The sequence below is a fragment of the Mariniflexile gromovii genome, from assembly GCF_017814435.1.
Classification (GTDB): domain Bacteria; phylum Bacteroidota; class Bacteroidia; order Flavobacteriales; family Flavobacteriaceae; genus Mariniflexile; species Mariniflexile gromovii.
Genome location: NZ_JAGJCB010000026.1, coordinates 1 through 48,265 on the forward strand (window position 1 = coordinate 1; position 48,265 = coordinate 48,265).

Annotated in this window: 42 protein-coding genes, 1 tRNA gene and 1 pseudogene; 15 read left to right on the forward strand and 29 right to left on the reverse strand. The window is 32.3% G+C overall.

Features of this window, described 5'->3' with window-relative positions; all coding sequences use genetic code 11:
- The first annotated feature begins 547 nt into the window (after nucleotides 1-547).
- On the forward strand, nucleotides 548-1,393 hold the full coding sequence (locus tag J8H85_RS17245) for a hypothetical protein (RefSeq protein ID WP_209656704.1): 846 nt from the start codon (nucleotides 548-550) through the stop codon (nucleotides 1,391-1,393).
- Between the two features lie 284 nt (nucleotides 1,394-1,677).
- On the opposite strand, the gene J8H85_RS17250 is transcribed toward J8H85_RS17245, so the two are convergent.
- The 4 genes from J8H85_RS17250 to gdhA form a co-directional block, all read right to left on the reverse strand.
- The gene (locus J8H85_RS17250; RefSeq protein ID WP_209656705.1) at nucleotides 1,678-4,089 is read right to left on the reverse strand and encodes a TonB-dependent receptor plug domain-containing protein; all 2,412 of its coding nucleotides are present in this window, start codon (nucleotides 4,087-4,089) and stop codon (nucleotides 1,678-1,680) included.
- A gap of 3 nt (nucleotides 4,090-4,092) precedes the next feature.
- Nucleotides 4,093-4,812: a DNA repair protein RecO gene (gene recO, locus J8H85_RS17255; protein ID WP_209656706.1), complete on the reverse strand. Its 720-nt coding sequence runs from the start codon at nucleotides 4,810-4,812 to the stop codon at nucleotides 4,093-4,095.
- The gene (porZ, locus tag J8H85_RS17260) at nucleotides 4,812-7,145 is read right to left on the reverse strand and encodes a type IX secretion system anionic LPS delivery protein PorZ (protein ID WP_209656707.1); all 2,334 of its coding nucleotides are present in this window, start codon (nucleotides 7,143-7,145) and stop codon (nucleotides 4,812-4,814) included. The genes recO and porZ overlap by 1 nt, the downstream gene beginning before the upstream one ends.
- Nucleotides 7,146-7,269: 124 nt before the next feature.
- Complete coding sequence (gene gdhA / locus J8H85_RS17265) at nucleotides 7,270-8,613, reverse strand: NADP-specific glutamate dehydrogenase (RefSeq protein WP_209656708.1); 1,344 nt, start codon at nucleotides 8,611-8,613, stop codon at nucleotides 7,270-7,272.
- A 288-nt stretch (nucleotides 8,614-8,901) separates the two neighbouring features.
- On the opposite strand from gdhA, the gene J8H85_RS17270 reads away from it, so the two are divergent.
- Both J8H85_RS17270 and J8H85_RS17275 read left to right on the forward strand, forming a co-directional pair.
- Nucleotides 8,902-9,705, forward strand: coding sequence for a THC0290_0291 family protein (locus J8H85_RS17270; protein ID WP_209656709.1), 804 nt, complete (start codon nucleotides 8,902-8,904; stop codon nucleotides 9,703-9,705).
- Between the two features lie 82 nt (nucleotides 9,706-9,787).
- Entirely contained in the window at nucleotides 9,788-10,507 is a 720-nt protein-coding gene (locus tag J8H85_RS17275) for a DUF3298 and DUF4163 domain-containing protein (RefSeq protein WP_209656710.1), read from the forward strand.
- On the opposite strand, the gene J8H85_RS17280 is transcribed toward J8H85_RS17275, so the two are convergent.
- The gene (locus J8H85_RS17280; protein ID WP_209656712.1) at nucleotides 10,487-10,951 is read right to left on the reverse strand and encodes a DinB family protein; all 465 of its coding nucleotides are present in this window, start codon (nucleotides 10,949-10,951) and stop codon (nucleotides 10,487-10,489) included. The two genes, J8H85_RS17275 and J8H85_RS17280, sit on opposite strands and share 21 nt — an antisense overlap.
- 143 nt (nucleotides 10,952-11,094) lie before the next feature.
- Here J8H85_RS17280 and J8H85_RS17285 point away from each other — a divergent pair, with 143 nt between their 5' ends.
- Nucleotides 11,095-11,445, forward strand: a complete 351-nt coding sequence (locus J8H85_RS17285) for an arsenate reductase family protein (RefSeq protein ID WP_209656714.1) — start codon at nucleotides 11,095-11,097, stop codon at nucleotides 11,443-11,445.
- A 325-nt stretch (nucleotides 11,446-11,770) separates the two neighbouring features.
- On the opposite strand, the gene J8H85_RS17290 is transcribed toward J8H85_RS17285, so the two are convergent.
- The 12 genes from J8H85_RS17290 to J8H85_RS17345 all read right to left on the reverse strand — a co-directional run bounded on the left by J8H85_RS17290 (nucleotide 11,771) and on the right by J8H85_RS17345 (nucleotide 25,021).
- Complete coding sequence (locus J8H85_RS17290) at nucleotides 11,771-13,783, reverse strand: DUF262 domain-containing protein (RefSeq protein WP_209656716.1); 2,013 nt, start codon at nucleotides 13,781-13,783, stop codon at nucleotides 11,771-11,773.
- A 1-nt stretch (nucleotide 13,784) separates the two neighbouring features.
- The gene (locus J8H85_RS17295) at nucleotides 13,785-15,467 is read right to left on the reverse strand and encodes a DUF262 domain-containing protein (protein WP_209656718.1); all 1,683 of its coding nucleotides are present in this window, start codon (nucleotides 15,465-15,467) and stop codon (nucleotides 13,785-13,787) included.
- Between the two features lie 379 nt (nucleotides 15,468-15,846).
- The gene (locus J8H85_RS17300; RefSeq protein ID WP_209656720.1) at nucleotides 15,847-18,234 is read right to left on the reverse strand and encodes an HD domain-containing protein; all 2,388 of its coding nucleotides are present in this window, start codon (nucleotides 18,232-18,234) and stop codon (nucleotides 15,847-15,849) included.
- 200 nt (nucleotides 18,235-18,434) lie between these two features.
- Complete coding sequence (locus J8H85_RS17305) at nucleotides 18,435-18,623, reverse strand: hypothetical protein (RefSeq protein WP_209656722.1); 189 nt, start codon at nucleotides 18,621-18,623, stop codon at nucleotides 18,435-18,437.
- A gap of 191 nt (nucleotides 18,624-18,814) precedes the next feature.
- Complete coding sequence (locus tag J8H85_RS17310; protein WP_209656724.1) at nucleotides 18,815-19,258, reverse strand: JAB domain-containing protein; 444 nt, start codon at nucleotides 19,256-19,258, stop codon at nucleotides 18,815-18,817.
- A gap of 169 nt (nucleotides 19,259-19,427) precedes the next feature.
- The gene (locus J8H85_RS17315; RefSeq protein WP_209656726.1) at nucleotides 19,428-20,540 is read right to left on the reverse strand and encodes a VapE domain-containing protein; all 1,113 of its coding nucleotides are present in this window, start codon (nucleotides 20,538-20,540) and stop codon (nucleotides 19,428-19,430) included.
- Nucleotides 20,541-20,966: 426 nt separating this feature from the next.
- The gene (locus J8H85_RS17320) at nucleotides 20,967-21,221 is read right to left on the reverse strand and encodes a hypothetical protein (RefSeq protein WP_245243849.1); all 255 of its coding nucleotides are present in this window, start codon (nucleotides 21,219-21,221) and stop codon (nucleotides 20,967-20,969) included.
- A gap of 74 nt (nucleotides 21,222-21,295) precedes the next feature.
- The gene (locus J8H85_RS17325) at nucleotides 21,296-22,276 is read right to left on the reverse strand and encodes a DUF3871 family protein (RefSeq protein WP_209656728.1); all 981 of its coding nucleotides are present in this window, start codon (nucleotides 22,274-22,276) and stop codon (nucleotides 21,296-21,298) included.
- Nucleotides 22,254-23,150: an AAA family ATPase gene (locus J8H85_RS17330; RefSeq protein ID WP_209656730.1), complete on the reverse strand. Its 897-nt coding sequence runs from the start codon at nucleotides 23,148-23,150 to the stop codon at nucleotides 22,254-22,256. The genes J8H85_RS17325 and J8H85_RS17330 overlap by 23 nt, the downstream gene beginning before the upstream one ends.
- 111 nt (nucleotides 23,151-23,261) lie before the next feature.
- Nucleotides 23,262-23,606 carry a hypothetical protein gene (locus J8H85_RS17335; RefSeq protein WP_209656731.1) on the reverse strand — a complete coding sequence of 115 codons (345 nt, stop codon included), beginning with the start codon at nucleotides 23,604-23,606 and terminating at the stop codon, nucleotides 23,262-23,264.
- 118 nt (nucleotides 23,607-23,724) lie between these two features.
- Nucleotides 23,725-24,549: a hypothetical protein gene (locus tag J8H85_RS17340; protein ID WP_209656733.1), complete on the reverse strand. Its 825-nt coding sequence runs from the start codon at nucleotides 24,547-24,549 to the stop codon at nucleotides 23,725-23,727.
- Nucleotide 24,550: 1 nt separating this feature from the next.
- Entirely contained in the window at nucleotides 24,551-25,021 is a 471-nt protein-coding gene (locus J8H85_RS17345; protein WP_209656735.1) for a lipocalin-like domain-containing protein, read from the reverse strand.
- A 106-nt stretch (nucleotides 25,022-25,127) separates the two neighbouring features.
- On the opposite strand from J8H85_RS17345, the gene J8H85_RS19010 reads away from it, so the two are divergent.
- Nucleotides 25,128-25,376, forward strand: coding sequence for a helix-turn-helix domain-containing protein (locus tag J8H85_RS19010; protein ID WP_209656737.1), 249 nt, complete (start codon nucleotides 25,128-25,130; stop codon nucleotides 25,374-25,376).
- 37 nt (nucleotides 25,377-25,413) lie between these two features.
- On the opposite strand, the gene J8H85_RS17355 is transcribed toward J8H85_RS19010, so the two are convergent.
- The 5 genes from J8H85_RS17355 to J8H85_RS17375 all read right to left on the reverse strand — a co-directional run bounded on the left by J8H85_RS17355 (nucleotide 25,414) and on the right by J8H85_RS17375 (nucleotide 30,979).
- Nucleotides 25,414-25,986 carry an outer membrane beta-barrel protein gene (locus J8H85_RS17355; RefSeq protein ID WP_209656739.1) on the reverse strand — a complete coding sequence of 191 codons (573 nt, stop codon included), beginning with the start codon at nucleotides 25,984-25,986 and terminating at the stop codon, nucleotides 25,414-25,416.
- 66 nt (nucleotides 25,987-26,052) lie between these two features.
- Entirely contained in the window at nucleotides 26,053-27,288 is a 1,236-nt protein-coding gene (locus J8H85_RS17360; protein WP_209656741.1) for a site-specific integrase, read from the reverse strand.
- Between the two features lie 200 nt (nucleotides 27,289-27,488).
- Nucleotides 27,489-27,562 (reverse strand) — tRNA-Asn (locus tag J8H85_RS17365).
- A gap of 74 nt (nucleotides 27,563-27,636) precedes the next feature.
- Entirely contained in the window at nucleotides 27,637-28,968 is a 1,332-nt protein-coding gene (rseP, locus tag J8H85_RS17370) for an RIP metalloprotease RseP (RefSeq protein ID WP_209656743.1), read from the reverse strand.
- 73 nt (nucleotides 28,969-29,041) lie between these two features.
- Complete coding sequence (locus tag J8H85_RS17375) at nucleotides 29,042-30,979, reverse strand: M1 family aminopeptidase (RefSeq protein WP_209656745.1); 1,938 nt, start codon at nucleotides 30,977-30,979, stop codon at nucleotides 29,042-29,044.
- A gap of 107 nt (nucleotides 30,980-31,086) precedes the next feature.
- Here J8H85_RS17375 and J8H85_RS17380 point away from each other — a divergent pair, with 107 nt between their 5' ends.
- The 5 genes from J8H85_RS17380 to J8H85_RS17400 all read left to right on the forward strand — a co-directional run bounded on the left by J8H85_RS17380 (nucleotide 31,087) and on the right by J8H85_RS17400 (nucleotide 35,459).
- Nucleotides 31,087-31,755: an SCO family protein gene (locus J8H85_RS17380; RefSeq protein WP_209656746.1), complete on the forward strand. Its 669-nt coding sequence runs from the start codon at nucleotides 31,087-31,089 to the stop codon at nucleotides 31,753-31,755.
- Nucleotides 31,756-31,964: 209 nt separating this feature from the next.
- On the forward strand, nucleotides 31,965-32,195 hold the full coding sequence (locus J8H85_RS17385; protein WP_209656748.1) for a FeoA family protein: 231 nt from the start codon (nucleotides 31,965-31,967) through the stop codon (nucleotides 32,193-32,195).
- Complete coding sequence (gene feoB, locus J8H85_RS17390; RefSeq protein WP_209656750.1) at nucleotides 32,192-34,291, forward strand: ferrous iron transport protein B; 2,100 nt, start codon at nucleotides 32,192-32,194, stop codon at nucleotides 34,289-34,291. Before J8H85_RS17385 ends, feoB (J8H85_RS17390) begins: the two co-directional genes overlap by 4 nt.
- A 60-nt stretch (nucleotides 34,292-34,351) precedes the next feature.
- A complete protein-coding gene (locus J8H85_RS17395; RefSeq protein WP_209656752.1) occupies nucleotides 34,352-34,492 on the forward strand; it encodes a FeoB-associated Cys-rich membrane protein in 141 nt (46 codons plus the stop codon).
- Nucleotides 34,493-34,571: 79 nt separating this feature from the next.
- Nucleotides 34,572-35,459 carry a 3-keto-disaccharide hydrolase gene (locus J8H85_RS17400; RefSeq protein ID WP_209656754.1) on the forward strand — a complete coding sequence of 296 codons (888 nt, stop codon included), beginning with the start codon at nucleotides 34,572-34,574 and terminating at the stop codon, nucleotides 35,457-35,459.
- A gap of 152 nt (nucleotides 35,460-35,611) precedes the next feature.
- On the opposite strand, the gene J8H85_RS17405 is transcribed toward J8H85_RS17400, so the two are convergent.
- The 4 genes and pseudogenes from J8H85_RS17405 to J8H85_RS17420 form a co-directional block, all read right to left on the reverse strand.
- Nucleotides 35,612-36,367, reverse strand: coding sequence for a transporter (locus tag J8H85_RS17405; RefSeq protein ID WP_209656756.1), 756 nt, complete (start codon nucleotides 36,365-36,367; stop codon nucleotides 35,612-35,614).
- Between the two features lie 44 nt (nucleotides 36,368-36,411).
- Nucleotides 36,412-38,604, reverse strand: a pseudogene (feoB, locus tag J8H85_RS17410) (ferrous iron transport protein B).
- A gap of 3 nt (nucleotides 38,605-38,607) precedes the next feature.
- Nucleotides 38,608-39,627 (reverse strand): metal-dependent transcriptional regulator, encoded by a 1,020-nt coding sequence (locus J8H85_RS17415; protein ID WP_209656758.1) that lies wholly within the window; start codon nucleotides 39,625-39,627, stop codon nucleotides 38,608-38,610.
- Between the two features lies 1 nt (nucleotide 39,628).
- Nucleotides 39,629-40,282, reverse strand: a complete 654-nt coding sequence (locus tag J8H85_RS17420) for a metal-dependent transcriptional regulator (protein WP_209656760.1) — start codon at nucleotides 40,280-40,282, stop codon at nucleotides 39,629-39,631.
- A 144-nt stretch (nucleotides 40,283-40,426) separates the two neighbouring features.
- Here J8H85_RS17420 and J8H85_RS17425 point away from each other — a divergent pair, with 144 nt between their 5' ends.
- Nucleotides 40,427-40,786 (forward strand): YraN family protein, encoded by a 360-nt coding sequence (locus J8H85_RS17425; RefSeq protein WP_209656776.1) that lies wholly within the window; start codon nucleotides 40,427-40,429, stop codon nucleotides 40,784-40,786.
- 69 nt (nucleotides 40,787-40,855) lie between these two features.
- On the opposite strand, the gene J8H85_RS17430 is transcribed toward J8H85_RS17425, so the two are convergent.
- From J8H85_RS17430 to mfd, 3 genes are all read right to left on the reverse strand, one after another.
- Nucleotides 40,856-41,356: a hypothetical protein gene (locus J8H85_RS17430; protein ID WP_209656762.1), complete on the reverse strand. Its 501-nt coding sequence runs from the start codon at nucleotides 41,354-41,356 to the stop codon at nucleotides 40,856-40,858.
- A 117-nt stretch (nucleotides 41,357-41,473) separates the two neighbouring features.
- Nucleotides 41,474-42,805, reverse strand: coding sequence for a TlpA family protein disulfide reductase (locus J8H85_RS17435; protein WP_209656763.1), 1,332 nt, complete (start codon nucleotides 42,803-42,805; stop codon nucleotides 41,474-41,476).
- A 65-nt stretch (nucleotides 42,806-42,870) separates the two neighbouring features.
- On the reverse strand, nucleotides 42,871-46,239 hold the full coding sequence (gene mfd / locus J8H85_RS17440; RefSeq protein ID WP_209656765.1) for a transcription-repair coupling factor: 3,369 nt from the start codon (nucleotides 46,237-46,239) through the stop codon (nucleotides 42,871-42,873).
- Between the two features lie 52 nt (nucleotides 46,240-46,291).
- Here mfd and J8H85_RS17445 point away from each other — a divergent pair, with 52 nt between their 5' ends.
- The 4 genes from J8H85_RS17445 (at nucleotide 46,292) to J8H85_RS17460 (ending at nucleotide 48,079) form a co-directional block, all read left to right on the forward strand.
- The gene (locus J8H85_RS17445) at nucleotides 46,292-46,453 is read left to right on the forward strand and encodes a hypothetical protein (RefSeq protein WP_209656767.1); all 162 of its coding nucleotides are present in this window, start codon (nucleotides 46,292-46,294) and stop codon (nucleotides 46,451-46,453) included.
- A gap of 128 nt (nucleotides 46,454-46,581) precedes the next feature.
- Nucleotides 46,582-47,013, forward strand: a complete 432-nt coding sequence (locus tag J8H85_RS17450) for a tellurite resistance TerB family protein (RefSeq protein ID WP_209656769.1) — start codon at nucleotides 46,582-46,584, stop codon at nucleotides 47,011-47,013.
- A gap of 120 nt (nucleotides 47,014-47,133) precedes the next feature.
- Nucleotides 47,134-47,478, forward strand: a complete 345-nt coding sequence (locus J8H85_RS17455) for a hypothetical protein (RefSeq protein ID WP_209656771.1) — start codon at nucleotides 47,134-47,136, stop codon at nucleotides 47,476-47,478.
- A 100-nt stretch (nucleotides 47,479-47,578) separates the two neighbouring features.
- Nucleotides 47,579-48,079 carry a hypothetical protein gene (locus tag J8H85_RS17460; RefSeq protein ID WP_209656773.1) on the forward strand — a complete coding sequence of 167 codons (501 nt, stop codon included), beginning with the start codon at nucleotides 47,579-47,581 and terminating at the stop codon, nucleotides 48,077-48,079.
- Nucleotides 48,080-48,265 lie beyond the last annotated feature (186 nt).

The following is a 48,265-nucleotide window of genomic DNA, read 5'->3' on the forward strand; positions in this document are numbered from 1 at the left end:
AGTGAGGGCAAAAATAAAATGTCTGTGTTAAACGCCGTGAGAAATAAAATCATTCACCGTATTTTTGCTGTAATAAAAAACCAAACTATTTATAAAAATAATTTGGTTTTATCATAGAAATCAGTGTGACGTGGAACTTCAATTTGTCAAAATAAAAAATAATTGCACCCAACGGCTTAAAATATTTTGAACTCCATTTGGTGAGATTACTTCGTCGCACACTCCTCGTAATGACGGAAACATTAAACCTAAACGTTATTGCGAATAACGAAACAATCTGTTCATCACCTACCTACAACTTCTTTAAGGAAAAGATCTACTTTCACCTAGCCCCCATAAAAAAACAGACCAACGACATATATATTGTATTCTTTTGATTACAATAAAGTATTTTCGTCGATTTTTTTTGTGCTTTAAACTTTATTTATTTACTATTGTTTCAGAATTCAGTACGCCAAGTATTGTATTTATCATATTATGATTTTGCCCCGAAATCCCTCCAAATTCATAATGTCTCTCACACAAAATTTATTAAAAAACAGACGTTATGAAAAAACCTACATTTCGTAAAAGATCGATGCTCCTATTTTTCGTATTGGCGAGCGCATTAAGTTTTTCAAAAAGTATTTCTAGCAATACTTTAATAGATACCAACCTAAGTACATCCAATTCTTATTCATCCACCACGAGCGATAATAAATTATGGCTTAATTTAACATCCAACAGCGGTGTATTCAATCAAATATTAATTGGTTATGTAGAAGGTGCAACCGATGGTTTGGACGCAGTAAATTACGATGCACCAAAAACAATTGGTAGTAATTATTCGGCTGCGTTATATTCTTGCATTCCTAATTCAAACAAAAAATTTATTATTCAAGGAAAATATCCTACCAGCATACACAAGAACGAAATTATTAAATTAGGTTTTGGAAAAATTACAGATCCTGCTACGTTATACACCTTATCCATATCAAAAATACAAGGCGATTTTTTAAGTAACAATCCTATTTATATAAAAGATAATTTACTTAATAAAATGCACGATTTAACCCAAAGTAATTATACATTTACCTCTGAGGTGGGCGAGTTTAATCATCGTTTTGAAATAAGGTTTAGCATGCTTACTTTAACAACTGAAAATGAAACTTTGGAGTCAACATCTCTTAAAATTGTTGAGTTAGATAACGATAATGTACAGTTTACCACTTCAAACAATTTAAGTATTAAGGCGGTTCAAATATTTAATATCCTTGGAAAAGAACTTTATAGTTTTAAAGGCAAAACACATACCGAAACTTACAAACTTTCAAACCTACACCATAGTGTGTTTATTGCAAAAGTAACATTATCCAACGGTGCCGTAATAACTAAAAAGGGATTTAAGAGATAAGGTTATTGCCAGATAGAAACCCCGCTACGTCATTGCGAACGCAGTGAAGCCATCTGTTTATCCTGCTACGTCATTGCGAGGAACGAAGCAATCTGTTTATCCATTAGTTAGAAATACTTTGGAATTCTGGTCATGAGATTACTTCAGTCGTACCTCCTTCGTAATGACGGAAACATGATAGATAACGTCATTGCGAGGTACGAAGCAATCTGTTTATCGCTTAGTTTCAACACATAGAACTCCGGTCATGAGATTACTTCTGTTACACCTCCTTCGTAATGACGTTACAAACTATATTTTAAAGACAAAATAAAGTTCCTACCAGCAGCGGCAATACCAGATGAATAGGTTTTATAACGTTGGTCTGTAATATTCTCTAAACTGGCCGTTATGGTAGTCGATTTACTTACTTGATATTGGCCCCTAAAATTAAGAGTGTACCAAGACGGGCTGTATGGGTTGCCATTAACGTCTTTAGCATATATATAATCTTTTTCAATTTCAGAAGGAGCCAATTGAAGAAAAGAAAGTTCGTTATTGTAAACCGCGAAAGCATCCAATTTTAAATGGTTATGCGTAAAAACCAAATGGGTGTTCCCAAAGTTAGGTGCTGCATGTCTAACAGGCATTTCAATACCATCCTCTTCTTCGGTACCACCAACTACACTGTATTGCGAGGTTAGGTTTAATTGATTGGTTATAGGTAATTTAAAACCCATTTCAAAACCGTAAATCCACGCTTTGGAGGCGTTTTGTATGGCTTGCACGTTGCTTAACTCGCCATCGTACATAATTTGGCTTTCACCATTTAAAGTAAAATCGCGTCGCACCAAGGCATTATCCAAATAGGTATAATAACTTGATACATCTAAAATAAACTTTTCATTAAAATTAAGTTTTAAACCCAATTCGCCACCGTAGGCATACTCCGATTTTAAGTTGTTATTCGGCACTACCACCGACCCAGGCTCAGAGTCGAACACCTTCCCTATATCATCTATATTGGGCGCTCTAAATGCCGATGATGCGTTCAATTTCCACTGTAAAACGGGGTTGGGCGACCAACGGATTCCGGCAGTACCTGTTAGTGCCGAAGCCTCGGTTTTTGCCGTGTTAAATGGTAGGTTTAGGTACTGGTTGTTCTCAGTAAAATCGGCATTTGAAACGATGTAATTAAAACGTAAGCCCGATTGAAACACAAATTTTAAATTAGGCTTGTACTTGATACTGCTATAAGCTGCAGCCGATTGCCAACTGGAACCATTAGGGTACCGTGATACGGTTGGTATGATGGTGTTGGTACTTATATTTTCTTCTTCACCATGCGACATCACTTTATTATAAAGGTATTCAACCCCATAAAAAAGTTCGGTTTTAAGCGCTAAGTTTTTTTCAAAATCTAAATTAAAGGAATAAGCATCAACCGCTTCATCTCTTATATTTCTAATGGAGGATTGAAAATCTCTATCCATTCGGCTTTCTTGAAAATTTTGGTAGGCTATGGTGGCTTTTATTTTATCGTAAAAGTTAGAATGACTGCTCAATTTGGTGATTTGCAAATTAGACATGAACCAGTTTTGTGGGCCATAATTCCATTCTGCCGAACGCAAGGTGGTATTTCTGTATCTAATTAATCGGTCGTATCTAGCATAATCGGATGTGGTGGTGTAAAACAAACCCAAATCGAAACTTAAATTGTTTTCAGGTTTATAATGCACTTTTTGCATCAAACTTAATTGTTGGTAACCTGTTGTTTTTTGCACTAACGGATTGTTGTTTTCAACCATAACGTCTCCCGCATTGGTAATTGAGACATATTCGGGCCTTAAATAGTCGTTAGGACCGTGGGCACCCATGCGTAAATCGCCAAAATCATTATAACTGATATTGGTTAAAAATGCCCATTCTTTGTAACCCAAATTAAAATCGATATGACCTGTTTTTTCGTTACTGGCGGTGGCATATCTTACAATGGTATTTGCCTTAAAAAACAACGAATCGGTTAACGATGTTTGAGGTTGTTGCGTGTAAAAGCTCATAACGCCACCAATGGCATCGCTTCCATAAATAACGGAGCCCGAACCCAGTGTAACTTCGGTATTTTGAATTGAAAAAGGGTCGATGGAAATAACGTTTTGCAAATTGCCGCCTCTAAAAATGGCATTGTTCATTCTTACGCCATCCACAGTAATTAATAATCGGTTGGTTGAAAACCCCCTAATCATAGGGCTTCCACCACCCAACTGGCTTTTTTGCACATACACTTGCCCTGTGCCCTCTAATACATCGGCACTGGTTTGTGGGTTTGCAAACTGAATAGACTCGGCATTTATATTGATTATTTTTTGAGGGATATCGCGTTTATTCTGTTCAAACTTGGATGCGGAAATTACAATTTCATCCAAACCTTCGGTGTTCGACACTAAGTAAACACGGTTTAATTGCCCCAATTGCGCTTTAGTTATCTCTTTAAGAATGTGTGATAGGTGCTTAAAATAAATGATTTCCGTATTTGAAAAAGCACTTAAAGATGCCTCGCCCAAAAAGTTGGTAACTGTACTTTTAGATTTATCTACATTGTAAATAGCTACTCCAAAAACAGGTTCTTTTGTTAGGCTATTTAAAACCTTGATGTTTTGAGCCTTTAATTGTATGATGACCAAAAAAAAGAATGAAATAGCAAAAAAAGACTTCATGGGTTAATTAAAAACTTGATTAAAAACTTGCAATGATTTAGGTGGCTTAAAACTACCCAAATGTAATTCAAAATAAAGCAACATCATATTTAAAAAGGATTGGCGTTGTTTTGAATTAATTTTAACAGTAGATAAGGCATCAAATGTTGTGCCTAACAACTGTTTTAGAAGTGTTAAATTTTCGCCCGAAATAGTGTAATTGTCATGCTGGTTGGTTTGAAATTTGCCTTCTTTCAAACTAAAATAGTTATAATCCAAATGCATGGTTTCTGGATAAAACCCTAAGTATTTTGTTAAATTGAGAAGGAATAATAAATGAAAATTTGAATATTCAGATTGTTCATCTAACCATAACAGGGTTGTTTCAATGTAGCTAAATAAGGTTTCGTTTGGTTCTTCCTCCTGTAAAGTACTCGATAATATTTCAGATAAAAACATTACGATGGCACTTTTTAAAACATGTGTATGCAAACTACTGTAAACATGGTTCATTTTCGTATCGCTAACACTTTGTAAAGATCTGTTTTGTTTATAACCTATACTTAGTTGTATTTGAGATAGTGGTTGAAAATAAGCTGCTTTGGTATTCGATTTTTTGCTTTTTAAAACACCTCGCAATAAAAAACCAACAACGCCCAAGTGCTGGGTATAGCATTTTACAATTAAATCGTTGTCCTTGTATTTTAATTTTGAAAGTACAATCGCATTTGTAGTAATAAGCATTATCTAACTACCATTAATTTTAAAACTTTGGTTTCGTAAGTGTCTAAATCTGACAACATCACTAGATACACACCAGATGCCACCACGTTATTAGCTAAGTTTTTACCGTTCCAGTAGGCTGTTCCGCCATCAATCTCTAGGTTATACCCATTATAGCGTTGGTTGGTTCTAGATTGTGCTTCGGCTACCAAATTACCTTCAATATCGGTTATTTTTATGTTGACATTTTCTGAAATGTCTTTAATCTTTACTTTTTGATCTACAATATTAAAGGTTGGCCGTACAGGGTTTGGGTAAGCATAAGCCTTTTCTAAAGTATCAAAAGTGCTTGAACTACCCGATTGAAAAGACACCAAGCCTTTACTGGTTGCTATGTAAATAACACCGTTAGTACTGTCTATTGACACATCGTTGATGGTATTTGATGGTAAGGGTGAGTTATCTTTAGTAAAATGGTAGATGGTTTTTTGTCCATCTGAAGACAAATAAAAGATGCCCGAGTCGGCAGTTCCTATCCACTTGTTATTAGAACCATCTACCTCTATATCTGTAATAAGTTGCTGAAACAATAGCTCTTTGGCGATGCCATCTTCAAAAATAATAATTTCATCTACCTCAACATTATCATCGAAGAAAGTGGATGTGTTGTACAGAACCCGCAAACCGCTAAAAGTGCCTATCCAAAGTTGGTTTCTATTGTCCAATGCTAAAGCAGTAGCGAATTCAGTAGGCATGTTTTCTTCCTCTTTATAAACACTTTTTATTTTTGGACTTCCATTGTTCTCGTTAAAACCAATAAGTCCATTGCTATAGCTAGCAAGCCATATGGTTCCATCGGCACCAATAACCAAATCTCCAAATCCTAAATTAGATGATGGTGATGAAATTATACTCGAAAAATCGAACGATTTCCAAGTATTGTTTTCAAATTTATTTAGAGGCGCTTTTACCCTGCCATTGGTTACCCACAAAGCACCATTCGCATCAAATTCACATAAATCTGTTAAATAAAATTCCTCAAAAAACGGGATTAATGTACTATTGGTTTTGTTATGGATTTTTGAAACCTCTTTGTTTTCTAATTCAATAAGCCCCGAGTAATAGGAGCTAACAAATACTTGATTTTCTTTAAATGGATTTACGGCTACTTTAGACAAAAAATGAGGCTCACTTATTTTAGAACTAAAAGCATCATAAGGTATATTCAACCATTTATTATTTTGATAATTACTGATTCCTGAAATTTGACGACCACCACTCCAATTGTAAAATACGCCATGACCCCCATAGGCAACCCAAAGATTTTGGTTTTTAAATTCCAATGAATAAGGATTGTTTAGTAATGGTCCATCTGGGTGAATTTCTTCAAAACTATCAGGCGCGGTAATGGGCGTTTTTAAAACGCCAAAATCGGTAGTGCCAATATAAACAAAATTAGCATCGGTGGTAGCCGAGGTATATTGCGTTGAAAAATCTGGACTAATAGCCACTTGTGATACGATTGTAAAACTGTTATTGTAAACAAACACATTATTTGACGTGGTAACAACCAAATTGCCTAATACATTTTTAACCTCTAAGGGTGGCGTATTGTATTGGAATAAGGGGTTCAACACATCATTTACTACTTGAAATAGTTGGCTATTTGCATTTACTGCGTATAACTTATCTTCAACTGTTTCAATTGCGGTGAAATCTCCTGTTGTAACTGTTTGCCAATTTTGGTAATCAATTAAATTAGGACTTGCCACTAACGCTTTTTTTAATCCGTTTCCTCCAGAACAAGCTGCATAAATATAATCTCCAAAAACGGCGGTTTGATTTATTTGTATTTGACTACCTCCATTACCAATATAGTAAGTGTCTCCAAATTCCAAACGTTCCAAATTGAAAACCGAAATTCCGTAATTAGTTGCTATATAAACCAAATTCCTATAAGGATTAAAGTGATTGATTCTTTTTTGTACAGCAGGAATGGTTGGTTTTTCAAGAATATCTATAACCGTTAAAATTTCATCATCGTTATCAAAAGCAATTTCTATAAGGCCGTTTTCATACCCAATAACCAACAATTGATAAGCTTCACTGTAATAAATAGTTGAAATGGTTTCACCGGACAAGCCATTAATTGTATTTAATTCTTTTATCTCATTAGTAACTAAATCGATACTAAATACGGCGTTTTCTGCAGCAGCATAAACCCTACCATTGCCTTGAACAACCTCTTTAATGTTATTATATGAAAAATGACCTTTCCAAAGTGCAGAAAAATCTTGTGCATATTGAAATAATGGCATTAAACAAATTATAAGTACAATGAGTCTTTTAATCATTTTTAAATTTTCAATGTTCAAATATATTTATAACTAACGAGTTTTGCTTTAAAATAATATATAATAAAACAAAAAAGCTTCCTGTTTGCACTAGGAAGCTTTAGTTTTTATTTATGTTTGATTTCTACACAATGCCTTGTGCCAACATAGCATCGGCTACTTTAACAAAACCTGCAATATTAGCGCCTTTAACATAATCGATATAACCATCTTCTTGTTTACCATATTTGGTACAAGAATCGTGAATATTGGCCATAATATCTTTCAGTTTTAAATCCACCTCTTCTCTGGTCCAATTAAAGCGCAATGAGTTTTGGGTCATCTCTAATCCAGAAGTAGCAACACCTCCTGCATTTGATGCTTTTCCTGGCGCATAAAGAATTTTTGCTTTGTGGAATTCGCGAACCGCATTAATGGTAGATGGCATATTAGCACCTTCACTAACACAAATACAGCCGTTTTTTAAAAGTGTTTTTGCATCATTTTCATTAAGTTCATTTTGTGTGGCACATGGCAATGCAATATCACATGTTACCTCCCAAGGTGTTTTTCCTTTAACAAATTTGGCTTTTGGATATGTTTCTAAATACTCGCTAATCCTTGCTCTTTTAACATTTTTAAGTTCCATTATAAGTGCTAATTTTTCGGCATTTATACCTTCGGCGTCATGAATATATCCAGAAGAATCGGACATTGTTAAAACTTTTGCTCCTAATTGAATGCATTTTTCAACAGCATATTGAGCCACGTTACCTGAACCGGAAACCACAACTTGTTTGCCTTTAAAATCTTTTCCTTTAGTTTCAAGCATTTTTTGTGCAAAATACACTGTTCCATAACCAGTTGCTTCAGGTCTTATTAATGAACCTCCCCAAGACAATCCTTTACCAGTTAAAACCCCAGTAAATTCATTTTTTAGTTTTTTGTACATCCCGAAAAGGAAACCTATTTCTCTAGCGCCAACACCTATGTCGCCTGCAGGGACATCGGTGTTTGGCCCAATATGTCTACATAATTCGCTCATAAAAGCATGACAAAAACGCATAATTTCACCATCACTTTTTCCTTTTGGGTCAAAATCGCTCCCACCTTTTCCTCCACCCATTGGCAAAGTGGTTAAACTATTTTTAAACACCTGTTCAAAAGCTAAGAACTTTAAAATACTCATATTTACGGTAGGGTGGAATCTTAAACCACCTTTATAGGGGCCAATAGCCGAATTCATTTGAATTCTATAACCTCTATTCACTTGTATTTCGCCCGCATCGTCTACCCAACACACGCGAAATGTTATCACGCGTTCGGGCTCTACCATTCTTAGCAAAATATTTTTACCAAAATATATATCGTGTTCAACGATGTAAGGAATTACAGTTTCTGCAACCTCCTCTACTGCTTGTAAAAACTCTGGTTCATTACCATTTCGTTCTTTTACAAGATTTAAAAAAGCTTCAACATTACTATTCATTGGTTTTATTTATTAATTTAATATTTGTACCCTAGTTAAAAATATTTCTTTAAATTTGTACGGTTATTCGTTATACACGACAAACAACATGATTTAAAAATGCATTATATTTATTGAAAAAACAATTTATTGGTGCAAATATACGTTATCTTTAAAAATAACGCTATTTTATTTTCAAATTCGCAATTAATATTTTCTCGCTTTAAGCACCAAATTATAATTATTTGTTTCTTTATCGAGTTTTTATATATTTGTTATTATTAATGCCTCAAAAACAGAATCTTATTTATGCTTAACTTCAAATGTTTAGCTTTTTATTTATGTTTGATAGCATGCTATCAAACAGCATTTTCCCAAATAGGTTTTTCTAATGAAATTGGTGTTGTTGCTGGTCCAGTACAGTTTAAGTCAGACTATGGTGTTAGAGAAAATGCAACTACAAATTTTGGAAATACTGGATTTGGAATAGGAATTGTTCACTATATAAATTTCTCGTACAAAGGCAATTATAATTTTAGACGTCCTAACACCTATTTTGAAGAGCACGTTAAAATTAGAAATGAAATTTCTTGGAATAAAACTAAGTTAGAGCATTTTGGGCAATGGGTGGGCCCTAGTAAAACTTCTGAAGACGCCAAAAGACTTCGAGCACATAAAGGGTATGCAAAAAATTTAGATTTAGGAACTGAATTTGAATTTTACCCTCTTGAAATCCATGATTTTGAAACCTTTGGTCACGCTCTTTCTCCATTTATTAGTTTTGGGGCGCATTACACCATTTACAGTCCTGAAGTTAGTACTACTTATGCAAACCCAGATCCGACTGCGGTTGGCAATGTTACAAACCCAAGTAATTTTTATTCGTTGTGGGCACCAGGCTCTGTAGATGCTTCTGGAGGAGGCACCTTTTCTTTAGTGAGCAGTGTAGGCGTTCGATACAAATTAGACAAGTTATCCGATTTAATGTTAAATATTAGAGGGCAATATTATTTAAGCGATTTTGTTGACGGACTTAACCATCAATTACCTTCAAATAAATACAACGATTGGCTTATATGGATTAACGTTGGATATATTTATTACTTAAATTAAAAAAACACACCTATAAACTTCTCTTTTTATTCGGTGTATTCAAATGCAATAATTACCTTTAAACAAGGTTAAAAGTTTACGCATGCATTATAAAAAATTTCTCTTATCCATCAGTTTCCTGTGCTTTCTATTTTCTTGTAATAAAGAATTGAAAACAACTTTTTTAGACACCAATATTACAACTGCAAATAATAAATTGGTTGAAATAAATGTTCCCAAAGCCGCCGGAAACGAACAAATTGCTTCACAAATAAATAGCGAAATAAACAAAACCATTATTGCTGTTCTACAAATTGGCGACCAAGATGCCATAGTATTTCAAACTGTTGAAGAAAGCATTACAGCTTTCAATAATGAATATAATGCTTTTAATAAGGATTTTCCTGATGTTTCACAACCTTGGGAAGCTCAAGTTGATGGCGAACTTATGCATCAATCGCCCGAAGTTATTAGTATTGCCATAACTTCTTATGTAAACACTGGTGGCGCACATGGCATTACCCATATTTCATTTTTAAATTTTGATGCAACTACAGGAAAACGCATTGAAAACAGTCATTTAATTAAAAATAAAGATGCTTTTAAAAGCGTAGCACAATCTTATTTCAAAGATGCTATTACCGAAGAAGACATCCTTTTTGAACCTGATACTTTTCAATTACCAGCCAACATCGGTTTTAATGAAGAAGGCATTATTTTATTATATAACACCTATGAAATTGCTCCTTATTCAACAGGAATTATAGAATTTACAATTCCTATTGAAAAAGTGAGTGATTATTTAACTTTTAATGGCTCGTAATAAAGCCATAACGTAACCCAAATGTATGCCTTCATGAAACATAATAAACTGAAAGGCTTCATCTATATTAGTCAACGTATTTCCTGTTGTAGAAACGGTATATTCTTGGTAGTTTTTAAATAAACCACTGTTGTAATCTTCTTTTGTTTTTTCAACGGTTGAAAAAAGCAATGCCTTTATTTCGTTTACTTCCTCTTGTGTTACATCACCTTCTGGCTTGGTATCTTTTCTATATTTTCCAACCAACTCGTCATTTACCATCAATGCTAAACCTGATAGTTTATATGCTAATAGCTGCTGAGTAACCACTATATGCCCAATATTCCAAATAATGTTGTTGTTAAACCCATTTGGAATTCTATTTAAGTCTTCTAATGACGTTTTTTCAATAATTCTGTTAAAGGCTTTTCTGGTATTTGGTAAAACTTCTAATGTAAAATGCATGGTAATTTTTTTATAAAAATATCTTTATTAATTTGGCCGTAAATATATGACAAATATAAAATGCCCCATGCCAAATATAAAATTAAGCAACATATTTAATGGCGAATTGTATCTTGACCAATAAAAAACAAATAAATAAGAAGATGAAAAAGGTATACTACTTAAAAACATGCAGTACATGTGTTAGAATTTTAAAAGAATTAAACCTACCCTCTGAATTTGTGTTACAGGATATAAAAACCGAAGCAATAACCGTTAAGCAATTAAAGGAAATGAAGGCGCTTGCAGGAAGTTATGAGGCGCTTTTTAGCAAACGTTCTAAACTTTACAAGGAAATGGACTTAAAAAACCAAAAGCTTGAAGAACGCGATTATAAACACTATATATTGGAACATTACACCTTTTTAAGCAGACCAGTAATTATTGCAGACGAAAACATATTCATAGGAAACTCTAAATCTGTTGTTGAAGCTGCAAAAGCAGCCATAAATTAAAAACAAATGGACTCAAAAACAAAGGCATACTGAATAGTATGCCTTTGTTTTATAAAAATACCAACCTAGTTCCTATTTTGAATAAAATGAAATGAATACCAATACTAGTGTAAACCGCCTGTAGATACCGTATAAAACCAAAAAAGACCTTACATTTCTGTAAAGTCTTTTTCTTGTTTTTGCTCCCCCTCTTGGGCTCGAACCAAGGCGTATAATTTGCTTTAAATCAATTAAATATTAAATTAAAAAATTAATATATGTCTTAATTATGTCTTATTTTAACTTTCATTGAATTTCTTAGGCAGTAACTTTAAATTTTAGCAAACTACTCTATTTTTATATTACCCTCAATTTCTCTAGGTCTACTACTTTTTAGTAGATAACAACAAGATTCATCCTCAGGTATTGCAATTAAATTTGTACTCGCTAGATTGTCTAATATACTAGAATCCTTAATTAATTTCTTTTTCCAATTAGGGAAAGAGCTATTAGGTGTAAAATTTTCAATAATTTTGTCAGGTGTTGTATGGATCAATTCAAGCACTAGTTTTTTAAAATATTTCCGGTAAAATTCATGATTTATGAAATATTCAAGTTCTCGGAATTTATCAAATAATCTTCTCTTAGTTGCATTCCCAACATGCCAGTAAGACCACCAGTATGTATAAAAGTCAAATTTACCTTCAACTTCAATTGTCATTATTGCTCTTCTAATCTTATTATTAAGATCACTTTCTTTTGAAAAATATCTATTTATTACTTCTGTAATATTAACAAATAAGTCTTCATCAAAATTTATGAGAGAATAGTTGTAATTTATACAATAAAATATAAAAGAGATTTTCCCTCTCAACAGATCATTGTCTTCTGCTTGAAAGATTATATTTTTATAATTATGGTTATATTGAATTAATCTTGCTTTTTCAACTTCCTCATAAATCTGTTCCCTTGAAAATTGTGATTTAAATCCAGTTGAATTTGCCAAATAGTAATAAATATCATTTGAACCTTCAGATAATTCATTTATCAAATTTATTACTCCATCAAATGCAGCTGGACTTCTTATTATATCAGGTCTTGAACCATCTTTTTCTATATCTCCTCTAGAAATAATATTCCTTATCACACGCATCCAATCATAATACTTTTCCTCATTAAAATTATTCTTAATGAAATATTGAGCCTGAGCAAAAAATAAAACTTTCTGAGTATAAGTAGAACTTTGTCTTTGAAGTGCTGAGTATGTATTATCTTCTAATACATTCATTGAAAGAATTGAACCCTTTGAAGTATGTCTCCACATTGGGAACGGAAAACTCATAAATTCATAATTATGCAAAATAACATATTCATTATAAATATTGAAATACTTTACTAACTGATCAAAACCTTGTTTACTAAAATTTATTGGACGCACTAGACTTGGTTCCTCTTGTAGTGTGTTAATTAACTCTAATCTTAGTTCAGTTGATTGACTTCTTTCTACAGACTGCATAATCATAGCAATTGTAGCTATAAACCTTATTAACGCATTATCAACAGAGTTATTTGTTCTAAAATGATCCCAAAAAAAATCAGTCCAATCATTATCAATTTTTACACCAAAGGTATTCTCTAAATTTGTTTTAACTTCCCACCCTTCATCTTGAATTCTTTTTTGAAATCCAGCTTTAAAATTTTCAAATGATGTTAAGAGCTTACCTCTTGCATTCATTTTAATATAAAGATCATCTGTTAAGCCCATATTCTCCAATTCAACAAAATAAAATTCAATTAAATTAGAAGTAAGTTTTAGCCATAAATCTTCAACTTGAAAAAAAACCTTATGGATAGAATCGATTGTTCTTAACATTCCATCTATGGTAGGGTCATTTTTCCAAGATAAGAAAAACCAATTAGAGTCAATGATTTTTCTACTAATTGAATCTTCTTGTGAACTTATAAAAATAGACTTATTTACTAAATCATAGCAAAATTCTCTTGAAGATATTCTTGTTTCATATGAGAATCTTTTTAGTTTTATCCTTACATCATCTTGTAATAATTTATTTTCTTTAGTAGCTGCGTACCAATGAAGTAGAAAAAGGGTAGTAAGTCTTTGTTGTCCATCTAAAGGCTGAAAATGGTTATTAACTACACTACCATAAATAAAATCTAATTTAATAGGTTCACTATTTTTTACACTATTAAATAATGCATTTAAAAAATTTTCCCTTATTTCCTTTTTATCTTTTCTACCCTGTGCATAATCCCTTTGAATGATAGGAATTTCTATTTGATATTTATTTAACAATTTGTGAAAATTGAATATTTCTCCTGTATATTTATTTTCTTCCATTTTAATTTAAATAATCTTTTAAAACTGTATAAATATCCTTCTCGTAATTCTCCCTGTCATCTTCCGTCCAAAAGGAAATTTTTGGAGGATATTCACTAAAATACTTTAAAAAGACATTTTTTGTACAAACTGGGATAAACACTCCAGCTTTGTCACGATTAATGATAGTTTTTCTTTTGAGAGGGAAAACAGCATTTTTATATCCTCTATTTGTTTCAGAATCTAATAAAGTTAAATTTGAAATATCATTAATAAGATCATCTTTTAATTCTGCATTAAAATGGCTAACCATGTCTTCAAAAAGATTTTTAAATTCTTCTTCATTTTTCACATTACAGTTATCAGCTCTCTTTTTTAACAAATTACCTTCCTTATGTGAAGTATCAATAAATACTTTTGCATCGTTTAGCCAATCCTCTCTGTTTTTGTCAGGCATTGCATCTTTTATAGAGGTAATATGTTCAATATCCCATTTTTCATTTTTAAATATATCAAAAGGAAAATAAGAATTATCTTTATCACTATTTAGCATAGTAAGAATATTGTACAACAATAAAATCTTTCTTACATCTTCTTTATCAGAATATTGTAGATCATCTAATATAATATTTCTTATACTTTGTTTAATTAAAGCATCTAAATATTCATCAAATTGAGATTTTGTTAATTCAGAAGACTTATCATATAAAGATTTTATTGAAATTGAATTTATAGAAACTAAAAAACCTATCTTGTGATACCACGATCTTTCATTATACCATTCTTTGAATCGTTGAAAATAAGATTTAACTATTTTCCAATTATTTTGAATAATTTCAGGAGAACTATTTTTAAATTTTTTACTAAAATATCTGAATGTAGAGTAATTATCTGACTTATCATCATTGTCATTCATTAAATCAAAAATAAATTCAATCCTGTTTACTTGAACTTTATTAGCAGTTAAAAAATACCAAAAGCTATCTTCTTGTAATTCTTGCTCTATTGCATCCCACTCTGAAGCAATTTCTAATTGTTGGAGTCTTAATCTATCATTACTATACTGATGAAAGTTTGAACTGTTTAAAAAAAGAGCTTTAATTAATTCACTATTGGTTAATGGGATTTTTCCAATATTTATTCTTGTAAAAATTGAAATTGGATCTTCATTTTTTGATTCATACCAAATAATTCTGGAATGAAATTTAAATTTAGAACTAAAATCAGATTTGTCAAAATTGATAGGCCGTTTTTCAAACCAATCAACAATGGTTTTATAAGCTTGACTGATATGAAAAAAGTCAACATTACAGTCATCAGTTTTAGTGTCATTAAGATTTTCTAAAAATTTAGAAGTTCCTAGTCGAGTTTGATAATTAAGATGAAACAACTTTAGCCTTCTTTCTTTCACAAAATCCTGATTAAGATAATGTAAAATTAAATAAATTGTTGTTAAACGCTGTTGTCCATCAATAACTTCAAATTCATTATTCCAATTTCCCTTTTTTCTAATAACAATTGGCTGCAAACAATACCATGTTCTTTGTTCAAAATTATCTATTATTCTGGGGATAAAATCATTAATATCATTTAAAATATCCTTAACTTCTTTTGTAGTCCATTTATATCCCCGTTGATATGAAGGTATAAAAAATGAGAATTGAGTTAGTTCATTAACAGTTTTTAGTTCTAAAATATTCTCCATAACATAATAAATATTTTTATTCAACTAAAATAAAGAATATCTTACAAACTTGACAATTAAAATTAAATAAATATATTAAAGGAAATTCTATACAAAAATAACACCTGAAATAAATGTTCCCCTCTTTAATTCCCTCTATTATATCTTTCAAATTAATAAAAGCCTAACGTTTTATACAATCTAAAATAAAAAAGACTTAATTGATTCATTTTAATATGAAAAATTTATACACACAGATTGTCTTAAAATATTATTAAATTTTTTATACTTGGTAATCTTTTAAATCCAAATAAAGCCCTAATCTCTAAGAGCTTTTTAGCAATTTTAGCGGTCTGGACGGGAGTACATTATCTGAATTAAAAAATGGTAAATATTATATTTATGAAATTACTTTTTTATAATTTCTAATTAAAGAGTAGGGGGAATTAAGCATACCAATTCCTTCAAACCTGTTATCATTAAAAACATAATTTTTCCAAATCTCATCAAATATTCCTTTAAGTTTATTATTATAAGTCAATAATTTACTTTGGTCTATTTCTTTTACAATATTATTAAAAGCTAAATTTAATGATAGAAAAATAAAACCATCACAGTTTGGGCTTTTAATTGAATTTGAATAGCCCTCCATATAAAAGTTCACTTCATTATTACTTTTTAAAAACAATTTTAATTCTTTTACAGATACATTTTTATAAATATTATTTGTCTTTTTTAAAGCTATTGGTAAATCATCCTTATAAAAACCAAATGTTAGCAATAATGACAAATAACTATTTATATACAAACCTACTAATTGATTATTTTCAATATATTTAATTTGAATAATTGCCCATTTTTTTAATGTTTCAAATGGGACTATTTTAGAAAAAACGTCTCTTTTTATTGAAATAATTTCATCTACTATTATATATCCAATAAATCCACGTAATTCATTAACTTTTATTCCTTTTGATAAGACTAAAGCTGTTGAGTTAAGATAATTTCCCCAATTTGAAGGTAGAATAGCTAACTTACCATAATTTCTATCATTATCAATTATATCTGTAAGTTCAATTTTAAGCTCCTTAATCTGTTGAATAAATGAATTGTAATCGTTACCAATGGTAGGTATATAAAAAAAGTCAATTAATTTATCTAATTTTAGATTATATGGATAATTAGGTTCAATGGTTCTAATGTCTCCATTTAATTCTTTAACAGAAATTTTTACATTGCAGCCTGGAATATAATATTTAACTAAAGTAAACAGACGGTTATCTACAAATCTATGTTTTCCAATTATACCATTTTCGTCATTTGGGGGTAAAGCCAACTTTACTTTTATTGTAGTGCCTCTGTCTAATATTCTTTTTCTTTCCTCTTCATTTGAGTCTCTTAAAACTGGACTTGAAAACAAACCATCATAAAAATCCAAGGTTTTCATTTTTTCTATTCCTTCTCCAAATTTCCAAGAAGTTACGGTTATCTTTTGACCCAACATAAAAATTGAAAAAAAACCAACTCCAAATTTACCAATAGATTGAAATCCTTTAGTTTTTATTCCTTCAAATTCAAATCCAAAGCGATTACTTCTCCAATACGACCCTCCAAAATCTAATATTTCATTACACAATAATGTTTGGCTCATACCTATCCCATTGTCGGTAACTATCAAGCAAATATGATTATCCTCCTCTTCTAATGAGACCTTTATTTCACCTAAATTTTCATTATTTTGACCTGTAAAAATTCTATGAATATTAATGGCATCAATACTATTTTGAATTAACTCTCGTAGTGCAAAACTTATTTGTCCATACAATTTAACACCTCCTAATTCAGATGCTATGTGTACTGGATTACTAACCTTGACCTGTGTATCAAAAGCTACCCAACCTTTGGTTCTAACATATTTCTCCCCTATTAATAGAGTATCATTTATTGATTTAACACCACGAGCACTAAATGGAGTTTTCCCATTCAATTCAAAATACTCATTCGCCTTTTTTAATTCATCATCTAATACCTTAAACGCATTATAACAATACCACCATGCTTTTTGTTGATTCTGGCTAAAAGGAGAATTAGTGTTGTATATTAAAGTATTATCTTCTGAAAGTATTGGAAAGCCTAATTTTTTTTGAAAAATCCAATGATTTCTTGACACTTCCCCTAATTCACTAATTAGTTTTAAGGTTTTAGGAGTTCTTAAGTTATCTAAGTGAGCTGCATCAGAAGTTCTTAAGATAAATGCTAGTTTACTACAATCTATTTTCCAGTCTACTGAATAATTTGGAGAAATATATATATAATCTAATTCTCTTTCTATATAATTAATATGACAAGTATGACTTTTAGCTATTTTCCCTATAATTAATGATAATTCTTCCCTTAAAATAGTATCATTTACTAAATACTCTCCATGTTTTAATTTTTCTGTAGCTACTCTGAGTGCATAATCTCCATGACGAATCCTAATTGTATAAAATAGTGCTTCATTTCTGTTTTCCTCATTATCACCATATTCTGTCAAGTAATCTTGATAGATTCTATCATTTTCAATTTCTTCTTTATTATTCAAAATTGAAAAACACATTCCAGAGTCATGAATTAGAAAAACTGCATGCAATACAAAACCTTCTAAAGGATTTAAATAAAATTTCCTGTCACCAATTATAATATTTGCATAATTCCATAGCATTCGAGAATGATCTAAAGAATGATCAGTTAGCTGCGGAAAATTATTTCTAATATCATCAAGATACCCCTTGATGATTTCTTCCATTGATAGGATAGTTTTCTTTAAAAATTTAATCTTATTAGATTCTTTCCAAAAAACTGAATCAAAAGAGTCATTATATAGTTTACAAGAAATTTTCATCAATAATTATTTAAAATTAAAAATACAACAAATACTTACAAAGGTATACTATTATAAAAAACTACCATAACGTATAAAAAAACAGTAATATCAGCAATCAAATATTAATTATTAAAGAAATTATTTGCTTTTGTATCTGCAATAGAAATTTCCACACCTGACACTAAATTAAAACTTAAAAAATCTGATTCTATACCGTCACTAAAAATAACACCTTTAGCAGGCATAATTGAAACAATTTTTAATGTTTTAACTTTAGTAATTATCCCAAACCATAAACTTATTTGAGACATTTTACTTAAAAACGGTTTCCATATTACAAAAACAAGTTTATCATCATCCCATTAAGTCTTTACCAGACCACACTACAATCATACAAACCGATATAAAACAATGAATTACAAATTAAACTATCACTCAAACACCTTATTTAACACTTATTTAAGTATATAGCCCAATAGTTCCTTTAGATAAAATAATAATACTATTCCCCTTCATCATTAAAACTATAATATCCATCTTTTGAAATTATAAGGTTATCCAAAACATTTATATCCAAATATTCTGCTGCCCTTTTAATTTTAAAATATAAATTCTTATCGGCTTCACTAGGCTTTAAATTACCGCTAGGATGGTTATGAGCTAGAATTACACAACTTGAAGCAGATTTAAGTACAACTGCAAAAAGAAGCTTTATATCAACCACAGTACCATGTATTCCTCCTTTAGATAGAGCATATACACCTAATACTTCATTTGCTCGGTTAAGTAACAAAACCTTAAATTCTTCATATAATTCTATAGAATCCATATTCCAGTTATTCAATAATACCTTATATGCAGATGAACTGTCCTTTATACTGATGCGTTCTTGTTTTATAACAATAGGGCTGTATTTAAGCTCTATTTCTGAAATAATATTTTTCATGTTTTGGTCAGATTTTAGGACTTATATTTCCTGTAGATAAAAAAAGGACAGCTGTAAGCCACCCTTTTAGATTCAATTTAATATGTTAATGGAAGGGTAGGAAGGTTATTTTCTTATACTTTTTATTTTTAAAATATGTTTGTAAAAACTACTTACCTACCCACCCTTTTTAAAGTTTTAACTTCACAACCTTATAGCCTCTCTTGACCTTGTCAAATCCCATTGCATGTAATTCCTTTCCAATTGTATTGTTATTTAAATTATACCGTTTATTGTTGGAATTATCATTTATGTAATCAATAATGTCCGTTGCGGTTAAAGTTTCTGAAGTTTCATTTGCTTTAGGAGCTCTAAAAAATTTCTCTAGAAGTTCTCTTTCTTGACATTTGTCAACAAATACTTGATTGTTTGCCTCAATTCTCTGGGTATCCTGCTGGTCAAAATAATACTTAAAATTATTATTAAACATTACTAAGGCTTGTGCAAACAATAAGTCAATATCTACATTTGTCTGATAATTAATTTTCAATGCTTTAAAAACCAGAAATCTCCTATTTCCAGTTGTATCAGTTAATATATTGACGTTGTTTGTTGACCCAATAAATGATGCCCTTCTAATAAAGTTCTCGTGGAAATACCCATAAGCTTTTCTTAATTCATAATTAGGTTTAGTAATCATTTCTTTAAAAGCTTCCACATCCTTTTTATTAAAAGTTGACAGCTCATCCATATGAACAATCAAATTCTTTGATAGTTGCATCAAATCATCCTTAGAATTTGGATTTATTATTCCAGAAAAATAGTATTCCTGCAATCTCTGAGGTATTAATTTTACAAACCAACTACTCTTTCCAATACCTTGTTGACCACTTAGTATTAAGACCGTATGATTTACTTTTGTATTGTCAATCGCACAAGCTACCATTGCAACAAACCATTTCTTAAATGCCCATCTAAAATCTACGTCATTATGGGTTTGTATAGTATTGCAAAAGTTACCAATATGATCGACTTGTCCATCCCATTTTGGCAACGAGTTGAAATAATCTTCAAACGGATTATACTTATTAACAAAATCTGATTTCAATAAATCTGCTATATTTTTCTTTGCTATTTTTATATCACTATGATGCAATTCCCTGTGTAGAGAATTTAAGTCGTATTCCTCAAGTTCTCTAAACCTTGTAACACCTTTTAGTTTAAACTCTGTTTTATTAGTTACTACATTATACTTAAAACTATATTTTTTGTTTAAATATTCTTCTGTTCTTTTTAGACTCATTTTTTTAGTCTTATTAAATTAGGAATCTAATTCTATGATTTCTGCGTCATTTGCCAGATTCCATAAGCATACTGTATCCTAAAGATTTTGGATATTCAGCTCTACTACCTTTAACATCGTTACTGATAGTAGAATTTGACTATTTTGAGATTTCATTATTTCATATTTACATTTTTTGGTTAATAATTAATAAACTACAAGCACAACTGCTCGGAATAGTTACAATTAATATGTAAATATGATTTTAAATAAGAAGTACAAAAGCTATTTAAAAAACCTTGAGAGGGTTCACTTTTGAAATTACATTGCTATATTTTAACAATATCCCAGTTTATTCCAACTGCTTTGTGCAAAGATAATAGCATTTTAAAATAAAATCCAAAAAAAATTAAAATTATTTTAATGCATAATTATATAGCCTTTTTATCAATCAAGTACTATAATCTCAAAATGGAAATAGAAATAGGCACGACCTTTAATAATGTAGACAGTAACCAATTCCAACGTTATTTTAACTTCATCTACTTTAACAATTTGATGCTTCTTTAAGCTCTCAATATCATACTTCACAAGGACTTCAAAGGGACAGACCAATAATTTGAGTTTGTTTTTATAAGTAACTACATAGAGTTCCTTTGGAGAAGAATAACGCAATAGTTCTACTAGTTGTTTTTCATCCATTATTGGGTGTATTTATTATCAAATTGAACGGTATCATACAATTTGTCAAAATAGTACAATACCGCTATATTAAATTATTGTAGGAACCAGTTTTTGGAGTTGTTTTCTATTGAAATACCCAGTTCTTTTACTATCTCATATGAGTTTACATTTCTATCTAAAAGATTATCTATGTATGATGATTTATTAGCTCCTGTAAAGAGATTGTAAAGCTTCCATAGGTTTATTGAGCCATCTATATCCCTTTTAAAATACCTATCATTGTAGTAATCTTTCACTACTGTATTTATCTGGCTATCATTGAGGGTAAATGGAAATACTCCCTGTTTTTCATGTTTATCCAAATGTTGGTACATCCTTGCCTTACCAATAAAATGTGCAAACTGTTTTTCAGATAGTTTGTAATTGCTCATACGTTCCATATTCTCTAGATGGATTTCCTCATTATAGTTAAGAAATAATTGGTCTGTGTGCTGTTCCAGTTCATTTATTGAACCTATCCTAATATCATCAGCAACACCATCGGTTGAAACACATAAATTTGTGCAGACTTTATTTTTGAACCCTATAAATACCTTGAATTTCTCTAGGCTCTTTTTGGAATACAGGTTTTCCTGTGATAATGATCTAACCCCACCTATACTCAATGATAGTTCATTACCATTGATTGTTTTTTTCATCTGTAGGATGTGTATTAAAAATGCACAGCGTTCATAATAGATTGTCTTTTCATGTTCCTGTAACTCCTTAGCTGGTTTGCCAATAGCTGAAGGTATCCTGCCTTTAATCACATGACTGACCCTAATCTCTGGTTCTTTGATGATGTAATCGGGATATCTAGCCTGTACTTGTCTGTAGAGTGTATCTACAAATTGGTAATGGCTTATAGTGGACTCATTGTCCTTTGAAAACACAGGAATGATACAGTCGTTTTTAAGGTGTTCCAATGATACTGCCTTTGTGTTCGCCTCAATGAAACTACTTGAAGGTTTATCAATTATTTGATGATTTAAATGAATCATCTGATTAGGATTAGGATTGGCTATGAGTTCCATTTTGTTGGGTTTTAGAGGGGTTAACGATTTCTTTTTTGTCAATAATTTGATTTGATACGTTGTCAAGTACAGTTTTACGCTCTAGTATCAAGGGATGTATCTGCTGTTGTAAACTGCTGTATTTGTTATACAAATGTTTGAGTCCTTCTAGAGTTTCACATACTGAAATCTCTTTCTTGGCTTCATCTATGGACACACCAACATTACACCATTCCATTAATTTTTTACCTGTAGCCCTATTGATAACAAATTCAGGTTTGTCCATAAAAAGACCTGTCCTATCCTTGGATGCACAGGCTAGGTGCCTGTCATTAACTAGTTCAAAGTTTACTGTGAGCTCGTATTCCCATCCCTCACGGGTTACCTCCTTGGTTCCATGTTTAGTGACTTTGGTTTTTCCATTAGAGCTTATATCTAAGGAATAATCAATTTTTCTTCTCACTGTTGTAATAATATGTGCTTTTGATTCCAGTATTGCATCTAAAAAAGCCTGGTGTCTTGGTGTAACTTTAGCCCACATTTGGAATGTTCCACCCAACTGTTCATGTATTTGTAGACAACCACCTTTACCTGACCACTCATGGGTAATGCTGTCAATTATAATGACCTCCATTGAGGCATTTTCACAGGTTTTAATGGCCTCTATATATCTTTCAGGACTGTATGGTTCATTCAATATCAAAACGTTGAATTCCCCTAGATGTGAGTATAGTGATGCCGAGTTGTTTTCTGTATCAATAATGGCAATTTTTGACCAGTCATTAGTTATCCCATGAGCCAATAATAAAGCTGAATAAGTTTTGCCAAATCCAGAGGCTCCTGAAAGCCCAAGTCTTAATTTTACTTGGTGCCTTTGTGCTTGTTGTAGTTTCATAATTCTTCTGTTTATATTTTATAATTAAAATTGTTATACTCTGTAATGAGTACATAAAAAAAAGAGCCTCATTTCTGAAGCTCTCTTTAATAATTTCTGTAATAGATTTAGTTATGCAACCATTTCTTTTTCAACCACGTTTTGTTTTACAATGGTTTCATCCTCACCAACGTATTCAAATCGATGTGTGAGCGTAATAATCTCACCATTTTCAGGAATAGCATACTCATAGGGTTCTGTTTCAACCCTTTTTATACTACCTGGTAGCTGCGTTCCTTTTAGCATCTCGCATGTTTCCTTATCAAATGTACAAGACACTGTAGCTTTTCTAGCCGTTAGATAAGTTCTACCTGTTTCTTTACTTTTTACAGCTTCCAGTCCACCTTGAACTTGAAGTGCATAAAACTCTTTCCCATCTTCTGTTTGATAGGCTCTGTAATCTACTATTGTAACCATAGTTTTAAATTTTTAGATTAAACAAAATGGAAATGACCCCGGGGGGGACTGTCCCCAATTTTAAATAAGAGTAGGGATGGTCTTAGGTTAGGTCACGTTCACGAAAAAGATTATAAAACTACTTCCTAATGAGCTCAGTTTTATCTGCAAAAACAATCTTATTTGGTTTAAATAGTAGTACCAAATTTTCTTCTTTTGATTCCTTAATTTTATTAATTGTCCCTTGTGATTGTAGTGTCCAAATTATATTTGTGCTAAACCACCCTTTATTATTCATAGCAGCTTCAAACTCATCAAGACTTAAGACCTTATCCCTATGGTTTTCTTCAGTAAAAGCATAATTGCCAGAAATAATTACTTCTCCATAATTATCAGTTACCAACAATTCTCCAAATACTTTTGAAATTGGCTTATTAGTTAAATTAAACAATCCTACATTTATACCAACTGACCCCTCATCAAATAGCAAATAACTAAGCGGATTATAGGCTAGTTTTACTGCTTCATCTATATTTGAAGCATTATGTTGCATTTGATTTTCTAAACCTATTCTTTTCTTATAATGGTTTTCAGCTACTTCTAATACTGACTCGTAAGGAAGTGATTCATAATATGCAGAATCAATTACAGAAGATTTATACATTCCGTCCTCATAGTAAAGACGTTTTACCTTGATATTTTCATGATAGCTTTTTCTATTTAATGCAATATTAAACCGTTCTCTATCAGTTAGTTTTTTAGGGTAATTTTGTTGAAATAATGCGGTTTTGGCTTCATTTAAACTTACCTCTTCAAAAAAGTATAGAATCATTGTTTTTCCTTTATTAGAAATTACTTTAGTATTAGTTTCTAAAAACTCAAACTTAAAATTTGATTTACTTTGACATTGGAGAATTATTGGCACAAATAATAAAACATACCAAATAGTTGATTTATATTTCATATTAATTAAATTTTTGAAAAACATATACTTCACTTTCTGTTGAGTTTGCATCCGTATCGGCATCAATTTTTAATGAATTTGCTGTCAATTCTAAAATAAAATAGTCTCCAATAATGCCATTGTCAACCTGACCGTTTAGAGTGACCCTCAAGATATTTTCATTTATGATTTGCCAATTTCCTGTATTGTCAAATTCAAGTTCACAATTACCTGAAACGGGATAATACCCTGTTTGTGAAAAGTTCCCATTTGATGAGAATATGGTCCTACCTGTTTGCTCACATTCAGAGAAATTTTCTGTTGTATTTGTTCCTCCAGAATCTGTATATACAGCTTTGATAGGCTTCCAAACACCTTCTAATTTAGCATTGTTGTTATTGTTGTCATCTGTAGGACTATTTGAGCTACATGCTGTTGAGATTAGGATTAATGTTACAACTCCTAAAGTCGATTTTAAAAATTGATTTTTCATTTTAAAAATTTAGGTTAATAATAGATTTAATGCAAATCAAATATAAATAAAAAAATAACGCATATATGCGTTTATGATTTGTACTGGTTTTGTTGAATTTTAATGTGTGATAAATGTTAAGGATAAAAAGTTCATAAAGGCATTTGGTAAAAACCTCAAAAAAATCCGTAAAGATGTAGGTTTATCCCAGGAAGATTTAGCAAATGACGCAGATATACCTCTATCACAAGTAGGCAGAATTGAACGTGGAGAAGTCAATACCACTATATCAACAGTTTATGTTTTAGCAACTGCCTTAAAAATTAATATAACGGATTTATTTAATTTTGACAAAAATAAAAAGGGAAGCAATTAACTTCCTCCCTTTACGACTACACTTTTAAAATTATTCACTACAAATCCATTCCTATCCCTATTTTTATAATGTGCACAGCACCATTATATCTGGAATTTTTTATTGGCTCTTCAACCCCTAATAATATATAGTCATATTGAGCTTGAATAAAGAATTCATTTATAATATTATATTTTATGCCTGGGTTAATATTTAATCCACTTTGTGTGTTATTAAAACTCATAGCAACACCATAATACCCACCAATTTCATCACTTCTTCCTTTAGTTTTAAAAACCATTGAAGAATACCCTAGCCTTAAATAAGGATGAAGTTTTGAAAAATTAAACTCGACAAATATTTTAGGCTGAAAAACATAAGATTTAACATTAAATTCAATAACAGAGTCATCACTCTTTAACAAGCCAACATTTAGACCTAATCCTAAACTTAATGTATTAGTTTTATATGCCCTAAAGTTAAATTCAGCATCTATAACACCATTATAATAATCATTAATAAAGTTATGTTCAAATGGAATAGGGTAATTTAATCCAACAGAGAATTTGGAATCCTGAGAAGCAACATCAAGTGCTATTAATGTAATAATAAACAAAAAGAACTTTTTCATAAAATTTAGGCTAAATTTAAGCAAGGTAAATCTAGGAATAATAACAATATTATTATCCTTAGTCCCTTATTTTTTTGTCTCCAAATTAATTCTCTTTTCATCTACTCTACCTAGCTTTCTTACCTTATCAATTTCAAGACTAACCTTTTTCTGCACTACTTTACCATAACTATCTTGCGTTATTTTCATGTTGCTATGCCCTAACAGTTCACTAACTATTTCCATAGGTACATCATTATAAAGCAATACAGTAGACGCAAAAGTTCTTCTAGCCATATGAGTAGTGAAGTTTTTATCAATTCCAATAATAGCAGCTATTTCTTTTAAATAGGAGTTATATCGCTGATTACTTATTCTGGCAAACACGTACTTTTCACTACTACCATAGCGTTCTATAATTTCAAGTGCTTTAGGCAGTAATGGTATTGATAATGCTTTTGAGGTTTTTTCACGCTTCATCTTAATCCATTTGTTACCATCAAATCCTTTAATAATATTGGAATACTTTAAGTCCATTAGCTCCCTATATGGTAAGCCAGTGTAACAGCAGAATATAAATAAGTCTTTAACAAATTGTAATCTTGGTTGAGTAAACTCATGCTCTTCTAGTTTTTTAAGTTCTTCTGGAGTAAGAAATACAACCTCTATTTTAACAGTCTTAGTTTTGTAAAGTATAAAAGGGTCTTTTTCTAAAAAGTTTTCTGCAACAGCAACTTTTACTACCTTTCTGAAGCGTTGGATTTTCTTGTTGATAGTTACTTGCTTCAATTTCTTCTTCTTTACTTTTAAATAGTATTCTAATTCTGTTAAAAAGTTAGCTTCTAGCTTTCTTAAGGGTATATCATTAACTTTAAACTTCCATTTAATAAAGGTTTGAATATCTGTTTTAACATAATCAAACTTGTTCCATGTTACTTGTTTAATATCAATGCCAACAAGTGTTTTAAGCTTGTTTAAGTACATTTCAAAATACTCAACTACATTGTATTCCTTTTGTGTTTTCTTGCCTAAATAAAGGCTATAAATATCTTCTAAGCTAAAAAACTCGTCCTTAACTTGAAGCAATAAAAAAGCCTTATTAAGTTTTGTTTTAATAAGGCTTAGTTGATTGTTTATAGTATCTAAATCAAGTTCAGGTGGTTTGACAATTTGTTTTTTACTGTCCCAATTATTTGGGTTTATAAATTGACCTGTACTAAAGGTTTTTCTATTTTTATTATATGTAAGTCTACACATTATCGGACAAAGTCCCTTGGAATTAACTTTCTGTTTATTAGTTATAAATAATATATTGATTTTCATTGGTTTTAGTTTTTGATTAATGGGTGTCTTTTTAAAATGGATGGGTGTCCAAATGGGTGTCTTTTTTTAGCAAAAAAACTTATCAAAGTTGACTTTTGAATAAAATGAAATGAATACCAATACTAGTGTAAACCGCCTGTAGATACCGTATAAAACCAAAAAAGACCTTACATTTCTGTAAAGTCTTTTTCTTGTTTTTGCTCCCCCTCTTGGGCTCGAACCAAGGACCCTTTGATTAACAGTCAAATGCTCTAACCAACTGAGCTAAGGAGGAGTGTTTGTTTTTCGCCTAAGCGAGCGCAAATATATATATCTTTTCAATTACTGCAAACATTTTTTTAAAAAATTTTAATTAAAAATTGCTTTAAAAATATCGTTACCGTTTGCGAACAAAACTAAGGCTATTAATATAAAGAAACCTACCATTTGTGCGTACTCCATAAACTTATCTCCTGGCTTTCTTCCAGAAACCATTTCATAAAGTAAAAACATAACGTGTCCACCATCTAGAGCAGGAATAGGTAATAAATTCAATACCGCCAACATAATAGATAAAAAGGCTGTTAAATACCAAAAGGCTTGCCAGTTCCATTGTGCAGGAAACATGTTGCCAATAGCAGCAAAACCACCTATTTGAGAAGCTCCCTTCTTGGTAAAGATGTATTTAAATTGCGCTAAATAATCTTTAACCTCCCAATATCCTTTGCTTATACCTCCTGAAATACTTTCAGATAAACTATATTCTTTATTTTGCACTTTAATATAATCCAAATCGGCTACCGTTGATAGGATTCCTATCGTTTTATCTTCGCCTCGTGTTATACTTAAGCTTTTAATTTCATTATTACGCTCTATGTCAACATTTAAAGTGTTATCATTATTATTCTTTATTTGATATGTTAAATCGGAATAATATTCAATAGGCTGACCGTTTACTGCAACAATCCTGTCGTTAACTTTCAATCCTGCTTTATCTGCTGGAGAATCTGCAACTACTGAATCTAACTGAAACGGGTAACGAGGCGCCAGAGCTGGTATATCGCCTGCTTCAAAAAGTTTCGTACCTATATCTTCTGGAAGTTGAATATCGGCAACCGTTCCATCAGCATGTTCTACTTTAATAGACCCAACTTCTCTAAACATGATATATTTATTAATATCTATGGTTAGGTCTTCATAAGGCTTTCCATCTACAGATATAATTTTATCTCCTTGCTGAAATCCGTAAGACTCCAAAGTTTTTGCTACACCAAAACCATATTTAATATCGTCTTTTGTTGTGTAATTGGTCCCCCAAACAAAAAGCATCATTATAAATAAAAAGAACGCTAAAATAAAATTCACCGTTACACCACCTAGCATAATAATAAGGCGTTGCCATGCAGGTTTTGAACGAAATTCCCAAGGTTGTGGCGGTAAAGCCATTTGCTCGGTATCCATGCTTTCGTCTATCATTCCAGATATTTTTACATAACCCCCTAATGGCAACCAACCAATTCCGTAAACCGTATCACCTATTTTCTTTTTAAATAGTGAAAACTTAACATCAAAAAATAAATAGAATTTTTCTACTCTGGTTTTAAACAATTTTGCTGGGATAAAATGCCCCAATTCGTGTAAAACTACCAATATGGAAAGGCTTAATAATAATTGAGCCGCTTTTATTAAAAATACAGACATGTATTAGGTTTTTTTTATAATCGGACAAAAGTAAGCTTTTAAGACCATTTAGAAAACATAATACGAAGTATTGCTAATTTTTTAACACCGTTTTATTAATTATGCCCGCATTGGTATGAAACTGAACAAAGAGCATACCCGAAGCAAAGTATGATGCATTGATTATGGGCGACCAATTAGTTTTAATTAAAAGTTGACCAAGTGTATTGAATATCCTTACTTCATTTACCTCAACATTTTCAGGTTTAACCACATAAAACGCATTGGTTGAAGGATTTGGGTGAATAACAAAATCTGATTGAAAATCTGTGTGGTTGATTCCTAAAGAAACATTGTTGTTTTTTGAAATTAAATCCGATTCTGGATCAAATTGAATGGATGCTACCGTAAAATTAACCGAGCTTAAAAAAGTTTGATTATTAACTGTGTTGTTAAGGGTTACATCTAGCATTTCGCCTAATGTTCCTGTAAGCCGTAAAGTTACCGGTGCTTCAAAAAAAGTAACAGAAGCATCACTTTGCGTTTGCGAAATACTAATTGAAACTTGATTAGCGGTTGGCTGACTCCACTGTACTGTATAGGATGGATACCCATGATTGTACAACCAATCATTAAAAAATTCCGTTAAATTTTCACCACTTAGAGCTTCCATAATACTTATAAAATCGGGCGTTTTTGCATATGCATATGCGTGGTTTGGGTTGCTTAAATAATTTTTAACTCCTTGAAAAAAGTTAGCATCACCCAGTTTTTTTCTTAGCATATGCAAAACCATGGCACCTTTATTATAGGTTAATCGACTACTAAAAATTCTATTCACATTAGTTGTATCGGCATCTGTTAAATATACCGCACCATTAGTTGCCGATGTAATGGATGCGTTGCGTTCTTGTTTCCAAGTTGCAAAAGCATTATTACCATCAAGATGTTCAATAGTTAAGCCCGACAAATAGGTGGCAAAACCTTCGTTTAGCCAAATATCTTTCCAACTACCACAGGTTATTTTATTTCCAAACCATTGATGCGCCAGTTCGTGAGCAATTAAATTTCTGCTAAAATTCCCCATAAACGATACCGTTGTATGCTCCATACCGCCACCCCAACCAAATTGTGCATGTCCATATTTTTCGTTTGCAAACGGGTATTCTTCAAACAAATTGGTAAATAGGTTCATAATATCAACCGTTACAGGTGTGCTTGCTTGGGCATAACCTAGGTTTTCTGGATACACATAGTTTACAATATCAAAAGGGTTTCCATTGTTTGGTACTGTATGCGCATACACTTCGTAATTGGTTACTGCAATAGCTATTAAATAGGCAGGAATTGGGTAACCGTGTTTGAAATGTGTAGTTTTATTGCTTCCGTTAATTTTTTGACTTTGCTCTAAACCATTTGAAACGGCCATGTATTCTTCGTTTGAAGGATTGAATTGAGGCGTTGTAATGTACACATCAATATTATCAATTTTATCATTCAAATCTTGTTTACAAGGCCACCAACCTTTGGCGCCATAAGGCTCTGAAAGCGTCCAAATTACAGGGTCGCCTTCATGTTGGGTTTGTTCAAAAGAGCCAAAACCGGAACTGATTGGGTTTCCAGAATAGCTTATGGTTAACGAATCTAAAACACCTGTATTTTGAATGGTTGGCAATGCTATAACCAACTCGTCATTGGTGTTTTGGGTAAAGGAAAGCGTGTTTCCGCGTTGTGTTACCTGTGAAACTATCATGTTATTTGACAAATCGAAAGTAACTTGATTTAAATTTTCTTTAGCTTCAAAATAGGTAGTAACAGCACCAGAAATAAAAGCTACCGAAGGATCTAAACTAAACTCCAAACGGTGGTATTTCACATCATAATTACCTGTATTTGCATTGGCTTTTTGAAGCATTTTTTTCATGGCAGATGTAGCTTCAGCAGTTCTGATAGACTTTAATGTTTCATTAAAATCCTGTCCGAAAAGAGCCAATGAAAACAAATAGAATACAAATAACAGCCGTATTTTCATTTATATAATTTTTTAAAGCATTTAAGTATTGTTAAAAATACCAATTTATTATTTATGTGTCGTATTTTTGCAACTTATACTTACTAAAGCCTTAAATAAATAATTAAATGCTTTCTTTTTTTAAAGACTATAAAACTTTTGGAATTGTATTTTTGATTTTATCCATCATCATTGTTACAATAATTTACAACACATTAAATGTGTACCAACCGTTACCAGTTTATCAACCTGCCATGGTTAGTACCGAGTTGGTGGATAGCACTATTCAATATCAAAAAAAATATCATAAAATAGCCGACTTTAAGCTTATCAATCAAAACGGAAAAACCATTACCCAAAACAATTATAAGGATAAAATTTATGTGGCCGATTTCTTTTTTACAACTTGCCAAACCATTTGCCCGATCATGACAAACCACATGACGCAAATACAAGATAAAATTAAGAATGATGATGCTGTGATGCTGCTTTCGCACACCGTAACGCCAGAAATTGATACCGTGGCACAATTAAAACGTTATGCTTTGGAAAAAGGTGTGATGGACGCCAAATGGAATTTGGTTACAGGCGACAAAAAACAAATTTACGAATTGGCAAGAAAAAGCTATTTAGCGGTTAAAGATTTTGGTGATGGTGGCCCTTTTGATATGATACACACCGAAAACTTTATGCTTATTGATAAAAAGCGCCAAATTCGTGGGTTTTACGATGGTACCAATGCTGAAGATATTGATAAATTACTTGAAGACATTGAAATTCTAAAACAAGAAAAGTAGGTTTGTTATTTAGTTAAGGCTTGCGTTAGGGATTGAAGTGAAAAGCCCACAGCGAGGTACGAGCGAGGACTTGTAACGTAAAGCCCGACCCTTGTGGTAACTCCAAAAAAATAGCATTTATTTAGTATTATGGAACTTTTAAACCTTTAAACTTTTCCCTTTTAAACTTTTCCCTTACTTTTGCTTCTTTAAAATCAATCTAAATAAGTTTGCAAAATACATTAGCCGAATTAAAACGAGGGGAACGCGCCATTATTATTGATGTTTCTTCCATTCATATTCCATTAAAACTTCTAGAAATGGGCTGTTTACCTGGTAATTTGGTAGAACTTGTTCAATTAGCACCCTTTCAAGACCCTATGTATTTAAACATTAATGGCACCCATTTAGCGATTAGAAAAGAAACGGCTATTCATATTTTAATTGAAAAAGAAGTATGAGCAAGCAAATAAATGTTGCCTTAATTGGTAACCCAAATACGGGGAAAACCTCGGTTTTTAACGCGCTTACTGGTTTAAACCAAAAAGTTGGAAATTATCCGGGTATTACGGTTGAAAAAAAGGAAGGTATCTGCAAATTACCTCGAGGTGTTAAGGCACATATTATAGATTTACCGGGTACTTATAGCTTAAATGCATCGTCTTTAGATGAAAATGTTGTTATTGAACTGCTTCTGAACAAAAACGACAAGGATTTTCCAGACATAGCGGTTGTTGTTACCGATGTTGAAAATTTAAAGCGCAACCTATTACTTTTTACGCAGATTAAAGATTTGGAAATACCAACCCTATTGGTTATTAATATGGCTGATAGAATGCGTTATAAAGGAATTTCGTTGGATATTGATTATTTAGAAGAACATCTTCAAACTAAAATAGCCTTAATTAGTACCAGAAAAAATGAGGGTATTGATAATTTAAAACATCTTATTGCCAATTACAAAGAAGTATCGGTAACACCTTGTATTAATGCTTCGGATATTGATAAAGAATACTTTGAAAATTTACAAAAAGCATTTCCAAATCAGCTTTTATACAAATTGTGGCTGGTAATTACCCAAGATGTCAACTTTGGAAAAACTGATAGAAATGAAATTGAAGCTGTTGCCAACTTTAAAACTAAAAGTAAAGCCGATTTAAAACGATTACAGCAAAAGGAAACCATAAAACGCTATCAGTTTATAAACAACGTGCTTAAACATGGGCAAGCTATTGATGTATCGCAAGCCAAAGATTTACGCTCGAAACTAGACCGTATTTTAACCCACAAAGTTTGGGGTTATGTTATTTTCTTTGTCATCTTATTAACCATATTTCAAGCCATTTACGATTGGTCCAGCGTTCCAATGGACTTTATAGATAATGCTTTTGCTTCTTTAAGTGAATGGACAAAAAACCAATTACCTGAAGGTGCTTTTACCAGTTTATTGGCTGAAGGTATCATTCCTGGGCTTGGTGGCATTGTTATTTTCATTCCACAAATTGCATTTTTATTTTTATTTATTTCTGTACTAGAGGAAAGTGGTTATATGAGTCGCGTAGTGTTTTTAATGGACAGAGTTATGCGCCGTTTTGGTTTAAGCGGAAAAAGTGTGGTACCCTTAATTTCTGGTACTGCCTGCGCTATTCCCGCTATTATGGCAACCCGAAATATTGAAAGCTGGAAAGAGCGTTTAATAACCATTTTGGTAACGCCTTTTACAACCTGTTCTGCCCGCTTGCCTGTATATTTAATTATTATTTCGCTCATCATTCCCGAAGGGCGCTTTTTAGGATTGGGCTATCAAGCTTTAACCCTCATGCTTTTATACCTTATTGGATTTGCAACTGCGGTACTTGCAGCCAAAATTTTAAACAACGTTTTAAAAATAAAAAGCAAAACGTTTTTTGTGGTTGAAATGCCTAACTACAAGCTCCCCATGATTAAAAATGTAGCGTTAACAGTACTTGAAAAAACAAAATCGTTTGTGTTTGGCGCAGGAAAAATTATTCTTGCCATTTCTATTATCTTATGGTTTTTAGCATCTTATGGTCCTGGTGATGATTTTAATAATGCTGAAACCATCATTAAAACCGAATATGCATCCCAACAATTATCTGAAGAAGAAATAAATCAACATATTGCTTCATATAAGTTGGAACATTCTTATATAGGCATTACAGGTCGAGCCATAGAACCCGCTATAAGGCCTTTAGGTTACGATTGGAAAATAGGCATTGCCATAGTAAGTAGTTTTGCCGCCCGTGAAGTATTTGTGGGAACGCTAGCAACCATATACAGTGTTGGAAATGATGATGAAGCTACCATAAAAAACCGTATGGCTGCTGAAGTAAACCCCATTCTTGGTGGCCCTTTATTTAACTTTGCATCGGGTATTTCATTACTGCTTTTTTATGCCTTTGCTATGCAGTGCATGAGCACCCTTGCTGTTGTTAAAAAAGAAACCAACAGTTGGAAATGGCCCACATTACAATTATTTATAATGAGTGGCTTTGCATACATTGTTGCCTTAATTGCGTATCAATTTTTGAAATAACAAATTCCTGATTTCTCAGAAATCTTGAAATGAAACTAGAATAGCATCGACCAAACAATCATGAACACCATCATTCAAAACATATTGGTTTTTGTCGCCATTGGATTTGCCTTCATCTTTTTGATTAAAAAATTCATTTGGAAAAAACCCGCTTCAAAAAAATCCTGTAGTGGTGGCGATGATGGTTGTGGATGCCATTAAATATAGAATTCTTGATCGCTTATAATTTTTATCTAAAGTATTTTCTATATATTTGAGCTCAACTTCATATTTTATAAAAATGACGCTTCTTTTTAGATTTACTTTTCTTTTAATTACATGTTTCAGTTTAAATAGCTTTTCTCAAAAAAAACCAAAATCCATTGATTTATTGGATATTGATTTGTCTTATTTTGATACATGGATAGGAATTCCTCATACCACGGTTAAAGATTTACCTGAAGGCACTTACCAAGCAGACAATGTTTACAAAGGGGAACCACTTGGGCTAAATAACGACATAAAAAACGTATTTACTGTTTTTATTGAAAATGATGAACCGGTTTTAAAAATATCTGGGGAAATTTATGGTTGTGTGACTACCAAAAAGGAGTTCGAAAATTACCATTTAAGCACCATGTTTAAATGGGGTGATAAAAAATGGGAACCACGTTTAAACGAATTAAGAGATAGCGGCATCTTGTACCATTGTTATGGCGAGCATGGTCGTTTTTGGACGACTTGGAAAACCTCTTTGGAGTATCAAGTTCAAGAAACAGATTTGGGCGATTTTATACCGCTGGGAGGAAATGCTGTTACACCAAAAGTTCCTGGGCCTCTGGTAGAAATTCGAGGAACTGTTGGCGAAAAAAGAAATAGTTACGACCCAAATAGCTCCACTTACTTAGATAAAATTGGCTATACCAGTGCCAGCAAAGAACTTGATGCACCGCATGGCGATTGGAATACTTTAGAGATTTATGTAGTTGGCAATAATGCGGTACATATAGTAAATGGCGAAGTGGTTATGGTTGTGGAAAATGCTAAAAAACCAGATGGTTCTCCATTAAATAAAGGACAAATTCAAATCCAATCGGAAGCTGCTGAATGTTATTATAAAAAACTAACTATAACACCCATAACAAAGTTTCCTAAAGCTATTTTGAAACAGGTAAAGTTTAAAGAATAAGTTTTAAGATCGCTATTACTTAAACTAATCTGATGTAACTTCTATTAAAGTCTAGAAATTATCCGATTATCTCGAGTGATGATGAGGTCTCGACTGCGCTGGACCTGACATAAAAATTGCTTTTTTTACCTTATTCTTTAAATTTCTAATTTTTATTTTGCTTTGGCTATATTGATGCTGCATCCCACCGATAAATAATTCATGGTATGATTGATACCTGTTCCAAAGGAAAAATCCAATTGGCAATTATCTTTCAATAAATAAGCAATACCTGCATCAAAACTAGATTCATACGTATCAAACTCATTCAAACTTCCGTAGGGCTCTACGTAAATGCCAAACGTGTCGGTTATTGAAATACCTAAAGCTACTGAATAGGTTAAATTACCCTTACCTTCACCAAAATAATCGTAACCCACGTTATAACCTAAACCTAAAGCATCACTTAAAGCATGCGAAATTGAAAGTTTGTTTATAGTTCCATAGGAATCATTAGTTAACCCTTCCGACCCTGTTGGAAGAATAAGATGCGAAAGAAAAGCAATTTCGGTATTCACACTTTCCTTTTTAAATAACTGAATCTTGGTCCCAATTTCCAAGTCGCTAATGCCACTCACCTTTTGAGATGAATTTTGCTCTTTTAAGCTTTCAAACTGACTTAAGACACGCAACTCCATACCGCTTGTTATACCATATCTGAATAAAGTTGTTGGTGCCAATAGTTGTCTTTCCGATGAAAATTCATCTTCAGTAAAACCCAATAAAATACCGGTTTCTATTTGCAAGCTTCCTCTTTCAATGGTTGAAGAACTTTCGGTTTGGTCGGGTCTATCAGTTACTATGGTTTGTGAAAACATTGTAAAGCCTGTTAAGCACAGTGCCAAAGCTATAAAATTTACTTTTCTCATGTTTAATATTGGGTTTATCGAATGATCAGATGTGACTTCAGTTGCTAAAATATAATTCGCCAAATTTGAGCCACTAAAAAGGTAACAATGAATCCTAAAATTACTGGCATAATAGATGCAAAAGCAGTCCATTTTGCACTTTTAGTTTCTTTATAAATAGTATAAATGGTGGTACTACATGGGTTATGCAACAAACTAAAAAGCATGAGGTTAATGGCCGTTAGTAAAGTCCAGCCTCCAGCTTTTAAAACATCGGCAGTAGCATTGGCAGAATCGAGTTCAAACATGACGCCTGCACCCGCACCTCCATCGATACCAGTCACCAAAACGGTTAGCATTAATATGGTAGGGATTACTATTTCATTGGCAGGAATCGCCACAATATAGGCTAATAGGATAACACCATTTAACCCTAAAAGAAATCCAAATCCATCCAAGGAATGTATGGTCCATGCTGCAACACTTTCATTCCCAATATAAATATTAGAAATTAACCAGATGACTGCACCAGCGGGTGCCGCAAATACAATGGCGCGCCATAAAACTATTAATGTTCTATCAATTAAAGATGTATAAATGGTTTTCCAAAAACGTGGCGGGCGGTACGGAGGCAATTCTAAATTAAACGTGGACACCTGCCCTTTTAATACTGTTTTTGATAATGCCCATGAGGTTCCAAACATAAAAGCCATTCCTAAAACCGCAATGCCTATAACAGCCAATAACGAAATTAAGCTGGAAAATGCTGATGGAGCTACGGCACCTATAAAAATAGTAGCAATTAAAATTTGCGTAGGCCAGCGCCCATTACAAAGCGAAAAATTATTTGTTATTATGGCTATTAAACGCTCTCTGGGACTATCTATGATACGGGTAGCTACAATGCCTGCGGCATTACAACCAAAACCCATAGTCATGGTTAACGCTTGCTTTCCGTGTGCACCAGATTTTCTAAACAAGTTATCTAAATTAAAGGCAACACGTGGCAAATAGCCAAAATCTTCCAAAAGCGTGAACATGGGGAAAAATATGGCCATAGGTGGTAGCATTACTGCAATAACCCAAGCCACTGCCAAATACACCCCATCAATTAAAAAGCCATCTAACCACCAAGGCATACTAATACTTGCCGCAAAAGATTTTAATGCAGGATGGATATTATCCAATAAAAGTTGCGCCAATAGCGATGATGGGTAATTAGCCCCAATAATAGTTAACCAAAGCACCGTTGCCAGGATTAAAAACATAATGGGAAAGCCAAAAGTTTTGCTGGTGACTATTTTATCAATTTGTCTATCTAACCTAAAGCGTTTTTTTGAGTCATCAACCTGCACGGTGTCGCTCACAATTTGAGCGGCATCGGCATAAATACCTTCAGTTAAATTATCGTGAAAATCATCACCTATTTGCCAACGCAATTCATTGGAAAGTTCTAATATATGATCTATATTTTTATTTGACATAATAAGATTTTAAACTAATTCACCTGATTTTAAAGCATTAATAATCCGTGTATCACCTTCCAACAATCTGAACGCAATCCATCTGCTATTTGGAACATTTGGAAACTCTTTTTCAATTTCTGATGAAAGTGTTTTTACGGCATTTTCAATGTTACTAGGTACATTTTTAATACGGTGCGGTTTACACACGATGTTACCGTTGGCAATTTCACTTATGGTATGAATCAACTCTGGAATACCTTGACCAAAACGTGCACTTGTAGGAACAACGGGAATACCCAAATCGCGCGCTAAAGTTCGTTCATCTATCATAATGTGGTTGCGTTTCGCTTCATCCATCAAATTCAAACACAACACTGCTTTATCGGTAATTTCTAAAATTTGAAGTACTAAGTTTAGGTTGCGCTCTAACCTATTGGCATCTGCAACAATAACGGTTACATCGGGTTTGCCAAAAAGGATAAAATCTCGTGCCGCTGCTTCATCTTCAGAGGTTGAAAGTAATGAGTACGTACCCGGTAAATCGACCAACTTGAATTTTTGCTTGTTGTATTCAAAACCACCTTCAGCTCTTGTTACTGTTTTTCCAGGCCAATTTCCTGTATGTTGTCTCAATCCCGTTAATGAATTAAAAACGGTACTTTTTCCTGTATTTGGGTTACCTGCGAGTGCGATTACAAAATCGACATTCTCTGTACTGATCCCTAGTTTTTTTAAACCATCTGCATTAAAATGAGCACAGGTTTCGCAGGCACTTTTTACTTTAGTGTCCATAAATTAATCTTTTTTAATAAGAATTTTTGCCGCTTGGTCTTTTCGAAGCGCAATGGATGTCCCTTTAATTAAGTATGCATTGGGGTCGCCTAACGGATTTGTTAAATCTATTTTTATGTTGGCACCTTTTACAAAACCTAAATCGAGTAAGCGCCGTCTGCTTTCACCGCGACTTTCTTTAGAAATTCCTATAATTTTTGCTGTTTCTTCTTCTTTCAAACTTGATAATCTGGCAATATTATCTTCAATAAAAACTTCTTTTTCAATTGGTGCCACTGTTAAATTTGCAGCTACAATGGGTGCTAGCCTAAATTCTTCACCCTCCGATAGAAAAACAATTCGTGTTGCATTATTCTCAATCACTCTAATAAGTGAACCCATGTGAATATTTTCGGCTAAAATTTGCTTGTAAATAATCTCGGGCTCATCTTCAATATGGGTAATTCTTCCAACTGTATTTACAGCTAATAAAGGCAATTCCACCCCATTAACTTTTGCTACCTTACCTGTTATTGTTGGAATAGGATCGCCATGTGGGTCAAACTTTGGGTTTCCTAAATGGGCTGCCAAGCTATTGGTTTCATCATGACTTAATTTATGCTCCATCATTTCTGCTCGGTCATGCCATTCCTCTTTGCTAAAACCTGTTTTATCAGCTAAATAACGCTCCCAAAGGCGGTGAATTCTAACAATTCTTAAGGCATACTCTCTACCGGCATCCGTTAGTTTAAGAACATCCTTTTCAAAATAAATTAAATCATTAATGGTCATTTTTTTTACAACTTCAATAATTTGATTGTTATTGAAATTCAAAACTTGAACTAGGGTTTTGGTATCGACCTTATTTCCTGAACTCTCAAAATGATACAGTTGCTTTAAAACATCTTCAATTACCACTTTTTCGTTGCTTCTAAAGTTGTTTTTTATAATCCAAAACCAACCTTTCGTAGGCCTAAACACTACATATAGAATGCCGGCGATAATAAAGAACAGAACGAGTGCGTATGTGGGGTTATAGTTCATATTATTGACTTAAGTATAAATTTTTAGCAACTTCCTTAGAAATAATAATTTGCTTGTTTTTTGTTTGAATGGTTACCGAATCGTCAAACGGTTCAAAATCCAAAACTTTAATAACATCGCCCAAAGCCAAATTGTTTTTGTTTAAATATTTTAAAAACACATCAGAAGAATCTTTAACAAGTGACAAAACGCCTTCGCTCCCAATTTCCAATTCTAAAATATTAACACTTTTGATTGGCGCATAATTTCCATCTTTATCTGGTATGGGGTCGCCATGTGGGTCATGGGTGGGAAATCCTAAAAAGGCATCCAATTCATTTACCAATTTTTGGGATTTGATATGTTCTAATTGTTCTGCCACATCGTGAACCTCATCCCAGGAAAAATTAAGTTTCTCAACTAAAAAAACTTCCCAAAGACGGTGTTTTCTAACTACTAATGCTGCTGCCAAACGTCCATCGTTAGTTAAACTTACCCCTTGATATTTTATATAGTGCGCTAAGTTTTTATCTGCCAATTTTTTAACCATATCAGTTACCGAAGATGCTTTCGATTCTATCTTTTCTGCAATAGCGTTGGTGCTAACTGCTGCTGCACCTTGTTTGCCTAAATGGTAAATGGCTTTTAAATAATTTTCTTCTGATAATGTAATCATACTTTAACTTTAGGCTACAAATATAATAAATTTTACTTAAAAGTAAATATATTTTTAGACAAGTCTAAAAATTATAAATGAATGATATTTTATGTACTTTAGATTCTTTAATTATTTAGATATCTGCTTTTGCAGAAAATTAGAATGGCACAACACAACGAACTCGGTAAAAAAGGCGAACTATTAGCAGTTGATTTTCTTTTAGAAAATGGCTATGATATTATAGAACGCAATTACAGGTTTGATAAAGCTGAAGTGGATATTATAGCTAAAAAAGACACTATACTGGCCATTATTGAAGTAAAAACGCGTTCAACGATAGATTTTGGGAATCCGCAAGATTTTGTAAAACCCAAACAAATACAACGTTTGGTGAAAGCGGTTGATGAATATGTAACAGTAAATGGGCTAAATGTTGAAGTACGTTTTGATATTATTGCCATTGTGAAACAAGGGAAAACATTTCAAATAGAGCATTTAGAAAATGCCTTTTACCATTTTTAAGACACATTACTCTACAAAAAAGCCCCTTATAAAAAGGGGCCTTATTAACTAATTATCTATTTTTCTAACTTAATTATCAATAGTAATAGTAGGTTCGCCACTATAGCTAACGGTAACAACTTCGTCGTTTTCTAAAGTTATCTGTGCACTTATGGTATAAATATCACCATTTTTAGTAACGGTTATAGTTCCACCAACAGCTTCTATGTAGTCACCATTATCAACTCTAAGTTCTGCATATGCGAATACGAAATCTGGTGCTCCTTCTATATCTTCAGAGTTATAAAATTCAAAAGTTCCTGTTCTAAATGATTCAGTCCCTTTTGAATATAAATCCATATAAATGTAAAAAGGAATCTCATCACTTGATGTTCCTTCTAATTCAAATTCATAATTATAGTAACCTTGATAAGTACCGTAATCAAAAATGTCAGCTTGCTCTACATTAAAAGAAATGCCATCATATTCAACGGTATTGGTAAAAATTTCTTTGTCATCATCATCTTTAGAACATGAAACAATTGCTAACGAAACAAAAAGAAAATAACTTAATTTGATAATTTTTTTCATTATATATATTTTTAGGTTAGCGGCTAATATATAAGTTTGTAATTTATAAGCTACTTATTTTTAAAATAAAATCTTAAAAAATTTACACATAAACAGATTTACATGTATTTCATCGGATTATTTTTGTTCTAAATAGGCTTTTAAAGCATCAAAACTATCAGGTTTTTCAAGAATATGCTTGTTTTTATCTAACACAAAATAGGTTGGGGTTTCTGTAACTCCATAATCGTTTCCTATTTTGTTATCCCATTTTCCCAAACCTAGTACTTGAATAAATTCTGGATAACTTTTAATTGTTTCTTTCCAAGCCTTACCATCATCCTCTAAACCTACCGCAATCACTTTCAATTTATCCTTTGCTCGCAATTTGATAAACTTTTGCAACTTCGGAATTTCATCTAAACAATGTGAACAACTACTACTCCAAAAAACAAGTATGTACTTTTCCGCACTGTTTAATTCGCTTAATTTTTTTGTGGTTTTTTGATTGTTCTTTTCAACTACAAAAGAAAAATCGGGGGCTTTATGACCAATTGATAAGTTATTGTAACGTGTTAAAGTTTCAACCAGCTCTTTATCTTTTAAAAGCTTCGCAATATCCAATAAATAGTTTTTGGAAATATGATTTGCAACAGGTTCTAGTTTTAAATCGACCATTTCTTGCCACAAGTCTACCAACAAAATACGCTTAATGCCAGCAGGAACTGTTTTTATTGCATTATAAAATACATCAATATTATTTTTGTAATTGGTGATTTCATCTTTACCCTCAGCCGAAATTCCAAACACATAATTAAGCATACGTTCTTGTAAAAAACTGGAACTTTGAAGTGTTTTGTTATTAAAATCTATGTTATCAAAATAATGGGTTTTTAAATTCTTTACATAGGTTTTTACATCTTCATATTTTTTAGGAATGTAAGGTTTATTTGCTTTGATAAAATGTAATGCAATGGTGTTTTCAGCTTGCTTCTCGTAGCGAATTTGTGCTTCCCGTTGTGTTTTAAATATAGCTTTTATGGCTAAAGTATCTTTTTTGCCTTGTCTATAATAATTGCTTATACTTTGGGTAAATGCAGACATACTGCTGTTATAAGACACCATTAATTTGTTTTCTATGGAAGATTTAAATGTAATGCCCGTTTCGGTATTGAATGCAAGCACAATATCTTCCTTTCCGTTGTAAATAACATCAAAATTATAATCTTCTTGAGGCACTGCGTATACCATACGATAGATACCTGGTGCTGCTGAAGCTTCCAATTGAAATTGAAAACTACCATCTTTTTGAACATCGGCATTGGTGATATATTCCGAAACGGTTGGAGTTACTTTATATAACAAAACCACCTCAAAATCTGTTGCAGGAGACAACACCCCTTTAATGGTGTGTTGCGCCAAAAGTGCATAAGGTAATAATATTAGTATGGTAACAATTCTAAATAACATTTTTTTGTTTTAATATTTTAAAGCGTCAAAGCATTGATGCTTAATAATTTATTCCGTCACAATAATTACACCACTATAGGTTGTAGCACCTTTAATGCTTGTTTTACTGATTTTATATTTTCAAAAGTAAGCATAAGTCGCAGCCCATTTCTGGTTTGTTTCTCCTTCATTTTACAACTACCTGAATTGGATTGCACAAATTGTAAAACCTTTGTAAAGTTACTGCTTTGGTAAAAGCTACTTTGTTGGTCATTTATAAAATACCCAATAAGTTTCCCTTGTTTCATTACAATTTTTTCAAAACCAGCTTTGGTAGCAATCCATTTAATTTGAACGCTATCCAGCAAATCGTTAACTTGTTTTGGCAATTCACCAAAACGGTCTATCAATTCTGTTTCAAACTGTTGCAATTCAGCTTCGGTTTTTATGTCGTTAAGCTTTGTATATAAACTTAAACGTTCGGCAATATTATTTACGTAATCATCAGGGAAAAGCAATTCAAAATCTGTATCGATGGTTACATCTTTAACATAGACTTTTTCAATTTTATGGTCTTCATACAAATCTTTAAACTCATTTTCCTTGAGTTCTTCAATAGCCTCATTTAGTATTTTTTGATAGGTATCGAAGCCAATTTCGTTGATGAATCCGCTTTGTTCGCCACCCAACAAATCACCAGCACCACGAATTTCTAAATCTTTCATAGCAATGTTAAAACCACTACCCAATTCGGTAAATTGCTCTAAAGCAGTAATACGTTTTCTAGCATCATCGGTCATGGCTGAATACTCAGGCGTAATAAAATAACAAAATGCCTTCTTGTTACTTCTACCTACTCGACCACGCATTTGGTGCAAGTCGCTCAACCCAAAATTATTGGCATTGTTTATAAAAATGGTATTGGCATTAGGTACGTCTAAACCGCTTTCCACAATGGTTGTACTTACCAACACATCAAAAGCACCGTTCATAAATGCCAACATCAATTCTTCCAGCTTTTTACCATCCATTTGTCCATGACCAATGCCAATTTTAGCATCGGGCACTAAGCGCTGAATTAAGCCAGCAACCTCCTTAATATTTTCTATACGGTTGTGAATGAAGAAAATTTGTCCGCCACGTTCAATTTCATAGCTCACGGCATCACGAATGGTTTCTTCATTAAAACGAATCACATGACTTTCAATAGGATAGCGGTTTGGTGGTGGCGTGGTGATGACCGACAAATCGCGTGCCGCCATCAAGCTAAACTGAAGCGTTCTGGGGATGGGTGTTGCAGTTAAAGTCAACACATCTACATTATCTTTTAAGGTTTTAAGTTTTTCTTTTACTGCGACGCCGAATTTTTGTTCCTCATCAACAATAAGCAAACCTAAATCTTTAAATTTCACGGTTTTGTTAACCAGTTGATGGGTGCCTATAATGATATCAACTTTACCGTTTTCTAAATTTTCTAAGGTTTCTCGTTTTTCTTTGGCCGTTCTAAAACGGTTTACATAATCTACCGTTACCGGGAAATCCTTTAAACGCTCTGCAAAAGTTCTGGAGTGTTGATACGCCAAAATAGTGGTTGGCACCAAAACAGCCACTTGTTTACCGTTATCAACCGCTTTAAACGCTGCACGAATAGCGACTTCGGTTTTACCAAACCCAACATCGCCACAAACGAGTCTATCCATGGGACGTTCGCTTTCCATATCGGCTTTAATATCGGCAGTTGCTGTACTTTGGTCGGGCGTATCTTCATAAATAAAAGAGGCTTCCAACTCATGTTGCATATAGCTGTCCGGGTTGTATTGATAACCTTTTTCGGTTTTACGTTTGGCATACAATTTTATCAGGTTAAACGCCACATGTTTAACCCTCGATTTTGTTTTCTCTTTAAGCGTTTTCCATGCGGCACTACCTAGTTTATAGATTTTAGGCGGTTTCCCATCCTTCCCATTAAACTTGGTGATTTTATGTAGGGAGTGAATGCTTAAATACAGCACATCGCGCTCGCCATAAACTAATTTAATCGCTTCCTGTTTTTTGCCTTCAACATCTATTTTTTGAAGTCCGCCAAAACGCCCAATACCATGATCGATATGCGTAACATAATCGCCAATATCTAAATTAGTAAGTTCTTTTAAGGTAATGGCTTGCTTTTTGGCATAGCCATTTTTAACATGAAACTTGTGGTAGCGTTCAAAAATTTGATGGTCGGTATAACAAACTATTTGGTTATCGTGATCTATAAAACCTTGATGCAACGAAAGCACAATGGTTTTATAAGGCTTCACTTCCAAATGGGAATCATCAAAAATATCGTGAAAACGTTTCGCCTGTTGCTCGCTCACGCAGGCTATATAATTGGTATAACCCTTATCACAATTAGTATTTAAATCTTCAATTAACAAATCGAATTGTTTGTTGAAAGAAGGTTGTGGGGAGGTGTTGAATTCAATTTGATGAGACGTCTCGACTGTGCTCGACGTGACATTAGGTTTAAAAAACGCAGAACTTCCAAACTCAACAATTGAAAAATCCAATAATTGCTTTTTTAACACCGTAGAATTACAGAATAAGGCTTCGGGTTGGGCATGTTTAATATCTGAAGATAGCGTTTTAAAAGCTTCTTCAGCTTTGGCATAAAAATTGTCGATGCGCGAAAAGAACAAATCGACATTTTTAAAGCACACCACCGTTTTTTGTGCTATATATTCCAAAAAACTTTGTCTGCTTTCTTGCAATAGTTTATTGGCAACATTGGGAATGATGTTGATTTTTTTAATCTGCTCTATGGAAAGTTGCGTTTCCACATCAAAGGTTCTTATACTATCAACCTCATCGCCAAAAAATTCGATACGGTAAGGTTCATCGTTTGAAAACGAAAATACATCCACAATACCACCACGAACTGAAAATTCACCAGGTTCGGTAACAAAATCGACACGTTTAAATTGGTGTTCAAACAATACTTCATTAACAAAATCGATGGATAATTTATCGTTAACCGACACTTTTAAAGTGTTACGTTCCAACTCTTTTCTAGTAACAACTTGTTCAAAAAGGGCATCGGGATACGTAACAATAATGGCTGGTTTTTTTCGGGAATTGATACGGTTTAAAACCTCGGCTCGCAAGAGCACGTTGGCGTTATCGGTTTCCTCAATTTGATAAGGCCGGCGGTAACTACCTGGGTAAAACAGCACATCTTTATCGTTACAAAGTTGTTCTAAATCGTTTAGATAAAAAGCGGCCTCTTCTTTATCATTAAATACAAGCAGGAAAGGCAATTCATTTTGACTGAAAAGACTTGAAACAACAAAGGAAAACGAAGAACCCGTAAGTCCTTTTAAATGTGTTCTACTTTTGGTTTGGGCAATAGCATTTTGCAGATTTTGCGTTTGCAAAGTCTGTGCGTAGGTTTGAGAAAGTATGGTTTTACTCACCTAATAATAGGGTTTTTAAAGTGCAAAGATACTGTTTAGAATTATTTTTGAAATGATTTACCCTAAATTCGTAAATGTTTTTTTGCTTACTGATAGGTTGATGCTTTATTTAGTATTCGCATTAGCGATTGAAGCGGCATCCTTTTTGCCATTAAAAGCAAAAAGATATAGCGGAAAGCGCGACCCTTGTGGTAATGCCCAAAAAGCATTCTAATATTTTAAAAAATGATTTTTATTGATTAACTTAGATAAAAGGAATGATTTTAATATTTTTTTCACTTTAACAAGTACAAAAAAAACGAAAAAAATATGTAGGTTTGCACACTTAAAACAAAAAAAGATATGTCGTTTTCAGATTTATTTGATAGTGGATTTAAAAAGCGTAACGAAGATCATTTTGCTGCTATTGTACGTGTAGCAATGGATGACGGCGTTATTTCAGAAGATGAAAAAGCGTTTTTAGACCGTTTAGCACGTAATTTAGATATTAGCGAGGGTGATTATAAACTAATTTTACAGGATTATAAATCGCATCCTATCAATCCGCCACACGATTACGAAAGACGCTTGGAGCGTTTGTATGATTTGGCACGTATGGTGTATGTTGACCATATTAAGGGTGATAATGAAGAAATTTTACTTAGAAAAATTAGTGTGGGACTAGGGTTTCATCCTGAAAACGTAAAATACGTTGTAGACAAAGCTTTAACTTTGGTAAATAATGGTGTTGATTTAGACACCTTTATTTTCGAAATGAAAAATATGAACAAGTAATTTATACTTGTTTTACCCAATAAAATGCGAGCTTAACGGTTCGCATTTTTTGTTTTTGAAATTTTATTATTTTTTTAACATGCTTTATTTATACATTTACACTTTGTAATTTTTTACTAAATGCTAAAGTTTAATAGTTTGCTTTTAACGCTTGCGTTAAGTTTATTTACCTTTTTTCTTTCTGAAGCTGAAGGTGATTTAGCTATAAAAAAAATTGCGCCTACGCACGATGTTAAAATCGATCATTCTTTTAATGCCTTAGCTATTACCTCAAATAATTCTTTTCAAGAGTTATTAAGCTTTAATACAGAAAAAGAGCCAACCTTCCAAAACCATTTTTACGCTAAAAGCTCTTTAAATAAAGTAGTTTTTGAAAATGAGTTACAATATTTAAAGGTTTGTGATTTTATCGATTTAAAATTAACACCCCAAAGCATTATATACCCTTTTCACTCCTTCTTGTAACCTATTGTTTTTTTAAATATTTAGCAAAACCTCTATCATCACAAATGATCCTGAGGGCTTTAAACAATTCAAAAAAAACAATAATTTAACAATATACAAGATGAAAACATCAGTAGTAATTCTTTCAATAATTTTAACCTTGTGCGTGTTCCTCCCTTTCTTATACTTTATTTTAAACGGAACAAAAAACACAGTTAGCATAAAAAAAAATATCAATGCTGTTTTAAAAGATAGCGGCATTATTTACAGCCTTAAAGAAATATGGCGTAAAAATTTTATTGGTTTAAGTAATGACCATAAAATATTAACTAATATATATTTTGAATCGGGAAAACCTGTAATTTCCAATATTAACATAGAAGACATTAAACAATGCCATGTTATTAAAAATTATAATTACGATAAAAAAAAGATCACAGGTTTAAAAGATTTGTATTTGGAACTATCGTTTAAATCTACAAATAAGCCCAATTTGATTATTAAATTCTTTAATGTGGATGACGATTTAGCTGAAGATTTTGAATTGCAACGTATTGAGAAATGGCATTCATTAATTTCGGATGCGATAGCATTGAAACCTAATTTAAAATTAGCCTCTTAAAAAAACCTTTTATTTTATACTAAATGAGGTTGTCTGAAAAGTGCATTAAGTTTTATTTGTCAGGTTGATTTCTATGATAAAACCAAATTATTTTTATAAATAGTTTGGTTTTTTATTACAGCAAAAATACGGTGAATGATTTTATTTCTCACGGCGTTTAACACAGACATTTTATTTTTGCCCTCA

What these genes read in the sequence shown, in the direction of transcription:
- rseP (WP_209656743.1), bottom strand. Translation starts at nt 28,968, where the DNA reads ATGTCTGTATTTTTAATAAAAGCGGCTCAATTATTATTAAGCCTTTCC.
- J8H85_RS17430 (WP_209656762.1), bottom strand. Translation starts at nt 41,356, where the DNA reads ATGAAAAAAATTATCAAATTAAGTTATTTTCTTTTTGTTTCGTTAGCA.
- J8H85_RS17450 (WP_209656769.1), top strand. Translation starts at nt 46,582, where the DNA reads ATGTCGTTTTCAGATTTATTTGATAGTGGATTTAAAAAGCGTAACGAA.
- gdhA (WP_209656708.1), bottom strand. Translation starts at nt 8,613, where the DNA reads ATGAATAGTAATGTTGAAGCTTTTTTAAATCTTGTAAAAGAACGAAAT.
- J8H85_RS17345 (WP_209656735.1), bottom strand. Translation starts at nt 25,021, where the DNA reads ATGAAAAATCAATTTTTAAAATCGACTTTAGGAGTTGTAACATTAATC.
- J8H85_RS17330 (WP_209656730.1), bottom strand. Translation starts at nt 23,150, where the DNA reads ATGAAACTACAACAAGCACAAAGGCACCAAGTAAAATTAAGACTTGGG.
- J8H85_RS17420 (WP_209656760.1), bottom strand. Translation starts at nt 40,282, where the DNA reads ATGATTACATTATCAGAAGAAAATTATTTAAAAGCCATTTACCATTTA.
- J8H85_RS17380 (WP_209656746.1), top strand. Translation starts at nt 31,087, where the DNA reads ATGCTTTCTTTTTTTAAAGACTATAAAACTTTTGGAATTGTATTTTTG.
- J8H85_RS17325 (WP_209656728.1), bottom strand. Translation starts at nt 22,276, where the DNA reads ATGGAACTCATAGCCAATCCTAATCCTAATCAGATGATTCATTTAAAT.
- J8H85_RS17435 (WP_209656763.1), bottom strand. Translation starts at nt 42,805, where the DNA reads ATGTTATTTAGAATTGTTACCATACTAATATTATTACCTTATGCACTT.
- J8H85_RS17425 (WP_209656776.1), top strand. Translation starts at nt 40,427, where the DNA reads ATGGCACAACACAACGAACTCGGTAAAAAAGGCGAACTATTAGCAGTT.
- J8H85_RS17300 (WP_209656720.1), bottom strand. Translation starts at nt 18,234, where the DNA reads ATGGAAGAAATCATCAAGGGGTATCTTGATGATATTAGAAATAATTTT.
- J8H85_RS17445 (WP_209656767.1), top strand. Translation starts at nt 46,292, where the DNA reads ATGATTTACCCTAAATTCGTAAATGTTTTTTTGCTTACTGATAGGTTG.
- J8H85_RS17340 (WP_209656733.1), bottom strand. Translation starts at nt 24,549, where the DNA reads ATGAAATATAAATCAACTATTTGGTATGTTTTATTATTTGTGCCAATA.
- J8H85_RS17460 (WP_209656773.1), top strand. Translation starts at nt 47,579, where the DNA reads ATGAAAACATCAGTAGTAATTCTTTCAATAATTTTAACCTTGTGCGTG.
- J8H85_RS17405 (WP_209656756.1), bottom strand. Translation starts at nt 36,367, where the DNA reads ATGAGAAAAGTAAATTTTATAGCTTTGGCACTGTGCTTAACAGGCTTT.
- J8H85_RS17295 (WP_209656718.1), bottom strand. Translation starts at nt 15,467, where the DNA reads ATGGAGAATATTTTAGAACTAAAAACTGTTAATGAACTAACTCAATTC.
- recO (WP_209656706.1), bottom strand. Translation starts at nt 4,812, where the DNA reads ATGCTTATTACTACAAATGCGATTGTACTTTCAAAATTAAAATACAAG.
- J8H85_RS17320 (WP_245243849.1), bottom strand. Translation starts at nt 21,221, where the DNA reads ATGGATGAAAAACAACTAGTAGAACTATTGCGTTATTCTTCTCCAAAG.
- J8H85_RS17305 (WP_209656722.1), bottom strand. Translation starts at nt 18,623, where the DNA reads ATGTCTCAAATAAGTTTATGGTTTGGGATAATTACTAAAGTTAAAACA.
- J8H85_RS17375 (WP_209656745.1), bottom strand. Translation starts at nt 30,979, where the DNA reads ATGAAAATACGGCTGTTATTTGTATTCTATTTGTTTTCATTGGCTCTT.
- J8H85_RS17335 (WP_209656731.1), bottom strand. Translation starts at nt 23,606, where the DNA reads ATGGTTACAATAGTAGATTACAGAGCCTATCAAACAGAAGATGGGAAA.
- J8H85_RS17275 (WP_209656710.1), top strand. Translation starts at nt 9,788, where the DNA reads ATGCATTATAAAAAATTTCTCTTATCCATCAGTTTCCTGTGCTTTCTA.
- J8H85_RS17245 (WP_209656704.1), top strand. Translation starts at nt 548, where the DNA reads ATGAAAAAACCTACATTTCGTAAAAGATCGATGCTCCTATTTTTCGTA.
- J8H85_RS17400 (WP_209656754.1), top strand. Translation starts at nt 34,572, where the DNA reads ATGACGCTTCTTTTTAGATTTACTTTTCTTTTAATTACATGTTTCAGT.
- J8H85_RS17415 (WP_209656758.1), bottom strand. Translation starts at nt 39,627, where the DNA reads ATGAACTATAACCCCACATACGCACTCGTTCTGTTCTTTATTATCGCC.
- J8H85_RS17395 (WP_209656752.1), top strand. Translation starts at nt 34,352, where the DNA reads ATGAACACCATCATTCAAAACATATTGGTTTTTGTCGCCATTGGATTT.
- feoB (WP_209656750.1), top strand. Translation starts at nt 32,192, where the DNA reads ATGAGCAAGCAAATAAATGTTGCCTTAATTGGTAACCCAAATACGGGG.
- J8H85_RS17280 (WP_209656712.1), bottom strand. Translation starts at nt 10,951, where the DNA reads ATGCATTTTACATTAGAAGTTTTACCAAATACCAGAAAAGCCTTTAAC.
- J8H85_RS17455 (WP_209656771.1), top strand. Translation starts at nt 47,134, where the DNA reads ATGCTAAAGTTTAATAGTTTGCTTTTAACGCTTGCGTTAAGTTTATTT.
- J8H85_RS17285 (WP_209656714.1), top strand. Translation starts at nt 11,095, where the DNA reads ATGAAAAAGGTATACTACTTAAAAACATGCAGTACATGTGTTAGAATT.
- porZ (WP_209656707.1), bottom strand. Translation starts at nt 7,145, where the DNA reads ATGATTAAAAGACTCATTGTACTTATAATTTGTTTAATGCCATTATTT.
- J8H85_RS17310 (WP_209656724.1), bottom strand. Translation starts at nt 19,258, where the DNA reads ATGAAAAATATTATTTCAGAAATAGAGCTTAAATACAGCCCTATTGTT.
- J8H85_RS17355 (WP_209656739.1), bottom strand. Translation starts at nt 25,986, where the DNA reads ATGAAAAAGTTCTTTTTGTTTATTATTACATTAATAGCACTTGATGTT.
- J8H85_RS17360 (WP_209656741.1), bottom strand. Translation starts at nt 27,288, where the DNA reads ATGAAAATCAATATATTATTTATAACTAATAAACAGAAAGTTAATTCC.
- J8H85_RS17315 (WP_209656726.1), bottom strand. Translation starts at nt 20,540, where the DNA reads ATGAGTCTAAAAAGAACAGAAGAATATTTAAACAAAAAATATAGTTTT.
- J8H85_RS17290 (WP_209656716.1), bottom strand. Translation starts at nt 13,783, where the DNA reads ATGGAAGAAAATAAATATACAGGAGAAATATTCAATTTTCACAAATTG.
- J8H85_RS17250 (WP_209656705.1), bottom strand. Translation starts at nt 4,089, where the DNA reads ATGAAGTCTTTTTTTGCTATTTCATTCTTTTTTTTGGTCATCATACAA.
- J8H85_RS17270 (WP_209656709.1), top strand. Translation starts at nt 8,902, where the DNA reads ATGCTTAACTTCAAATGTTTAGCTTTTTATTTATGTTTGATAGCATGC.